The 53,272-nt window shown below is 64.4% G+C and carries 59 protein-coding genes, 1 tRNA gene and 2 riboswitches (1 of these 62 running past the window's edge); of the genes, 35 read left to right on the top strand and 25 right to left on the bottom strand.

All coding sequences use genetic code 11. From position 1 onward, the window contains the following. Window positions 1-204: 204 nt before the first annotated feature. Both AB7G19_RS16300 and AB7G19_RS16295 read left to right on the top strand, forming a co-directional pair. Window positions 205-540, top strand: coding sequence for a hypothetical protein (locus AB7G19_RS16300; protein WP_166093107.1), 336 nt, complete (start codon window positions 205-207; stop codon window positions 538-540). A 6-nt stretch (window positions 541-546) separates the two neighbouring features. Then, window positions 547-723, top strand: a complete 177-nt coding sequence (locus AB7G19_RS16295) for a hypothetical protein (RefSeq protein ID WP_161495737.1) — start codon at window positions 547-549, stop codon at window positions 721-723. A gap of 14 nt (window positions 724-737) precedes the next feature. Here the strand turns inward: AB7G19_RS16295 and AB7G19_RS16290 are convergent, their stop codons facing one another. From AB7G19_RS16290 to AB7G19_RS16275, 4 genes are all read right to left on the bottom strand, one after another. Continuing rightward, complete coding sequence (locus tag AB7G19_RS16290; RefSeq protein WP_441267928.1) at window positions 738-1,202, bottom strand: response regulator transcription factor; 465 nt, start codon at window positions 1,200-1,202, stop codon at window positions 738-740. A gap of 162 nt (window positions 1,203-1,364) precedes the next feature. Beyond that, window positions 1,365-1,493: a hypothetical protein gene (locus AB7G19_RS16285; protein ID WP_441267927.1), complete on the bottom strand. Its 129-nt coding sequence runs from the start codon at window positions 1,491-1,493 to the stop codon at window positions 1,365-1,367. A 201-nt stretch (window positions 1,494-1,694) separates the two neighbouring features. Further along, a complete protein-coding gene (locus tag AB7G19_RS16280) occupies window positions 1,695-2,045 on the bottom strand; it encodes a hypothetical protein (RefSeq protein ID WP_441267926.1) in 351 nt (116 codons plus the stop codon). A gap of 96 nt (window positions 2,046-2,141) precedes the next feature. Continuing rightward, complete coding sequence (locus AB7G19_RS16275; RefSeq protein ID WP_441267925.1) at window positions 2,142-2,729, bottom strand: ATP-dependent DNA ligase; 588 nt, start codon at window positions 2,727-2,729, stop codon at window positions 2,142-2,144. A 192-nt stretch (window positions 2,730-2,921) separates the two neighbouring features. Between AB7G19_RS16275 and AB7G19_RS16270 the strand changes: the two genes are divergently transcribed. From AB7G19_RS16270 to AB7G19_RS16250, 5 genes are all read left to right on the top strand, one after another. After that, complete coding sequence (locus AB7G19_RS16270; RefSeq protein ID WP_354233985.1) at window positions 2,922-3,179, top strand: hypothetical protein; 258 nt, start codon at window positions 2,922-2,924, stop codon at window positions 3,177-3,179. Window positions 3,180-3,319: 140 nt separating this feature from the next. Then, window positions 3,320-3,571 (top strand): hypothetical protein, encoded by a 252-nt coding sequence (locus AB7G19_RS16265; protein WP_441267924.1) that lies wholly within the window; start codon window positions 3,320-3,322, stop codon window positions 3,569-3,571. A gap of 12 nt (window positions 3,572-3,583) precedes the next feature. Next, on the top strand, window positions 3,584-3,967 hold the full coding sequence (locus AB7G19_RS16260; RefSeq protein WP_441267923.1) for a hypothetical protein: 384 nt from the start codon (window positions 3,584-3,586) through the stop codon (window positions 3,965-3,967). A gap of 4 nt (window positions 3,968-3,971) precedes the next feature. Beyond that, on the top strand, window positions 3,972-4,211 hold the full coding sequence (locus AB7G19_RS16255; protein WP_441267922.1) for a hypothetical protein: 240 nt from the start codon (window positions 3,972-3,974) through the stop codon (window positions 4,209-4,211). A gap of 85 nt (window positions 4,212-4,296) precedes the next feature. Further along, the gene (locus tag AB7G19_RS16250; RefSeq protein ID WP_441267921.1) at window positions 4,297-4,683 is read left to right on the top strand and encodes a hypothetical protein; all 387 of its coding nucleotides are present in this window, start codon (window positions 4,297-4,299) and stop codon (window positions 4,681-4,683) included. 73 nt (window positions 4,684-4,756) lie between these two features. Here the strand turns inward: AB7G19_RS16250 and AB7G19_RS16245 are convergent, their stop codons facing one another. Next, on the bottom strand, window positions 4,757-5,332 hold the full coding sequence (locus tag AB7G19_RS16245) for a hypothetical protein (protein ID WP_441267920.1): 576 nt from the start codon (window positions 5,330-5,332) through the stop codon (window positions 4,757-4,759). Window positions 5,333-5,613: 281 nt separating this feature from the next. On the opposite strand from AB7G19_RS16245, the gene AB7G19_RS16240 reads away from it, so the two are divergent. Next, complete coding sequence (locus tag AB7G19_RS16240; RefSeq protein WP_085401624.1) at window positions 5,614-5,805, top strand: hypothetical protein; 192 nt, start codon at window positions 5,614-5,616, stop codon at window positions 5,803-5,805. 7 nt (window positions 5,806-5,812) lie between these two features. Here the strand turns inward: AB7G19_RS16240 and AB7G19_RS16235 are convergent, their stop codons facing one another. Together AB7G19_RS16235 and AB7G19_RS16230 are read right to left on the bottom strand one after the other, a co-directional pair. Beyond that, a complete protein-coding gene (locus tag AB7G19_RS16235; RefSeq protein WP_441267919.1) occupies window positions 5,813-6,670 on the bottom strand; it encodes a hypothetical protein in 858 nt (285 codons plus the stop codon). Between the two features lie 107 nt (window positions 6,671-6,777). After that, the gene (locus AB7G19_RS16230) at window positions 6,778-6,981 is read right to left on the bottom strand and encodes a hypothetical protein (RefSeq protein ID WP_441267918.1); all 204 of its coding nucleotides are present in this window, start codon (window positions 6,979-6,981) and stop codon (window positions 6,778-6,780) included. Between the two features lie 628 nt (window positions 6,982-7,609). Here AB7G19_RS16230 and AB7G19_RS16225 point away from each other — a divergent pair. After that, window positions 7,610-8,317 carry a hypothetical protein gene (locus AB7G19_RS16225; RefSeq protein ID WP_085401688.1) on the top strand — a complete coding sequence of 236 codons (708 nt, stop codon included), beginning with the start codon at window positions 7,610-7,612 and terminating at the stop codon, window positions 8,315-8,317. Window positions 8,318-8,389: 72 nt separating this feature from the next. Beyond that, the gene (locus AB7G19_RS16220; RefSeq protein WP_231142235.1) at window positions 8,390-8,785 is read left to right on the top strand and encodes a PaaI family thioesterase; all 396 of its coding nucleotides are present in this window, start codon (window positions 8,390-8,392) and stop codon (window positions 8,783-8,785) included. Window positions 8,786-8,901: 116 nt separating this feature from the next. Here AB7G19_RS16220 and AB7G19_RS16215 read toward each other — a convergent pair whose 3' ends face one another. Next, window positions 8,902-9,120, bottom strand: a complete 219-nt coding sequence (locus tag AB7G19_RS16215) for a DUF3126 family protein (RefSeq protein ID WP_007602550.1) — start codon at window positions 9,118-9,120, stop codon at window positions 8,902-8,904. Window positions 9,121-9,244: 124 nt separating this feature from the next. Next, on the bottom strand, window positions 9,245-10,069 hold the full coding sequence (gene cysE, locus AB7G19_RS16210; protein ID WP_014494283.1) for a serine O-acetyltransferase: 825 nt from the start codon (window positions 10,067-10,069) through the stop codon (window positions 9,245-9,247). A gap of 277 nt (window positions 10,070-10,346) precedes the next feature. On the opposite strand from cysE, the gene AB7G19_RS16205 reads away from it, so the two are divergent. Next, complete coding sequence (locus tag AB7G19_RS16205) at window positions 10,347-11,723, top strand: hypothetical protein (RefSeq protein ID WP_354112819.1); 1,377 nt, start codon at window positions 10,347-10,349, stop codon at window positions 11,721-11,723. On the opposite strand, the gene AB7G19_RS16200 is transcribed toward AB7G19_RS16205, so the two are convergent. Both AB7G19_RS16200 and AB7G19_RS16195 read right to left on the bottom strand, forming a co-directional pair. Further along, on the bottom strand, window positions 11,709-12,464 hold the full coding sequence (locus AB7G19_RS16200; protein WP_166091920.1) for an alpha/beta fold hydrolase: 756 nt from the start codon (window positions 12,462-12,464) through the stop codon (window positions 11,709-11,711). The genes AB7G19_RS16205 and AB7G19_RS16200 overlap by 15 nt on opposite strands. A 38-nt stretch (window positions 12,465-12,502) precedes the next feature. Further along, the gene (locus AB7G19_RS16195; RefSeq protein ID WP_354102205.1) at window positions 12,503-13,639 is read right to left on the bottom strand and encodes a hypothetical protein; all 1,137 of its coding nucleotides are present in this window, start codon (window positions 13,637-13,639) and stop codon (window positions 12,503-12,505) included. Between the two features lie 318 nt (window positions 13,640-13,957). Here AB7G19_RS16195 and AB7G19_RS16190 point away from each other — a divergent pair, with 318 nt between their 5' ends. Further along, entirely contained in the window at window positions 13,958-14,203 is a 246-nt protein-coding gene (locus AB7G19_RS16190) for a zinc-finger domain-containing protein (RefSeq protein WP_008562814.1), read from the top strand. A 19-nt stretch (window positions 14,204-14,222) separates the two neighbouring features. After that, complete coding sequence (locus AB7G19_RS16185) at window positions 14,223-15,425, top strand: FAD-dependent monooxygenase (protein ID WP_354102206.1); 1,203 nt, start codon at window positions 14,223-14,225, stop codon at window positions 15,423-15,425. A gap of 21 nt (window positions 15,426-15,446) precedes the next feature. Here the strand turns inward: AB7G19_RS16185 and AB7G19_RS16180 are convergent, their stop codons facing one another. Then, complete coding sequence (locus AB7G19_RS16180) at window positions 15,447-15,872, bottom strand: twin-arginine translocation pathway signal (RefSeq protein ID WP_354102207.1); 426 nt, start codon at window positions 15,870-15,872, stop codon at window positions 15,447-15,449. Window positions 15,873-16,047: 175 nt separating this feature from the next. Between AB7G19_RS16180 and AB7G19_RS16175 the strand changes: the two genes are divergently transcribed. After that, a tRNA-Leu gene (locus AB7G19_RS16175) sits at window positions 16,048-16,136 on the top strand. A gap of 120 nt (window positions 16,137-16,256) precedes the next feature. On the opposite strand, the gene AB7G19_RS16170 is transcribed toward AB7G19_RS16175, so the two are convergent. Together AB7G19_RS16170 and AB7G19_RS16165 are read right to left on the bottom strand one after the other, a co-directional pair. Further along, a complete protein-coding gene (locus AB7G19_RS16170) occupies window positions 16,257-17,540 on the bottom strand; it encodes a hypothetical protein (RefSeq protein ID WP_354102208.1) in 1,284 nt (427 codons plus the stop codon). Between the two features lie 250 nt (window positions 17,541-17,790). Next, on the bottom strand, window positions 17,791-18,570 hold the full coding sequence (locus AB7G19_RS16165; protein ID WP_354102209.1) for a crotonase/enoyl-CoA hydratase family protein: 780 nt from the start codon (window positions 18,568-18,570) through the stop codon (window positions 17,791-17,793). A gap of 98 nt (window positions 18,571-18,668) precedes the next feature. Here AB7G19_RS16165 and AB7G19_RS16160 point away from each other — a divergent pair, with 98 nt between their 5' ends. Together AB7G19_RS16160 and AB7G19_RS16155 are read left to right on the top strand one after the other, a co-directional pair. Beyond that, the gene (locus AB7G19_RS16160) at window positions 18,669-19,250 is read left to right on the top strand and encodes a TetR/AcrR family transcriptional regulator (protein WP_283016937.1); all 582 of its coding nucleotides are present in this window, start codon (window positions 18,669-18,671) and stop codon (window positions 19,248-19,250) included. 180 nt (window positions 19,251-19,430) lie between these two features. Then, window positions 19,431-20,633 (top strand): multidrug effflux MFS transporter, encoded by a 1,203-nt coding sequence (locus AB7G19_RS16155; protein WP_404979444.1) that lies wholly within the window; start codon window positions 19,431-19,433, stop codon window positions 20,631-20,633. A gap of 203 nt (window positions 20,634-20,836) precedes the next feature. Here AB7G19_RS16155 and AB7G19_RS16150 read toward each other — a convergent pair whose 3' ends face one another. Next, on the bottom strand, window positions 20,837-22,432 hold the full coding sequence (locus AB7G19_RS16150; RefSeq protein WP_441267917.1) for a glycosyltransferase family 39 protein: 1,596 nt from the start codon (window positions 22,430-22,432) through the stop codon (window positions 20,837-20,839). Window positions 22,433-22,645: 213 nt separating this feature from the next. After that, the gene (locus tag AB7G19_RS16145; RefSeq protein WP_063982465.1) at window positions 22,646-24,256 is read right to left on the bottom strand and encodes an ABC transporter substrate-binding protein; all 1,611 of its coding nucleotides are present in this window, start codon (window positions 24,254-24,256) and stop codon (window positions 22,646-22,648) included. Between the two features lie 267 nt (window positions 24,257-24,523). On the opposite strand from AB7G19_RS16145, the gene AB7G19_RS16140 reads away from it, so the two are divergent. The 9 genes from AB7G19_RS16140 (at window position 24,524) to AB7G19_RS16100 (ending at window position 36,381) form a co-directional block, all read left to right on the top strand. Further along, the gene (locus tag AB7G19_RS16140) at window positions 24,524-25,654 is read left to right on the top strand and encodes a M20/M25/M40 family metallo-hydrolase (RefSeq protein WP_354102211.1); all 1,131 of its coding nucleotides are present in this window, start codon (window positions 24,524-24,526) and stop codon (window positions 25,652-25,654) included. Window positions 25,655-25,747: 93 nt separating this feature from the next. Further along, window positions 25,748-25,851, top strand: a riboswitch (glycine riboswitch). 3 nt (window positions 25,852-25,854) lie between these two features. Further along, window positions 25,855-25,968: riboswitch (glycine riboswitch) on the top strand. 67 nt (window positions 25,969-26,035) lie between these two features. Continuing rightward, a complete protein-coding gene (locus AB7G19_RS16135; RefSeq protein ID WP_354102212.1) occupies window positions 26,036-27,337 on the top strand; it encodes a D-amino acid dehydrogenase in 1,302 nt (433 codons plus the stop codon). Window positions 27,338-27,518: 181 nt separating this feature from the next. Beyond that, window positions 27,519-28,460, top strand: a complete 942-nt coding sequence (locus AB7G19_RS16130) for an ABC transporter permease (protein WP_014494267.1) — start codon at window positions 27,519-27,521, stop codon at window positions 28,458-28,460. Between the two features lie 20 nt (window positions 28,461-28,480). Further along, window positions 28,481-29,368 (top strand): ABC transporter permease, encoded by an 888-nt coding sequence (locus AB7G19_RS16125; protein ID WP_028150021.1) that lies wholly within the window; start codon window positions 28,481-28,483, stop codon window positions 29,366-29,368. A gap of 14 nt (window positions 29,369-29,382) precedes the next feature. Then, on the top strand, window positions 29,383-31,032 hold the full coding sequence (locus tag AB7G19_RS16120) for an ABC transporter ATP-binding protein (protein ID WP_354102213.1): 1,650 nt from the start codon (window positions 29,383-29,385) through the stop codon (window positions 31,030-31,032). 213 nt (window positions 31,033-31,245) lie between these two features. Continuing rightward, window positions 31,246-32,751 (top strand): M81 family metallopeptidase, encoded by a 1,506-nt coding sequence (locus AB7G19_RS16115; RefSeq protein ID WP_354102214.1) that lies wholly within the window; start codon window positions 31,246-31,248, stop codon window positions 32,749-32,751. A 13-nt stretch (window positions 32,752-32,764) separates the two neighbouring features. Beyond that, window positions 32,765-33,928, top strand: a complete 1,164-nt coding sequence (locus AB7G19_RS16110; RefSeq protein WP_354102215.1) for a M20 aminoacylase family protein — start codon at window positions 32,765-32,767, stop codon at window positions 33,926-33,928. A 2-nt stretch (window positions 33,929-33,930) separates the two neighbouring features. Next, window positions 33,931-35,352 (top strand): amidase, encoded by a 1,422-nt coding sequence (locus AB7G19_RS16105; protein ID WP_354130317.1) that lies wholly within the window; start codon window positions 33,931-33,933, stop codon window positions 35,350-35,352. Between the two features lie 138 nt (window positions 35,353-35,490). After that, on the top strand, window positions 35,491-36,381 hold the full coding sequence (locus tag AB7G19_RS16100) for a crotonase/enoyl-CoA hydratase family protein (RefSeq protein WP_028150016.1): 891 nt from the start codon (window positions 35,491-35,493) through the stop codon (window positions 36,379-36,381). 106 nt (window positions 36,382-36,487) lie between these two features. On the opposite strand, the gene AB7G19_RS16095 is transcribed toward AB7G19_RS16100, so the two are convergent. From AB7G19_RS16095 to AB7G19_RS16085, 3 genes are all read right to left on the bottom strand, one after another. Continuing rightward, window positions 36,488-37,465, bottom strand: a complete 978-nt coding sequence (locus tag AB7G19_RS16095; protein WP_354102217.1) for an NADPH:quinone oxidoreductase family protein — start codon at window positions 37,463-37,465, stop codon at window positions 36,488-36,490. Continuing rightward, a complete protein-coding gene (locus tag AB7G19_RS16090; protein WP_354102218.1) occupies window positions 37,465-38,073 on the bottom strand; it encodes a 2-hydroxychromene-2-carboxylate isomerase in 609 nt (202 codons plus the stop codon). The genes AB7G19_RS16095 and AB7G19_RS16090 overlap by 1 nt, the downstream gene beginning before the upstream one ends. Before the next feature lie 171 nt (window positions 38,074-38,244). Further along, complete coding sequence (locus AB7G19_RS16085) at window positions 38,245-38,946, bottom strand: glutathione S-transferase N-terminal domain-containing protein (protein ID WP_354102219.1); 702 nt, start codon at window positions 38,944-38,946, stop codon at window positions 38,245-38,247. Between the two features lie 110 nt (window positions 38,947-39,056). On the opposite strand from AB7G19_RS16085, the gene AB7G19_RS16080 reads away from it, so the two are divergent. Continuing rightward, window positions 39,057-40,079: a methionine synthase gene (locus AB7G19_RS16080; RefSeq protein ID WP_354102220.1), complete on the top strand. Its 1,023-nt coding sequence runs from the start codon at window positions 39,057-39,059 to the stop codon at window positions 40,077-40,079. Next, window positions 40,079-40,309, top strand: a complete 231-nt coding sequence (locus AB7G19_RS16075) for a hypothetical protein (protein ID WP_063982454.1) — start codon at window positions 40,079-40,081, stop codon at window positions 40,307-40,309. Before AB7G19_RS16080 ends, AB7G19_RS16075 begins: the two co-directional genes overlap by 1 nt. A gap of 37 nt (window positions 40,310-40,346) precedes the next feature. Here AB7G19_RS16075 and AB7G19_RS16070 read toward each other — a convergent pair whose 3' ends face one another. From AB7G19_RS16070 to AB7G19_RS16060, 3 genes are all read right to left on the bottom strand, one after another. Beyond that, the gene (locus AB7G19_RS16070; protein WP_135216894.1) at window positions 40,347-40,967 is read right to left on the bottom strand and encodes a hypothetical protein; all 621 of its coding nucleotides are present in this window, start codon (window positions 40,965-40,967) and stop codon (window positions 40,347-40,349) included. Between the two features lie 86 nt (window positions 40,968-41,053). After that, a complete protein-coding gene (gene gpt / locus AB7G19_RS16065) occupies window positions 41,054-41,581 on the bottom strand; it encodes a xanthine phosphoribosyltransferase (RefSeq protein WP_028150009.1) in 528 nt (175 codons plus the stop codon). A 38-nt stretch (window positions 41,582-41,619) separates the two neighbouring features. Then, window positions 41,620-42,357 (bottom strand): competence/damage-inducible protein A, encoded by a 738-nt coding sequence (locus AB7G19_RS16060; protein WP_166091725.1) that lies wholly within the window; start codon window positions 42,355-42,357, stop codon window positions 41,620-41,622. Between the two features lie 277 nt (window positions 42,358-42,634). Here AB7G19_RS16060 and AB7G19_RS16055 point away from each other — a divergent pair, with 277 nt between their 5' ends. The 7 genes from AB7G19_RS16055 to AB7G19_RS16025 all read left to right on the top strand — a co-directional run bounded on the left by AB7G19_RS16055 (window position 42,635) and on the right by AB7G19_RS16025 (window position 49,497). Then, window positions 42,635-44,053 (top strand): circularly permuted type 2 ATP-grasp protein, encoded by a 1,419-nt coding sequence (locus AB7G19_RS16055; RefSeq protein ID WP_354102221.1) that lies wholly within the window; start codon window positions 42,635-42,637, stop codon window positions 44,051-44,053. 4 nt (window positions 44,054-44,057) lie between these two features. Further along, window positions 44,058-45,002: an alpha-E domain-containing protein gene (locus AB7G19_RS16050; RefSeq protein WP_028150006.1), complete on the top strand. Its 945-nt coding sequence runs from the start codon at window positions 44,058-44,060 to the stop codon at window positions 45,000-45,002. A gap of 169 nt (window positions 45,003-45,171) precedes the next feature. After that, complete coding sequence (locus AB7G19_RS16045; protein ID WP_283016950.1) at window positions 45,172-46,020, top strand: transglutaminase family protein; 849 nt, start codon at window positions 45,172-45,174, stop codon at window positions 46,018-46,020. Window positions 46,021-46,170: 150 nt separating this feature from the next. Further along, window positions 46,171-47,370, top strand: a complete 1,200-nt coding sequence (locus AB7G19_RS16040; RefSeq protein ID WP_283016951.1) for an acyl-CoA dehydrogenase family protein — start codon at window positions 46,171-46,173, stop codon at window positions 47,368-47,370. 54 nt (window positions 47,371-47,424) lie between these two features. Beyond that, window positions 47,425-47,832: a carboxymuconolactone decarboxylase family protein gene (locus tag AB7G19_RS16035; protein ID WP_283016952.1), complete on the top strand. Its 408-nt coding sequence runs from the start codon at window positions 47,425-47,427 to the stop codon at window positions 47,830-47,832. Between the two features lie 114 nt (window positions 47,833-47,946). Continuing rightward, window positions 47,947-48,705 (top strand): proteasome-type protease, encoded by a 759-nt coding sequence (locus tag AB7G19_RS16030; protein ID WP_283016953.1) that lies wholly within the window; start codon window positions 47,947-47,949, stop codon window positions 48,703-48,705. Window positions 48,706-48,738: 33 nt separating this feature from the next. Next, the gene (locus AB7G19_RS16025; RefSeq protein ID WP_028150002.1) at window positions 48,739-49,497 is read left to right on the top strand and encodes an SDR family oxidoreductase; all 759 of its coding nucleotides are present in this window, start codon (window positions 48,739-48,741) and stop codon (window positions 49,495-49,497) included. A 210-nt stretch (window positions 49,498-49,707) separates the two neighbouring features. Here the strand turns inward: AB7G19_RS16025 and AB7G19_RS16020 are convergent, their stop codons facing one another. Continuing rightward, window positions 49,708-50,946: an MFS transporter gene (locus AB7G19_RS16020; protein WP_283016954.1), complete on the bottom strand. Its 1,239-nt coding sequence runs from the start codon at window positions 50,944-50,946 to the stop codon at window positions 49,708-49,710. Window positions 50,947-51,106: 160 nt separating this feature from the next. Here AB7G19_RS16020 and AB7G19_RS16015 point away from each other — a divergent pair, with 160 nt between their 5' ends. Continuing rightward, window positions 51,107-52,357 carry a NupC/NupG family nucleoside CNT transporter gene (locus tag AB7G19_RS16015; protein WP_283016955.1) on the top strand — a complete coding sequence of 417 codons (1,251 nt, stop codon included), beginning with the start codon at window positions 51,107-51,109 and terminating at the stop codon, window positions 52,355-52,357. A gap of 133 nt (window positions 52,358-52,490) precedes the next feature. On the opposite strand, the gene AB7G19_RS16010 is transcribed toward AB7G19_RS16015, so the two are convergent. Further along, window positions 52,491-53,030 carry a cupin domain-containing protein gene (locus tag AB7G19_RS16010; protein WP_283016956.1) on the bottom strand — a complete coding sequence of 180 codons (540 nt, stop codon included), beginning with the start codon at window positions 53,028-53,030 and terminating at the stop codon, window positions 52,491-52,493. A gap of 160 nt (window positions 53,031-53,190) precedes the next feature. Continuing rightward, window positions 53,191-53,272: the end of an usg protein gene (locus tag AB7G19_RS16005; RefSeq protein ID WP_014494242.1), read on the bottom strand. Its footprint extends 206 nt past the window's final position; only the last 82 of its 288 coding nucleotides appear in the window; its start codon lies beyond the right edge, outside the window; it ends in the stop codon at window positions 53,191-53,193.

Genomic DNA, 53,272 nt, shown 5'->3' with positions numbered 1-53,272 from the left:
ACAGGCTTTGTGACGTGGTCGTTCCAAACCCGTGCATTGTTGCGGTCCGGGATGAACTGGAGATCAATCGCACGTTCTGCGATGTCGACGATGAGTTTAGGTAGCAACTTCAACCAACAAACGTCTAACTGGCGATCCCCAACGACCAAACTTGACGCCCCCGGCACGACCCGCTTGGATTAGCGGGTTGATGGAGCAAGCGTCATGCGTATCTCGCCGTCGATCGTGCCCGGTTCCGAGCGGGACATCTATCTGGTGCTGGATGATTTCGGCGGCCGTCTTGGCCGGGCCTGGACCGAGACCGACGAGGAGCACACCGACCGCGAGACGCTTCTGAGCCACCTGATGGAGGGGCAATTCAGCAACCCGGCCCGCATCGTGAGCTTCAACACTGGTGAGGGCTGGTCGCGGGATGCCTCCGAGGACATTGCCGAAGCGCTGCAACAGCGATGCGCCGTGCGCGGCGAGGTTCCGCCATCCCTTGAGGCGTTCCTCGAAACCCACGGGCCCGGGGCCACCGTCCAACTATCCCTGCTTTGAGCAGCCATGACCCCTTTCGGCCTGGTCATCGTCGCGGTCATCGTCACGCTGTTTGTCGTCGCGCTGGCGACGCCCGCCGGACGGGTCGCCTTAATCGGACGCGCCCGCGGGATGGTCCTCATGCTGGTCTGGCTCGCCCTGCTCGCGCTGCTCGGTACCATGTGGGCGCGGCTCGGCTGGTGATTGGGCCTACTTTCCTATTCTGCTAGCTCGTCTGGCCCGCCGCCCGATGCAAGAATGCCAGCCCGTTCCGAAAGAGAAACAAGTTCCGGCAACGACCGAACCTGCATTTTCGTCATTACATTAGAGCGATGGGCCTTGATCGTGCGCTCGGTAGTGCCCAGAGCGCTGGCGATCTGCTTGTTGATTTTGCCGCGAATGACCAGTTCAAAGACTTGCCGCTCGCGTGAGGTCAAGGTCGCAAGATGAGAAAGAAAGGCTTCCCGCATCCTCTTCAGGGGACGCGCCGCGTCGTGTTGCGCTATGGCTCGTTCGACCGCTTGAAGAAGCTGGTCCGATGATATCGGCTTGATCAGAAAATCTTGCGCGCCTGCCTTGATGGTCCGCACCGTAACCGGAAAATCAGCGTAACCAGTCAGGAATATAATGGGCAGCGTTAAGCCAAGTTCGATTAGGCGCTCTTGCAGCTCTAGACCGCTCATCCCGCCAACCGCACGTCAAGAAGGATGCAACTCGGCACCGATCCCTCGACCAGCGCCGCATGTAGTGGACGATCGGCGCGGCATCGACCACCATGTCATCGAACAGCACGATCCCGGCGGTGAAGTTCGGCGCTTTGATCTGGGCGAGCACCTCCGTGATCATCAGTGCCGCTTCTTTTGCATGTAGGCGTGGAAATCCTCGACCATGCGCGGCGTGGTGACGAGCTTGGTGTCGTTCAAGGGACGGCAGCGCGCATTCAAAGCAAAGCTTGCGCGCGTCGGCAGGGGCACGCGGGCGATACTGAACGCCGCAGCCGCAATCGGCGCACCGCCCGGCGAGATTATCGGCCAAATGGAGCGGCGTTGTCAGGGCCGCGCACACAAGCACCGTCTTGCTCATGCCTCCACCTATATTCCTGCCGGGCCACGATCGGCCTCGCAGGATCGCCAGGGAAGAAAACGCTCGGCCTCGCGCAGGCTGCGCAGCATGCATTACTTCTTGAGAATGCCGATGTCGGTGTTGCCCAGGTTCTTTATGGCGCGTTCGGCGGCAGGCGTATCCACCGCGTTGTCGTGGGAAGTTGGAGCCGGACTAACCGAGGAAGCATCCACGTCGCCGGTCGCTGCGTGGCTGAGCGCGTTGCCCACGTTGGGACTGGAGTAGCCCGCAGTGCCGCTTATGGTATGCCCGGTTGATAGGGTGCCGCCCGCATAACCTTTCGAGCCGGTGGCCGCAGTTCCACTCGCCGCCGATCCGCCACTGCTCGATCCACCTGTACTCTGGGCCAAGGCGAGCGAAGAGCCGCCAACGAGCAAGATCAAGATAACTACGATGTGCTTCAAGAGCGGTCCTCTACTTTGAATGTTCGCTCAATGGGTTGCACCTCCGAAAGTTCCTAGGGACCTCCCGCTCTCCAAGCCACCACCAAATCGACAGGGTCAGAATTGATCCTGCACACGCCTGTAGGCTGGGTGGCTGCGGTTCTTGACCTTGACCCAGTGGGCGCAGCGGGCCGCCGTGTAGCGGCGCCCCTGATGCTTGGACACCAGCCCTTCCAGGCCCATGCGACAGGCAGCCTCGAACAATTGGGGACCGACCTCGCCCTGCTCGAATGGCGCGAGGAAGATGCCCTCGGGGCGGCCCCGAAGCAGCCGGGCCAGATGGGCCTTGCGCATCGACAGCGGCAGCTTGCGCAGGTCGTCGCCGTCGCTGGCCAGCATGTCGAAGGCGTAGAGCTGGACCTCGGGGTTGTGCTTGCCGGAATGCAGCCCATCGAAGTCAGAGACGCCGTCCACGCCCAGCAGCACCGCCTCCCCGTCGATCACGAACCGGGTCTGCCTGATCTTGAGCGCGACCTCGGCAATCCACGGGAAGCGCTTCGTCCAGTCCATGCCGCCCTTGGTGATCAGGCGCACCCGGTCGCCCTCGCGGATGACCTGCAAGCGGTAGCCGTCGTATTTGACTTCGTGGAACCAGTCTGGCCCAGCCGGAACCTTGTCGGCCTTCACCGGCAGGGCGAAATCCAAACGCCTGCTCATGCCACAAATGTAGAAATCCGTCCGCGAATTTCCAGTCCTTGACGCCCGAGCCTTACGTCTGCTTTCCGGTGCAGAAGCTTTCGGCTCTTACCCCGAGCGGGACATCGGCTGCGGGGAATTTGATTTCGGAACTGTAGCGGGACAAGCCTGTTGGTTCGATCAGTCAAGCGGAGTTTCGCAATGCGGATCATTCTGATAGCGGCGGTTGGCTGGGCGCTGTCTTGCGGATTTGCGGCAGCACAGACCGACCCCAAAGACATGGCCACTGGACGTTCGGCACCAGAGGAAAAAGGTCAATTGCAGCCACAAGGTTGGACAGGACCGCTGAATACGAAATCGGGCGGCGCGCCGCCGGAAAGCCCGCAAGGTCAAAGCCCACCGGGAATGCAGGCAGCGCCGGATGGATCAACCAAAGTGGTAACCGAGCCACGTAAGTAAGCCCGGCTGCGCGAGCGCAGTTTTTGCTCGGGTCGCCATCGCGGAGGATCAGTAATGCGTTCCTCGCCGTCAATTGTGCCTGGAGCCGAACGGGACATCTATCTGGTGCTCGACACCTTCGGCAGTCACCTCGGGCGCGCATGGGCCGAAACCGACGAGGAGCAACCGACCGGGAAACCCTGCTCCGGCACCTGATGGAGGGGCAGTACCATGACCCGGTCCGGGTCGTCAGCTTCAACCCCAGCGAAGGCTGGTCACAGGACGCTTCGGCGGAGATCGCCGCCGAGCTGGGCCAGCGTTGCGCGGAGCGCGGGGAAGCCCCGCCCCCGACGTTAGAGGCATTTCTGGATCGCTACGGCCGCCCCATCGATATCCAGCTTTCGCTGCTCTGAGGAAGCGGACGAATGAAGTTTCAAACCGAAGAAGTCGATGACAACGCGGTGCTGATCAAGTGCGACGAGATCATCGCCGGGTCGATAGCCCGCATCGGCGAGCACTGGCGCGTCGAGGTCCTGTGGACCGGACCAACCGGCGACATCGTCTATGACGCGCCGTCCCTTCCTGCCGCGCTGGCGTTCATCGCCGGGGTCGAGAAAACCATGGAAACGTTGGGCGCAGGCTCCCCGCCGCACCTGGGGGCCGAGCCAGACACCAAAACGCCGCCCGCGTCGCTCGATCGGTCGGAACTGAACTGGAAGCGCTCGCCCGCACCTGCCTTCGCCAATTACACTTTGTTCGAGACTGCAGTTAGGAACGCAGCTTTGAACGCGGGGGTTAGATGGCGATAATCCGTTGGAGCAGCGTGTCACCATGTACATGCACAAAGAGCCCGTCCTGGACGAGCTAAGTCAGGTCGAACGTCAGGTGGTTGCAGGTGAGCGGCAACTGGCAGATCAGGAGGCTCTCGTCTGCGGCTTGAAACGGCAGAAGCAGGATACGAGCAAGGCCGAGGACGAACTCGAGCGGATGCGCACCGACCAGCGCCGACTTCAACAGGAGCGACTACGCCTCTTGTCGGTGCTGCAACCCTAAGACCTTCGTAGGCGCCCTTCGGGGCTGATGCCGACGCAGTGACCGCCCGCCTGCTCGATCGCATGAGCCGACAAGGGGTGGTGACATGAGCAACCGTCACGACCGTCGCCGTTATCGGCGCGAGGCATCCGGTGCGCTGTTGACCTATTTGGTCGATATCGATGATCCGCTCGATGCTCACCCATTGCTGCAACGCGCCGCACGCCGCTGGTGTGATGGTCTCTCGGCACCTCCACATAGAGAATGCGTCACCTGTGGCGTTCAGATGTCAGGCAAGAGGTATGTCGGGGCATTGCTGCTCACCACGCCAGCATCCATTAAACCGACTTTCGCCAGCGTCTTCGGGATCTGTCGCGAGTGCTGGCTTATCCGTGATCTTTCACTTGAGCTGATAGAGCGCAAGGCAACGGAGGTGCTGCAGGCAGTGGTGCCCGACGGCAGGTTCGAACCGCACTCGGACGCGCGAACTTGAAGCCGATACGACACCGGGCGTGCCTCCCTGGTGTCCTTTGGTGCGACGCGCGCCGCCCACCGAAGGCTGGCAACTACACGCGCACCAGGTCCAGCTCAAATACCGGGTAGCCTTTGTCGGGTTCATACTCCAAGCCAAGAAACGCGCGGGTTATGAGGCCGCTGCTGAACCTCGCGTCTTGCAGGAAGCGCTCGACGGTGTTGCTGTCCAAGAAAAATTCGGCGGTGTGAATGACGAGCACGTACCGCTCGTAAGATCGCACTGGCGGTTTCGAATTTTTCACATCCAGCAATTTTTGAAGGGCATCGACGAGGTCGTCGCGGTCCCAGTTGAAATAGGCTTCGGGCTTCCGAGGCTCTTCGCCTCGCGCACGTTGTCTTACCGCCTTGATGGATCGTTCGAGCGTGGGACGGTGAACCAGTTCGGTCACCTCGATGCCAGAAAATTGGCCGTTGAGCATGGCTTCGCAGTCCGGCGGGTCTTCGTCGAGCGACCTCAGATCAGTGACCTCAAGCTTGGCGGCCTCAAGGACTTCGCGCGCGATGCCCATTTCGCCGACAGGCTTGTCGCGCCAGAACCAGAAGCTGTTCCATTCTCTCTTGTTGACCCGGATCAACTGTCCAAGATCGTCATCGTCATCGTCGTTCATCCCGAAACCCACCCGCTCGCACGCCATCCCCGCACCTCGCGATCGTGAGCGCGTCGCCCCGCATCGGCACGAGTGCCGACATACCGGTCGAGACCCGTCGAGGTCGGCCCCGGACCGGTGCAGGAACATCGCGGCTTTTGCCAAGTTTTCCGGAGGCCCCGGTTCATGCCCCAAAGCCGGGGTTCCTTTTCCGCACCCTGGGAAATTTCCCAAGTGTCCGGCCCAGTCGCTGGGCGCTACATCTTCCGCCCATTGGATCGCTTGGGTGGGGACGTCGCGGGATGGAAGAACTGATGGCCCAGCTCGATAAGTTTCGGGCGGAGGCAGAGTATTGCGGGCGATTGGCGAGAACTGCGCCAGACAGGCAGACGCGCGCTCTATTCGAACGGCTTGCCGAACGGCTCCGGGACATGATCCAGGAAATCGAGACGACGATCGCCGCGCGAACCAAGCTGAGTGGTCGCTGGGAATAGTCGTCCGCTATCGCTCGCCTGCCTCTCCACGTTCATCGTCATCCGGCAGGTCAATGACCTGATGAAGGTTTGTGACGCGGTAGCCAACTGGTCTGCCGCCCTTTGTCTGCACATTGATGTCCACGATGAAACCCTTCTTGAAAAGGTTGTCGTCGGCATCCCTAATCTCGTGCTTTATGCGCTGCTCGGCGAGGTCGGATGCGTAAATCAAGGGCAGCTCCCGATCTGATATCGCCTCTACCATAACCAGTTCGCCAGTACGCTTGCCGACCTGCGGGCTCCTTACGTTCGCTTGCCGAAAGACCATCAACTCGCGCTGGAAATCAGCACTGTCCTTGCGTTCAAGCCGCTTGCGGTGTTCCTCGATATGCTCAACGGCTCGCGAAGCTTCTCTGGATGTGAACTTGACAGCAGCTTTGACTTTCCGCTTTCCGTCCTCAAAAACCAGAGCCTCAAGCGAGGCAGACCCATCGGGATCGTTTGCGATGGCAGCGAGCGAGCCTATGAAGTCTTTGAGGTCCGATCTGGACGCGTCCGGTACCTCGCCGCCCTTTTTGAAATATGCTTTGAGCTTCGAGCCGTAGTTGCGCACGAAGTCATTTACGGCGTTGACCTGTTCGATACTGGAAACGATCTGCGGCGCAAACATTGCGAATGGCACAAACGGCAGTAGCTCGGCAATTATCGAGCCCTTCTTTATTTGCTTCACATAGATGCGCGCTTCCGGTCCTAGGTCCGGGTGGTTCTCTCTGATGAATTTGTCGTACTGCGACGCAACAGAGGTAAACTCAGCAACGAAGTCCCCTAGCTCGATAGGGTTCTTAGTTTTGATCTTTAAAATGATATGCGCCGCAGCCCCGCCCATAGTCACATCAGCCCCCGCCCCATGGTCACATCATAGGTCTGCTCGCTACGGTTGTCGATGCACCCTCAGAACCCCTTTCTCGTGCTAGGCGCTGACCGCGACATCGTCTAGGTCGATATCCAGCTTCCGCTTTTCTGCCCCACCACGTCCGGCCGCGCGGTGTCATCATTTCGATCATCCTTGACGGCGATCTTTCGGACGCGGGTGCGCTTTTTCTTGGCAGGGTATGTTTGATCGGGGGGCCCGCCGTGGTCGATCCGCAGCATCGCCTCGATCTCGGCCACGGTCAGCGATAGAATTCGGTCCGTCATGTGTGTTCCGCAGAGATGTCTGTGGTCAAACCGCCCGAGATGCATCAACGCCTAAATTATACCAGAAGGTGTGAGCCTACATCAATTCGGCGGGTTTCGTCCAAACTCCCGCCGGTTAGGGACAAGGCTCGATTGCCGACCGGATCGGCGCCAGGAACATCGCGGCTTTTGCCAAGTTTCCCCGACGCCCTCAAGCTCGTGAGGGCAAACCTCAAGGCCCCGGCTCAGCCCCCATTTGGGCCGGGGTCCTTTTTCATTGCGGTCATGCCCCTGGGGCCAGCCTGCCCTGGGGACCGCTCCACGCCGCCAAAGTTCTCGGCAGTCGCCCACCGCCACGAAAAAAACGCCGCCCCCGACCAGGGGCGGCGTTCACTTTCTGGGGCCAAAACCAAAACGGACCGGAAACGAAACCTGGGAAATCGACCCGTTCTAAGTGGGAAACTCAGTGGGAAACCATTGATTTCATTGAAAAGACCCAGAAGGGAAGGTTAACAGCGGGGGCCGATCCGCGCAGGGCCCTCCCCCGTCCCGGCGGCCGGGAACGCTCCGCGAATTCGCCGCCGCATGGCATATTCGCCGCTGATTCGTCGGCCACCGGCCGACTTCCCGGTTCGACTTGCGCAAGCTCATGACGATGTTTTCGGCAGCTCCCCTTAGGTCCTCCAGGACGCACCCTCGGGCGCATGTCGTCCCGATCGTGCTCGGCGGCATTGCGGCGCTGGGCGCGGTGGCGCTCGTCGCCTATTTGCTGTGGCCGACCTGGGGCTCGGGCGGCGCAAATGCGCCGGACCGGCTGCCGGTGAGCGTCGGCGGCACGCTGTTCAACGTTCCCACGACCGCGATCAGGATGAAGATCCAGCGGCACTCCGGGCCGCAGGAGCGCATCGATCTCGACTTCCTCTACCCTTCGCTTGAGCCGCCGGGCGCGCCGAAACATGTCACCGCCGACACCGTGGAAGAGGCGATGCAACCGATCGACCGTGTCTTCCTGTCGATATCGGCGCATCACGATGCGCTGGCGCCGGAGCAGCGAACGGCCACGATCTATCCGCGCTATCTCGACCAGGCCGCGACCAGTGCGGCGGACGGCCTGACGATGCGGATGTTCCGCGCCGACACGCCCTATGGCAGCGAGGACTTCTATTCCGCCGCAAGCCCCGCGCTGACCGCACGCTGCACGCGCGATGCCGCCACGCCGGGCATGTGCCTTTCCGAACGCCGTGTCGACGGCGCCGATCTCACCTTCCGTTTTCCGCGGAGCTGGCTGTCGCAATGGCGCGATGTCGCGGAAGCGCTGGACCGGCTGTCAGCGCAATTGCGCGGACCGAAGGGCTGACCCCCGATCGCTTTGCGCCGCATTGACCGGCTGATAGGCTCGTCGCCAACAACATCAAGCGCGGTGATCGACGTGACCGATGCAGCAGCAAACCTGCCTCCGGGCGCCCAATTGTTGGGGCGCGAATGGCTCGGCTTTGACGAGGGCGGGCGGGCCTTGATCCGCTTTCAGGCGCAGCTCGCATTCACCAACAGGCACGGCACGATCCAGGGCGGCTTCCTCGCGGCGATGCTGGACTCCGCCACCGGGATTGGCGCGCTGGCAGCGCTGTCTCCCGACCTGACAGTGGTCACCAGAAGTCTGGATACGCGTTTCCTGAAGCCTGCAGCGGTCGGAGCCATCACGGCACGCGCGCGCGTTGTCGAACGGACGGATCGCGATATGGTCGTGCAGGCCGAGCTCGTCGATGCGAACGGCATCACTGTCGCTGATGCCACGGCGCGGCTGCGCATTCTCGCGAAGAAATAGAACTACGGAACCGCGGAGTTAACGTTCGTCATTGCGAGCAGAGCGAAGCAATCCAGAATCCCTCCGCGGAAAGATCCTGGATTGCTTCGCTTCGCTCGCAATGACGGAGAGAGAAACTATTCCTGATCGACGAGATCGTCCTCGAGGATCGCCATCTGGAATTGGAACGAGCGATCATCATCCTCGTCATCGACGAAGAGCACGCCGATGAACTCCTCGCCGATATAGACCTCGGCGGAATCATCCTTCTTCGGCCGCGGCACGACGCGGATCTTGGGATTGCCGAATACGCGCTTCAGATACGCGTCGAGCTTCCTTACTTCCTTGACGTCCACGGCAAGTCTCCAATCGAAATCTGGGTTGGCGGGGTTTTAGGACGAGACGCGACGAACCGCCAGCATGAATTGCCAAAGAATTTGGGGACGAGCGGGGCCGGAGAATCCGGCCCTTTTCTCTCGCTCAAAGTCCCATCGCGTTGATCATCTGATCCATGGTGCGCGACGGCTCGGCGCAGCCGGCCTCACCGACGATCTTGGCGGGCACACCGGCAACCGTGACGTTGTGCGGCACCGGCTTGACCACGACCGAGCCGGCGGCGATGCGCGCGCAATGACCGATCTCGATGTTGCCGAGGATCTTTGCGCCGGCGCCGATCAGGACGCCGTGACGGATCTTCGGATGGCGGTCCTCGTTCTCCTTGCCGGTGCCGCCGAGCGTGACGCCGTGCAGGATCGAGACGTCATCCTCGATCACCGCGGTCTCACCGCAGACGAAGCCGGTGGCGTGGTCGAGGAAGATGCCGCGGCCGATGCGCGCGGCGGGATTGATGTCGGTCTGGAACACCGCAGACGCGCGGCTCTGGAGATAATACGCAAAGTCCTTGCGGCCCTTCAGATAGAGCCAGTGCGCGAGGCGATGGGTCTGGATGGCGTGAAAGCCCTTGAAGTAGAGCAAGGGGTCGATGAAGCGCGACGTAGCGGGATCGCGGTCGTAGACGGCGACGAGGTCGGCGCGGAAGGCGTTGCCGAGATCGGGAGCCTCGCGCAGCGCCTCGTCATAGGTCTGGCGAACGAGATCACCCGACAGCGCGGAATGATCGAGCCGGTCGGCGAGACGATGGATCACCGAATCTTCCAGGCGACTGTGATGCAGCACCGTCGAGTAGATGAAGGTCGCAAGCTCCGGCTCGCGATGGACGATGTCCTCCGCCTCGCCGCGGATCCGATCCCAGATCGGATCGAGCGTTGCGAGCTTTCCTCCCGGACTGACCTGATGCACTGCCATAGGATCTGCTCTTTCGAATTGGCTCATTTTGCTGGCTCTATACCACAGTCTACCCGACGAAGTCCCGACGGGCTTGCCTGAGAGTGAACAGTGAGTTGCTCCGCGAAAGCACGACAACGCCCTGAAACACAACAGTTTCTTCTGACGCCCCCAGGCGGCGAGGTCGGCTCAAAATGGTCAGGGTTTTGCCAAATTCAAGCCGGGCAGCGTCAAACTATTGGTGAATTCCGCCTCGACCGCTATTGCCGGCATGGTCGGGGAACACGACGGAGCGGATTTGAGCATCACCACCGATCAATTGCGCGCGGGCGCCGCGGGCTCGCTTTGGCTGCGGCTGGCGGCGGTGGGACTGCCCCTCCTCTTGATCGCACCGGCGTTCTGGAACGGCTATCCGCTGTTGCAATGGGATACCGGCGGCTATCTGGCGCGCTGGTACGAGGGCTATCTGGTCCCGAGCCGCTCCACCGTGTTCGGCCTCTATCTGCACTACGGCGAGACTTTCGGCTTCTGGGTCAATCTCGCGGTCCAGTCGCTGGCGACACTGTGGCTGTTGCAACTGACGCTGCGCGTACTCGGGTTGATGCAGACGTCTCGTTTCGTCGCGATCAGCCTCTGCCTGATCCTGTCGACCGCGCTGCCCTGGCTCGCGAGCATGCTGCTCACGGACATCTTTGCGGGGCTCTCGATCCTGTCCCTGTTCTTGCTGGTCGTCGGCGCGAGCCGGACATCGAGCCTCGAAAAGATCTCGCTGTTCGTCTTCACCGCGTTTGCCGCCGCAACCCACAGCGCCACACTCGGCGTGCTGTTCGGGCTCTGCGCCGCCGGCTGGATGGTGCGGCCGTTCCTCGGCGCGCGCCTGCCGCTCGCCGGATTGGCGCAGGCAAGCCTCACCATCGTCGCGGGCGGCCTGATGCTGGTGTCGGCAAACCACGCGCTGTCGGGCAAATGGGCCTGGACGCCCGGCGGCTATGGCGTCGCTTTCGGACGCATGATGCAGGACGGTATCGTCGCGCGCTTCCTGAGCGATCATTGCCCGCGCGAGCACTACAAGCTCTGTCCCTATCGCAACCAATTGCCGGCGACCGCCGACGAGTTCCTGTGGGGCAAGAGCATGTTCAACACGCTCGGCCGCTTCGAAGGCATGAACGACGAGATGGGCTATATCGTCGTGCATTCGCTCGCCGACTATCCGGCGTGGCAGGCCGGCGCGGCGTTGCGGGCGATGGGCCAGCAATTGCTGCATGTGGCCACCGGCGAAGGCACCAGTGTCTGGATCGGGCACACCTACGGCATCATCGAGCGCTACATCCCGGCGCAAGTCGCGCCGATGCGCGCGGCGCGGCAGCAGAATCACGGCCTCGATTTCGATCACGTCAACTGGCTGCACGTTCCCGTCGCGCTGGCCTCGATGCTGGCGCTGGTCGGGTTGCTCGCGCATGCGCTGGCAAGCCGCCGGCTCGACGATCTGACGCTGCTGGCGGCAACCGTCACGCTGGCGCTGCTCGGCAGCGCCTTCATCTGCGGCGTGATCTCGGGTCCGCACGACCGCTACGGCGCACGGATGGTGTGGGTCGCGACCTTCGTGGTCCTGATGGCGCTGGCGCGTCGTTTCGGTGACGACCAACCTGACGACGAGACCTCAGCCGCGGCGTGACAGGAAATCGAGCACGCCGGTCTTGTAGACCTTGTCGCCGACCGCGCGCATGTGGTCGCGATTGGGGATGTCGAGCACTTCCGATCCCGGGATGATGGCGCCGAGCGCGCTGGCGGATCCTGCGACGTCGTCGGCGCTGCCGACCGCGATCAGCACGGGCACGTCGATGCGCGCGGCCTCTTCCTTCGTCATGAGGTCGCGGGTGCCGCGCAGGCAGGCGGCGAGCGCACGACGGTCGGAACGGGTCTGATCGGCGAAGGCGCGAAACGTGCGGCCGACGGGATCGGTGACGTCGTCGAGCGTGGGCGCCTCCAGCGCCTTCGCGACGTTCTCGCCGGGCCCGGTGCCCTCGATCAGGCCGCCGATGCCGATGCCGCCGAGGATCGCCGAGCGCAGGCGCTGCGACTCGTTGAGGGAGAGCCAGGCCGTCATCCGCCCGCCCATCGAATAGCCCATCATGTCCGCCTGCGGAATCGCGAGATGATCCATCAGCGCGAGCACGTCGCCGGCCATGGTCGGGATCGAGTACTGCGTGGGATCGTAGAGCTTTGCGCTTTCGCCATGGCCGCGATTGTCCAGCGCGATGACACGGCGGCCGTTCTTGCGCAGTTCCGAGACCCAGGTCGGATAGACCCAGTTCACGTTCTTGCTCGAGGCAAAGCCGTGCACCAGGATGATCGGATCGCCCTCGCCTTCGTCGAGATAGGCAATTTCAACGGCGCCGTTGTGAAAGCTCGGCATCAGCAGTTCCGGAAGTCGTTGTGGGGGAGAGATCGATCTTAGGCGGTAAGCGCCGCGTCCGCCAGAGCGGATTGGGCCGCCATCTGCGCCCGGCGGAGCCGGCGCGCCCTTCTGCGATCGCACCAGGCCTGGGTCAGGCGCTCCGTCGCCGCCTTGATCGAGGACAGCAGGCCGAACAGCGTCAGTGCCGCGCCGAACAGCCAGAGCGCCAGATCGAACATGCCGCCGACGAGCAGCAGGGCGCCGCGGCCGAGCAGCTTCATGATCGCGCGGGTCTTGCCGCCCTGCGCTTCCGCCAGCCGGGCCGCGCGCGCGACGTCCTTCGGGCCTTCGGCGATGCGCAGCGTGTCCATGGCGCCGCGCGTGCCGGTCCTTTCGGCAACGCGGGTGACGTCCTTGCCGAGCCGGACCAGCGCACCGGCCTTCTCGGCGCGGAACGCGGCCTTGATCGCGCTCGCGGTCTCGCCGGGGCGGAACACCGAACCCTTGGCGACGGCGTTCTGGAGCATTGGCGTATCGACCACCTCACGCGCCGACCGGCCGGCCCATGCGGCAAGTCCCTCGCCGAGCCGTCCGACCTTGCGGGCATCCTTCACCAGCGTCAGTCCAGCGCGCACGGGCGCGGCGCCGCCGACCGACACGTAGGTCACCGCCGTCACCGCAAGGCCGGCGGTCGCAAGGCCGAGCACCAGGCGATCGGTGTCCTCGCCCATGGCGAGGTGCTTGCCCTCGCGCACGACGTCCCTGATGTCGCCGATCACGAAGAGATCGCCGACGACGGTTCCGGACAGGCTCGCGACATCGTCGGCGTTGCCGGTGACGAGGCCGGTGGCGAACCGTTTGGCGAAATGCCGCGTGGAATTTTCTTCCTTGACCGCATCGCTCACGCGGTTGAGGAGGTCGTCGGGCAGCGCGACGTTGCGTTCACGCGCCAGCGCGACAAAACTGTCGGCGAGATCAGCGTCGCCGGCGGCGAGCGCGGTCTCGATATTGTCCTGAACCAGGCGGTCGTTCTGCCGCAGCAGCGCATCGAGCTTGAGCTCGGAGAGCGCCGCCGGATCGTCCTGGGCAGAGAGGAGCGCGCCGGCCTCGCGGGCATGCGGCGCTACCTGCGCGAGCATGAAGCTGCATGCTGCAATACCGGTCAACGCCGTGCTGATTCGCAGCCACTTCATGCCAAGAGTCATACCAAGAGCCTGGACGATCCCGAGATCATTGCGCCTGACGGTTCGTCTTTCGTCGCAATTCCGCTTGTCCAAAGACATAGTATGCCAAAATTGCGACACAACGTCCCCGACGAAAGAAGGGCTTCTCTCAGGCCGCAAGATTGTGTCGAATTTGCATGAGCAAATGAGCATGGGGCGATTGCGAACCTTTCGGTTCCGCTGGACTAGCAATCATCTGCACCCAACAGTATGGTCCGCGGCGCCTCAAAGATGCCGCGTCAGTGTTTGATTGTGTCTGCCGCCATTGCCACTCCAGGATGAACTACGATGTCCGACCATGTCGTCCCGCACTTCCATAACGATGCCGGTGTCCCCGTCATCGAGATCGGCTCGCAAGAGTTCATGTGCGTCGGCGCCAATCCTCCGTTCGATCATCCGCACGTCTTCCTGGACCTCGGCAACGACAACGAGATCATCTGCCCCTATTGCTCGACGCTGTACCGTTTCGCCGCCGACCTGAAGCCGGGCGAAGCCCGTCCGCCGGAATGCGTGCTGAAGGACAAGGTGGCCTGACCGCCTCTCACGGTCAGGGGTGGCGCTCTCCCGAACGATTGTCATCGCCGGTGCCGGCATAGGTGGACTGACGGCCGCGCTTGCGCTCGCAGCCCGTGGCTTCCGCATCGTCGTGCTGGAAAAGGCCGAGCGGCTCGAGGAAGTCGGCGCCGGCCTGCAACTCTCCCCCAACGCCAGCCGCGTGCTGGTCGAGCTCGGCCTCACCGAGCGGCTCAAGCGAAGCGCCGTCACGCCTGAGGCGCTCTGCGTCATGAGCGCGCGGGCCGGCGGCGAACTGCTGCGCATGCCGCTCGGCGAAGCCGCTTCCGCGCGGGCCGGCGCACCCTATTGGGTGGTGCATCGCGCCGACCTGCAATCCGCGCTGGCCGGTGCGGTCTCCGACCATCCCGATATCGATCTGAAGTTAGGTGCGACCTTCGAGGATGTGGCGCCCCACGCCAAGGGGCTGACGGTCGTCCATCGCAGCGGCACGATACGCCGCAGCGATCTGGCCAGCGCACTGATCGGCGCCGACGGTATCTGGTCGACGGTACGCCAGCATCTGTTTCCCGAGGTGCAGCCGCGCTTCTCCGGCCTGATCGCCTGGCGCGGCACGCTCGATGCCACGCAACTGCCGAAGGATTTTACCGCGCGGCGGGTGCAGCTCTGGATGGGTCCGAACGCCCATCTCGTCGCTTATCCGATCGCCGGCGGACGCCAGATCAACGTGGTCGCGGTGCTACCGGGGACCTGGAACAGGCCCGGCTGGAGCACGCCGGGCGACCCGTTCGAGGTGATGGACGCCTTCGCGGCACCGCGTTGGCCATCGGCGGCCAGGATGATGCTCACTGCCGTCGACAATTGGCGCAAATGGGCGCTGTTCGGCGTGCCCGACGGCTGCCCCTGGAGCCAAGGACCGGTCGGCCTGCTCGGTGACGCCGTGCATGCGATGCTGCCATTCGCCGCCCAGGGCGCCGGCATGGCGATCGAGGATGCCGCCGTGCTCGCCCGGCATCTGAGCCTCGAGGCTGCCGAGAGCGCGGCCGGCATCACGGCGGCGCTCAAGCAATATGGCCGCGCGCGGCAGGCGCGGGTGCGGCAGGTGCAGCGGACGGCGCGGCGGCAGGGCCGCATCTATCATCTCGGTGGGCCGTTCGCGATCGCGCGCGATGTTGCGATCCGCGCGCTCGGCCCGGAGCGCATGCTGGCGCGGCAGGACTGGATCTACGGCTGGCGGCCGTGAGGCGGGCGCAATCGTGTCAACTCAGCGAACGGCGCTACCGGATTTCGGGGCGGGCTTGATGTCCGGCCGCTGCGGAGCAGAGGCCGCCGGCGCCGCACCGGGCGGCGTTTCCCGGCACCTATTGCGGCGCCAGGCCTCCTCGGCAAGTTGCGACTGCCCGCGCACCGCGATGTAGTCGTTGCGATAGGCGAGCTCGGACACAACCGCACCTCCCGCCCCGGTCTCAGCCTTCTCCATCAGCTTCTGCAACTGCTCGGTGCGGCTGGCGATCCCCTTGCGCTCGGCCTCGAGCTGCTTGCAGTCGTACAATTCGTACTTGCCCGGATCGGCAAAGGCCGGTGCGATTGTCTCGCTCATGCCGGCGCAGCCGGACAGCGCCGCGCCCGCCACGAGCAGCGCCAGAAATGCGCCCGAGTCGCGCAGGCGAGAGAAAAACGAAGCAGCCATGCCGGATAAATAGTCCCCGTGGATTGAGAATGCCTAAAGCAACAACAGATGTCCGGATTGAGGCTTTGCCTTGCGCAGCCGGCTCGCTTAAGGAAGAACCGCCCATCCGGCCCGCGAAACGCGCCAATTCCAGACGGCCGGAGGTGGACTTAACTAGTTGATCTCGTTGGATCAAGCGGGCATGGCGGAATTGGTAGACGCAAGGGACTTAAAATCCCTCGGCGCGCAAGCGCTGTGCCGGTTCGACCCCGGCTGCCCGCACCATCGGAGCTGACGGGGCGAGCCTCCGCCCAAAGGCGGACGGAAGACCGATGCAGTCACGAACCGGCTGGAGCCCGCGCGGGGCAAGGCGCCGTCCTTTTCCGGCGGACACCGCGGCATGCGTTATGACTGCGCGCCTTCCGTCTCCAGGCGCTTCGGTTCGGCGCGAAAGTCGAGCAGCAGGATCCAGAAACTTGTCAGCGCAATGATGAGGAGGATGAAGCTGCCCTCGAATGCCGTGCCCAGAATCGAGATCAGTGCCGGAAAGGCGAGGCCGGCGGCGAGGAACGCGGCAAGTGCCAGGGCCGGAAGATCGACGACGAGGATCGCGGCATAAAGCGCGAGCTCGAAGAAGGCATATTCCTTGAGGCGCGGCGAGCTGAGATAGAGCGCAAACATCGCGAACACCGTGATGCGCATGGCGACGCGGGGATGATCCATCAGCCAGCGATCCAGTCGCGCAAGAACTGATCCGCCTTCCTGCGCCGGCCGGCTCTTGACCACGCGCAGGATGGACAAGGCGAACGGCACCAGCACGAGCGCGAGTGCTGCGAATGCATAGGTCGCGAACGTCGCCGCCTTGTTGTCACCGAGGCCGGCATGATCCATAAGGTCGCGCGCCGCCAGCAGCAGCGACGGATTGATCTCGAAGAGATCGACGAGATGCTGGTCGGGGATCTTTCCGCCCATCGCCAATTGCCAACTCGCGAACAGCTCGGGGTACATTAGCCGCGATATCAGGATCGGCAATGCGAAGCTGAACGCCGCAACCACGATCAGCGTGAGCTTGCGGCCGCGCGGCAGCGGCAGGAAATAGAGCGCGGCCAGCACGGGAAAGAACACCAGCTTGAACGACGTCACGAGGCCGAGCAGCGCGGCGCCGGCGAGCCGCAACGGAAAGCTGCGGTCCTCAGACGCGCCGGACGCAGACGGAGAAAGCAGAAACCTCAACGCGACCGCGGTCAGCACGCCGCTCAGGATCGCGAAGTTGCCGGACGCCTGCACCCATTCGAAACCGACGAACGCGCCGAGCGCGCAGAGCACCCTCAGCGCAACATCGCGCGCGCCCGGGCGCGTTCGGCCAAGACCGGGCAAGAGGAGCCCGCAAAGCACGGCGAGGACAGGAAAGATGCCTTTGTAGTGATCGACCAGAAGTCCACCCGCGCACAAGGGACGGAAGATATCCAGCGTCACCGGCAGATAGGGATAAGAGAGCTTGGTGCCCTTCAGGTTCTTGACGAAATAGGGATCGAGCCCGCTGGCATACGCATCGACCGCCGCGCAATTGACGCGGGTGTCCCAGCCATATTTCATATCGAGCACGGCATCGTTGGCGAGATTGCCGAGCACCAGCAGTGCAGTCAGTGCGACCAGGCAGGCAAGCCAGAAATTCCGCCGCGAAGCCATGTCGGCCGAGGGTTCCAACCATCGTGCTGCACCGGTGACGTCGGACACAATCGGATACCTTGTTTGGCCGGGTCTCTCCCGGCGCCAACTCGGCGCCAGCCCGTGCCACCATGGACAGGATGGGTTGCGGATTCATCTCCCCTGTGCGTTGCGCTCGCGCTTATGGTGAATCCTTGGTTGCCAGCCGCCCGCCTGGACGGCGGGGAACCGGTTCCCTGTTGCCACGACCGCCAAATCCGCCGCGCCAGCCCTACCGCGACGCGCGGACGGCAAGCCAGGCGTCGAGCGCTTCGCGCGTGTCCCGTGTCGCCGCCATGCGTGCGAACTGCTCGCTCTCGATGGCGAGGCCTTCCGAGATCGAGACGTTGAGGCCCCGCGTGGCGGCGGTGATGACCCGGGCCACCGCCAGGTGCGAATGCCGCGTGATGCGGCCTGCCAGCGCGAAGGCTGCGTCCAGCAGCTGCCCGTGCGGCACGACCTGGTTGACCAAACCGATCTCATGAGCCCGCTGTGGTGAAAAGGAATCTCCTGTCAGGAGATATTCGAGCGCCCGCTTCCGGCCTGCGAGCCGTGGCAGGCGCTGCGTGCCGCCGAAGGTCGGCGTGATTCCGATCGCAATCTCGGGCTTGGCAAAGCTCGCCCGCTCGCTCGCGACGGCGAGATGCACGGCTTCCGTGATCTCGCAGCCGCCGCCGAAGGCGATGCCGTTCACGGCGGCGATGATCGGCTTCGGAAACGCCTCCATGCGCGCCGTCATCGCCTGCCCGCGCCGCACGAAGGCCTTTACCGCCGCGTCCGGCCCGCATTTCACGCTCTCCGAGAACTCGGCGATGTCGGCGCCGGCCGAGAAGGCGCGGTCGCCCGCCCCGGTCAGGATCACGGCGCGGATATCGGCATCGTCCTCGATACGATCGAGGATCGCCATCAGGCGGTCGACGAGGGCGTAGCTCAGCGCATTGAGCTTGTTCGGGCGATTGAACGTCAGCAGCGCGACAGCGCCTCGCGTTTCGGAGAGTACGAGATCGGACAAGTGCAGGCTCCTTCCAGGTCGAATTCCAGGTCGAACAGGCGCGGAAGTCAGCCACAGCGGTCTTGTCGTGTATACTCACTAGACAGTATACATTCGCGATGTCAGGCAAAGGCGACACCACTCGCGAGCAGATCGTCATCGCGGCGACGCGCCTGTTCTATGGCGAAGGCATCAGGGCGGTGAGCATGGACGCGGTCGCCGAGAAGGCCGGCGTCACCAAGAAGACGCTCTATTATCACTTCACCAGCAAGGACGAGCTCGTCGCCGAGACCATCGCGGCCAGGGACCAGCCGACGCTGGAGCTCTATATGCGCTGGTTCGCCGAGACCGAGGGCACGGTGGCCGACAAGGTCCGCGGTCTCTTCACAAGGCTCGGACGCTCCGTTAATACGCCGCGATGGCGCGGCTGCGGATTCCTGCGCACCATCGCCGAGCTCGCAAACACCCCGGCACATCCCGCGGTCAAGGCCGGCGCGGCGCACAAGAAGCGTTTTGAAGCGTGGCTCGAAACCGAATTGCGCGGGCATGGCGTTGCCGGTGCAGCGGCGGTCGCGCGCCAGCTCGTGATCCTGCTCGACGGCGCCACGACCGTGATGCTGATCCATCGCGATCTCGACTATGTCGACACCGCGGGACGGTTGGCGCTCGGCCTGGTCGAGCAGGCCGCTAGCGCACGATGATGGACGAGGCGGCCCTTCCCGAGCCCGGCGACATCACCAATTCTTGTGCACCCGCCTGTCAGCCATCCCGAAACATGGGTTGTGCGACGCAGCATAACCGATAGAAAAGCCTCTGATTTTCAGAGGTGAGCTTTGTCCGACGTCAATGCCGACGATTGGGTGTCCTCGGGACACCGGCCCATGGGTTTTCCAGAATTCGTCATCGTGATCGCGTCCATCATGGCGCTGAATCCGCTTGCGATGGACATGATGCTGCCGGCGCTGCCCAACATCGGGGCAGCCTTCGCCATTCCCAACGCCAACCATCTTCAGCTGGTGCTCTCGACCTTCCTGATCGGCTTCGGTGCCGGGCAGTTCGTCATGGGCCCGTTGTCGGACCGCTTCGGGCGCCGCCCGGTGCTGCTCGGCGGCATGGCCGTCTATGCGGTGGCGAGCGTGCTGGCGGTCGCCGCGCCCTCGTTCGAGACGCTGCTGCTGGCGCGCGCGCTGCAAGGGCTCGGCACGTCGGCGACGCGCGTGATCGCGACCTCGATCGTGCGCGACTGCTATGTCGGCCGCCGGATGGCGAGCGTGATGTCGCTCGCCATGATGGTGTTCATCGCGGTGCCGGTGATCGCGCCCTCGTTCGGGCAGGCGGTGCTGCTGGTCACGCAATGGCGCGGCATCTTCGTCGTACTGATGCTCTACGGACTGCTCGCGCTCGCATGGAGCGTGCTGCGGCTGCCCGAAACCCTTCCGGAGTCCGAGCGCAGGTCGCTGGCGCCCGCAGACGTGCTCTCGGCGTTCCGGCAGACCGTGACCAACCGCCAGACCATCGGCTATGCGACGGCCGCCGGCAGCGTGATAGGCGCGCTCTTTGCCTATGTCTTCTCGGCGCAGCAGGTCTTCACCGGCGTCTATCATCTCGGCCATTATTTCCCGATTGCCTTCGCCGCGATCGCGGCCGGCACCGCGATCGCCGGCTTCCTCAATGCGAAGCTGGTCGGACGGCTGGGCATGCGCGTGATCTCGCACGGCGCGCTGACGCTCTACACCGCGGTTGCGGGCGTGATGCTGCTGACGGAAAGCCTCGGCATGCTGCCGCTCTCGTTGTTCATGGTGCTGTCCGCCCTGATGATGTTCTCGTTCGGCATGATGGTCGCGAACTTCACCGCACTGGCCATGGAGCCGCAGGGCCATATCGCCGGCACCGCCTCCTCGCTCTACGGCTCGATCACGACGCTGATCGGCATCGTCGTCGGCATGGCGATCGGGCAGAGTTTCGACGGCACGCTGCTGCCGTTCTCGGTCGGCTTCTTCCTGTCGACGCTGGCGGCGCTTGCGATCGTGCTGGTGGTGGAAAAGGGACGGCTGTTCAAGCCGCATCATCGTCCCATCGCATGAGGAACTTCCCGGCCGCGTCGATGTTGTACTGCAGCAATTCGAAAGGCCGCCTCATGGAACCGGAACATCGCGAAGACAACACCACCCCGGATCGGGCGGAAACGGAACGCTCGACGCCGGGCGCCGACCGAACTGCGTTCACTCCCCCCTTCGCGAGCGAAGGCCTCGAGCGAATCCGCGACAGCCACTGCTGAGCGCAAAGCCTAGTCCGTCGGGCGCCTGCTGGCGCTGAAGTCCTGCGCGGCGCTCTCGGGCGTCGCGCTGCTCGTTCGCGGTGGCACGATCAGCACGACCACGTCTCGAGTCAGGCCGGGCCTGCCCCATAGCGTCGCCTGCACGGTGAACTGGCGCTTGACGAAATGCTCGGCGCGCGCGGACACGGACTCCATCCACCTGCCGCAATAGTCCTGGCCGCTGAAACAGAGCGCGGCCCAGCCGCGATCCAGTGTCGTCTTTCGCGGCATGCCCCATGTGTACTGAAACTCGAACGGCCGCGCGTAGTACGGATGGTCCGGACTGTAGAACGCGGTCGCAAAGGCCAGCGAATCGTCGCCGCTGACGGCGCTGAGGGGCTCGCCGGTCAGCTCGTGCCATTCCCGGGTGAGCTCACTGGCTACCTGCGCGTAGAAATTCCGGCCCTCTTCGTAGCCGTGATTGTTGCGATAGGCGGCGTGAATCGGAGCGGCGACGAAGACAGCGGCGAGCCCAACGATTGCGGTGATGACCGTGACATCGACGGTGTAGAATCTTTCGATCGGGTAGCGCGTGCCGCAAACGATCAGCACGACGAACAGGAACAGCCCTTGCAGCGCCCATAGCGACGGCAGATCGGTGCCCATCGCCAGCGACGTCAGGACCGGCAGCACGATCGTGCCGATCGCAACGTAAAAAAGAAGCCGCAGGCCGGAACTCATCGCGGCGAAGTCGGCCGCAAATTGTTTCAGCCGTGTGCCGGCGATGATCACCCAGAAGACGGCCGATACGCTGATGGCCGCCACGAGTCCGAGCAGGAAGTTCTGCACCTCGCCGAGCGAGCTCACGAAGTTGCCGTTGGCGTGCGCCATCGCGTAGGTGAAGGCCGACGCGCCCGTCGTCGCGAGCCAGTAGATATGCGGCGACAACATCGCGACCCCGACCACGACCGATATCCACGGCGAAGCGGACGCGAAATAGGCGCGGCGCGCGGGATGCGCCAGCGCGGCAAATGCAAAGCTCGCCACGAGGAAGACCGAATAATATTTGCCGACCATCGCCAGCGCCGTCGTGCATCCTACGGCGACCGCCCAGGCCGCGCTGCGGGTCTCGAACGCGCGCAGAAAACACCAGGTCGCGAGCGGCCAGAGCGCAAGCAGCACCGTATTGGCATTGAAGCGCTGGGCGTGGAATTGATAGGCCGGCGTCAGCATCAGGAGCAGCAGCACCAGGATGCGTTTGTGCCCGGTCACGAACTGCCGTGCGATCCGGTCGACGAAAAACAGGGCGAGCCCGGCATTGGCCATCGCCATCAATTGCAGCGACCAGTCGCTGAGCGGGAAGACGGAGGTCCACACCGCCGTAACCCAGCCCATCAGCGGCGGATGCTTGTGGTAGCCCCACGCGAAACGGCGCCCGAGCGTCCAGGCCTCGAGGGTATCAGGGTGCAGGCCGCTGCCGGCATAGGCAACGACCAGATAGATCGTCCAGAGCGCGACAAAGCACACAATGAGAAGCGGAACGGCCCAACCCGCCTCGACGCCGTCGAGCCAGCGCAGGAAAGGCCGCCGCCATCGCGCCGGCGCGCGATCGGACCGCTCGGCCATCGCCCGAAATGAAAAATCAATCGACACGGGACTCAAATGCAGGAAGGAAGTGATGTGCGAACCGCGCACATCTATTTCAAGTCAGAAACAAATAGCAATGATTGGACACTGGAAGAGTTAAAAGCTGACGCGAGGCTGACAAACGAAAACGGCGCCGCTGATGACAGCGACGCCGCGTAACGCTCGGGGAAGGCGCGCTGGCGCGCCCTCGCCTTACTCGGTCTTGTCGATGTTCCAGAACACCGGCGTCGCCGGGCCGTCGAGCACGCCGGTGAGCGACTTCCGCCACGCGCTCGGCGCCAGATACTGGCCGAGCGGCACGTAGATCACCTGGTCATAGGCTTCCTTCTGGATCTCGGTCGCGATCTTCTTCTGATCGTCGAGCGAGGCGGCGCGGACGAAGTCGTCCTTGAGCTTCTCGATCTTGGCGTTTTCCGCCCAGCCGAACCAGCCCTTCTTGCCCTGGCCGCCGATCGACAGATTGGCGATCGGGTTGGACACGTCGGCGCTGACCCAGTTGGTGAAGAACATGTTCCAGCCGCCCTCCTTCGGAGGCTTCTGGCTGGCGCGCCGGCTGACCACCGTCTGCCAGTCGGTCGCCTGCGCGTCGACCTTGAAGCCGGCCTCGCGGAGCAACTGCACCGCGACCGTCGGCTGCGCCTTCAGCGTCACGACGTCGCCGGGCACCATGACCACGACGGGCGTGCCGTCATAGCCGGACTCGGCGAGCGCCTTCTTGGCTTCCGCCATGCCGTTGCCCTTGACCAGCGATTCCGAGCCGACGTCGGTCGCGAACGGCGTATCGCAGATGAAGAACGCACCGCAGATCTTGTAGTATTTGGGATTACCGACGAGCGCGTCGAGCACGTCCTTCTGGTTCATGGCCAGAAGTGCGGCACGGCGGATCTTCGGATTGTCGAAGGGCGGATAGAGGAAGTTCATGCGCCCAAGGGTCTGGTAGCCGAACTTGTTCAGCGTCTCGGTCTTGAGGTCGGCATTGCCTTCAAGCACGGGCAGCAGATCCCACGGCGGCACTTCCATGAAGTCGATGTCGCCCGATTGCAGCGCGTTCACTGCGGTCTGCGCATCCGGCATGGTGATCCATTCGACGCGATCAACCTTGACCACCTTGCCTCCGGCAGTCCAGCTCGACGCCTCCTTGCGCGGCACGTAGTCGGTGTTCTTGACGTAGACCGCCTTCACGCCGGGCTGGAATTCGCCCTGCACGAACTTGAACGGACCCGAGCCGATCTGCTCGGGGATCTGCTTGTCCGGCGGCGTTTCGGCGAGACGCTTCGGCATCATGAAGGCGACGCGCGAGGACGGCTTGCCGATGGATTCGAGCACGAGGCCGTAGGGCTCCTTCAGCTTCAGCGTGATCGTCTTGGGGTCGGTCGCCTCGATGCTCGCAGTAAACTGCATCATCTGCTGGCCCATGCCGTCGACCGCGGCCCAGCGCTTCAGCGAAGCGGCGCAGTCTTCCGCCGTCACCGGCGTACCGTCGTGCCACTTCAGGCCGTCGCGCAGCGTGAAGGTGTAGGTGAGCTTGTCGTCGGAGATCTTCCAGTCCGCCATCTGCGGCTGGATCTTGAAGTTCGAGTCCGTCGCGATCAGCGTGTCGTAGACCATGTAGCCATGGTCACGCGTAATGTAGGCGGTGGTGAAAATCGGATCGATGATGCGCAGATCCGAATGCATCACCGCGGTGATGGTCTTGCTGGCGGCGGCAAGTACCGGCGATGCCATCGCCGTCGAAAGCGCAACGACCGATAGCGCAAGTGTGGAGGCGAACGCGCGACGCCCCCGGCGCATCAAGCTCAACATAAAAGTTTCTCCTGACGTGAAACTGTTCAAAGGCAGGTTATTGGTTGAGCATTCGGTTCGTTCTTTAGGCGAACTAACCTCATGCGATGCCTTTGTCTTTCGAGACTTGCAGACAGTGTTGAGCGCGTCAATCCGGTTTCGCTGCAGCCCCAAGCGGCGCGCCCACGGGCTCCACAAAGATCGGTTTGGCTCTACAACGCTTTCCGCCAGTCCCGTCCGCGCCAATGCAATGCGCGTTCCATCTTTCGAAGCTTGAGAGACATTAAGATGAATCCAGCCAATCTACCCTTCGATTCCGAGGCGATGCTCGAGGGCCTGCGCACCTGGGTGGAATGCGAGAGCCCGACCTGGGACGCGGGTGCCGTCAACCGCATGCTCGATATCGCAGCGCGGGATATGGCGATCATGGGTGCGACGATCGAACGCATCGGCGGTCGACAGGGCTTCGGCGGCGTGATCCGCGCGCGCTTCCCGCATCCGAAACAGGGCGAGCCGGGCATCCTGATCGCCGGCCACATGGATACCGTCCACCCGGTCGGCACCATCGAGAAGCTGAAATGGCGGCGCGAGGGCGACAAGTGCTACGGCCCCGGCATCTACGACATGAAGGGCGGCAACTATCTCTCGCTGGAAGCGATCCGGCAGCTGGCACGTGCGTCCTTCACCACGCCGCTGCCGATCACCGTGCTGTTTACGCCCGACGAGGAAGTCGGCACGCCCTCGACGCGCGACATCATCGAGGCGGAGGCTGCGCGCAACAAATATGTGCTGGTGCCCGAACCGGGCCGCGCCGACAACGGTGTCACCACCGGACGTTACGCCATCGCGCGTTTCAATCTGGAAGCGACGGGCCGGCCGAGCCATGCCGGCGCGACATTGTCGGCCGGACGCTCGGCGATCCGCGAGATGGCGCGGCAGATCCTCGCCATCGACGCGATGACGACGGAGGACTGCACTTTCTCGGTCGGCGTCGTGCATGGCGGACAATGGGTCAATTGCGTTGCCACGACCGCCACCGGCGAGGCGCTGTCCATGGCCAAGCGCCAGGTCGATCTCGACCGCGGCGTCGAGCGGATGCTGGCGCTGTCGGGCACGTCCAATGATGTCACGTTCAAGGTGACGCGCGGCGTCACGCGCCCCGTATGGGAGCCGGATGCCGGCACCATGGCGCTTTACGAGAAGGCGCGCGGCATCGCCAAATCGCTCGGCACTGAGCTGCCGCATGCGAGCTCCGGCGGCGGCTCCGACGGCAACTTTACCGGCGCGATGGGCATCCCGACGCTCGACGGCCTCGGCGTGCGCGGCGGCAACGGCCACACGCTCGAGGAGTTCATCGAGGTCGAGAGCCTAGTTGAACGCGGGCGCCTGATGGCCGGCTTGCTGGCGACGCTCGACTGACGACGCAACTTCGCACTGCACAATGCGTTGGCAGTCGCGGTTTAAATTTAGCCTTGTCTAAAAATGAGGCGCATCGTACTGCTCGATTGTCCACGCGACGATGCGGGAGAGATCGCAACGAGAGTTCAGGCTTTCGTTGCGGCGCCGACGGAGCAACCGCCCCGGAAACTCTCAGGCAAAAGGACCGTATCGTCAGGACGATCTGGAGAGAGGCGGCGCGATCTTGGGATCGTGACGTCCACCGAAGGGGATAGTCCGGAGCTGACCTCGCCGAGGTCCGCAACGGATCAAGCTCTCAGGTAACCGTGACAGATGGGGCGCCGCCAACGGCCTTTGGCCGGCGGTTAGCCGACTCTAACTCACGGGAGCCCCGAACCTGCCATGACCCATATCGCCATCATCGGCGCCGGCATCACCGGCGTAACGACTGCCTATGCCCTGCTCGAACGCGGATACAAGGTGACGGTGCTCGACAAGCACCGCTACGCCGCGATGGAGACCTCCTTCGCCAATGGCGGACAGCTCTCCGCCAGCAATGCCGAAGTCTGGAACAGCACCGCCACGATCCTGAAAGGCCTGCGCTGGATGTTCCGGCGCGACGCGCCGCTGCTGATGAACCCGCGGCCGAACTGGCACAAATATTCGTGGATGAGCGAGTTCGTCGCCAATATCGGCAACTACCGCGCCAACACGGTTCAGACCACGCGGCTCGCGATCGAAGCCCGCAAGCATCTGTTCGAGATCGCGGAGCGCGAAGGCATCGACTTCGATCTCGAACGCCGCGGCATCCTGCACATCTATCACGACAAGAAGGGTTTTGAATCCGGCCTGCAGGTCAATGCGCTATTGAAGGAAGGCGGGCTCGATCGCCGCCCGGTGACGCCGGAGGAGATCCGCGCCATCGAGCCGACGCTGCGCAAGGACTATTTTGGCGGCTTCTACACGCCGTCGGATGCGACCGGCGATATCCACAAGTTCACGCGCGGACTTGCTGAAGCCTGCAAGCGGCGCGGCGCGACCTTTATCCACGAAGCCAACATCGATTCCATTGCCCAGGCAGGTGGCGGCTTTGTCATCGGCTGGGCTGGTCTTTCGGCCAGTGATGCTGTCGCATTCGCGCGCGGCATGCTGAAGGCGGATGGCGTCGTGGTCTGCGCCGGTGTGGCCAGCCGCCACTTCGCCGCCCTCCTCGACGAGCGCGTCAACGTCTATCCGGTGAAGGGTTATTCGATCACCGTTCAGCTCGACACTGCCGCAAGCCGCAATGCCACGCCGACCGTGAGCCTGCTCGACGAAGCCGCCAAGATCGTCACCAGCCGGCTCGGTGCCGATCGTTTCCGCGTCGCAGGCACCGCCGAATTCAACGACTTCAACCGCGACATCCGCGCCGACCGCGTGCAGCCGCTGGTCGACTGGGTGCGCAGCAACTTCCCCGGCGTCGAAACGTCCAAGGTCGTGCCCTGGGCCGGGCTGCGGCCGATGATGCCGAACATGATGCCCGTGGTGCGCGCAGGACGGATGCCGGGCGTGTTCTTCAACACCGGCCACGGCCATCTCGGCTGGACCTTGTCGGCGGCGACCGCGCAGATGATTACCGGGACCATCGACGGCTGGCGCGGGCTCAACGCACCGCCGACCGCACCCTCACTCAGGGTTGAGCGCGAGTTCCGCCATGCATCCTGAGTGGCCGATATCGGAGGCTCGGCGGCCTCTTGCGACCGCCTTGCCCTTGGCACACAATTTGCCCCGAAAGGTCGGCTTCTCCGGCCGGCTTTCCAGCCCGAGTGACAGGCGTGCATGATAGACAGAACCGATTCCACGGGGGCCTCTCGGCCCCACAAGTTCCGCAGCCGGAGATAGGTGCATGCTAGGTTATCTCATTCGCCGCGTTCTGGCCGCGGTGCCCGTGATGGGCGTCGTCGCGCTGTTCGTCTTCCTGCTGCTGCGGCTGACGCCGGGCGATCCCGCCGCCATTCTCGCCGGCGATAACGCGACGCCGGAACGGCTGGAACGCATCCGCGACTCGCTCGGCCTCAACGAGCCGCTCATCGTGCAATTCATCACCTGGGTGAACAAGCTGCTGCACGGCGATCTCGGGACGTCGCTGATCTCCAACCTGCCAGTCATGAAGATGATCAGCCAGCGCGTCGAACCGTCGATCTCGATCGCGCTCTCGACAATCATTCTGGCCGTCATCGTCGCCGTGCCCCTGGGCGTCATCGCGGCGTGGAAGCACGGCACCTGGATCGATCGTTTCGTGATGGGCCTCTCCGTGCTCGGCTTCTCCGTGCCGGTGTTCGTGGTCGGCTATCTCCTGATCGAGGTCTTCGCGATCGACCTGCGCTGGGTGCCGGTGCAGGGCTTCCGCAGCATCTTCAACGGCTTTGGACCGTTCTTCGAGCGCATCATCCTGCCGACCTGCGCGCTCTCGTTCATCTACATCGCGCTGATCGCGCGCATGACGCGTGCGGCGATGCTCGACGTGCTCGGTGAGGACTACGTCCGCACCGCCCGCGCCAAGGGCATCAACGAGGTCGCCGTGATGATGCGCCATGCGCTGCGCAATGCCGCGGTGCCCGTCATCACCGTGATCGGCACCGGCTTTGCGCTGCTGATCTCCGGCGTCGTCGTCACCGAGAGCGTGTTCAACATCCCCGGCATCGGCCGCCTCACGGTGGACGCGGTGTTGGCGCGCGACTACCCAGTCATCCAGGCGATGATCCTGCTGACGTCGCTGATCTATGTCGTCGTCAATCTCCTGATCGACGTCGCCTACACGCTGCTCGATCCCCGGATCCGGTACTAGGGCTAAGGATAGCAACAAAAATGTCCGTCGATAGCCTTCCCCAGTCGTCCATTCCGATCACGTCGCCATTGCGGCCGCGTTTCGGGTTCCTCACCTCGACGCCGATCATCGCGGCGGCCACGATCTTGCTCGCGCTGATCGTGCTGGTCTCGATCCTGGCGCCGCTGATCGCGCCGCACGATCCGGTCCAGCTTGCACCCTCGCAGCGGCTGAAGCCGGCCTCGGCGCAGTTCCTGCTCGGCACCGACGCCTATGGCCGTGACCTCTTGTCGCGCGTCATCTATGGCGGCCGCATCTCGCTCCTGATCGGCATCGGCTCGGCGATCCTGTCGATCGTCATCGGCCTTGCGATCGGCCTCGTCTCCGGCTTCTTCAAGCTGGTCGATGCCGTCCTGATGCGCGTCATGGACGGCCTCATGGCGATGCCGAGCATCCTGCTCGCGATCGCCGTGGTGTCGCTGTCCGGCGCCAGCATCTGGACCGTGCTGGTCGCGATCACCATCCCCGAAATACCGCGCGTGGCACGCCTGGTACGCTCGGTCGTGCTGTCCGCGCGCGAGGAGCCTTACGTCGAGGCTGCGATCTCGGTCGGCTCCAGCCTGCCGAAGATCATGTGGCGCCATCTGATGCCGAACACGATCGCACCGCTGATCGTCCAGGGCACCTATGTCTGCGCCTCCGCGATCCTGACCGAGGCCATTCTCTCCTTCCTCGGCGCCGGCATCTCGCCGGAGACGCCGACCTGGGGCAACATCATGGCCGAGGGCCGTCAGTATTTTCAGCTCAAGCCGACGCTGATCTTCTGGCCGGGCCTGCTGCTCTCGATCGCCATCCTCAGCATCAATCTGATCGGCGACGCCGCCCGCGACGCCCTCGATCCCCGCATGAAGCAGCGGGAGGGCAAGTGATGACGGATCAAGTGATGACCAAGCCAGTCCTCGACATCAACAACCTCGTCGTCTCCATCGGCAAGAAGCCGAAGGGCGCCAACATCATCGACGGCATCTCGGTCCAGGTGCACCAGGGCGAGACGCTCTGCCTCGTCGGTGAAAGCGGCTCGGGCAAGTCGGTGACGTCGCTGACCACGATGGGCCTGCTGCCGAAGGGCACGCTGGTGCCGACCGGCGGCAGCGTCAAGCTGGTCGGCGAGGAGATCCTCACCGCGACCGACCGCCGCCTGCGGCAGCTGCGCGCGACGCAGATGGCGATGATCTTCCAGGAGCCGATGACCGCGCTCAATCCCGTCGTGCCGGTTGGCCGCCAGATCGACGAGGTCTTGCGCGCCCACACCAATCTCGACGCCAAGGCGCGGAAGAAGCGCATTCTCGACATGATGGAGCAGGTCCGCCTGCCCCAGGTCGAGCGCATCTTTGCCTCCTATCCGCATCGCCTGTCCGGCGGCCAGCGCCAGCGCATCATGATTGCGATGGCGCTGGTGCTGGAGCCGAAGCTGCTCATCGCCGACGAGCCGACCACCGCGCTCGACGTCACCACGCAGAAGCAGATTCTGACGCTGATCCGCGACCTGCAGCGCGATCACGGCACGGCCGTCCTGTTCATCACCCATGACATGGGTGTGGTGGCCGAGATCGCCGACCGCGTGGCTGTGATGCGGCAGGGGCGGCTGGTCGAGACCGGCCCGCTCGAGACCGTGCTGCGCAACCCGACCATGGAGTACACACGCAATTTGCTTTCCGCGGTGCCGAGCCTGGTGCCGCGCGCGGCGCGGCCCGAGACCAAGGAGCCGGTGGTGCTGGAGGCCAACGAGCTTGGCAAGGTCTATAAGGAGCGCGCCTTCTTCGGCAAAGGCCGCGAGGTCGTCGCCGCCGACAAGGTCACGCTGACGCTGCGCAAGGGCCGCACGCTCGGCATCGTCGGCGAGAGCGGCTCGGGCAAGTCCACCGTCGCGCGGTGCATCGTGCGCCTGATCGATCCGACCTCCGGCGGCGTGCGTCTCGCCGGCCGCGAGATCGCCGACATCTCGCGCCGCCTGCTCCAGCCGCACCGGCAGAAGATCCAGATCGTGTTCCAGGATCCCTATCGCTCGCTCAACCCGCGGATTACCGTCGGCGAGAGCATCGCGGAAGGCCCGATCAATTACGGCACCTCGCATGCCGATGCGATGAAGCGGGCGCGCGAACTGCTCGAGCTCGTTGGCCTGCCCGCGGACGCAGTGACGCGCTATCCGCACCAGTTCTCCGGCGGCCAGCGCCAGCGCATCGCCATTGCGCGTGCGCTCGCGCTCGACCCCGACGTGCTGGTCGCGGACGAAGCGGTCTCGGCACTCGACGTCTCGGTTCAGGCGCAGGTGCTGGAACTGCTCGACGAGATCCAGAACCGGCTCGGCATCGCCATCCTGTTCATCACCCACGATCTGCGCGTCGCAGCCCAGATCTGCGACGAGGTCGTGGTGATGCAGCACGGCCGTGTCGTCGAACAGGGCCTTGCCGCCGAGGTGCTGACGCATCCGAAGGAAGCCTACACCAGGGCGCTGCTGGAGGCCGCACCGGGCCGCGGCTGGGATTTTGCGAACTTCAGGCCGGTGTCGGAAGGCGTCGCGGCGACGGCTTAGGTTTGTCCACTCGTCATTGCGAGCGGAGCGAAGCAATCCAGAGTCCCTCTGCGGAGACGGTCTGGATTGCTTCGCTTCGCTCGCAATGACGGGTAGCGACCATCATCATTCGAAAATGACTTAAAGCCATGCGCGGCGGCATGGGCTCCTCGCTTGCCCCCGCCTCGAAGCCAAGGCTAACGTCGCGCACTTTCAAACGCTGGACCAGAATTAATGACACGTATCGCCGTCGGCGGCTTCCTGCACGAGACCAACACGTTCGCCCCGACGAAGGCGACTTTCGCGGACTTCCAGCATGGCGGCGGCTGGCCGGCCATGACGGAAGGCGCCGACGTATTGAAGGTGATGCGCCGCATCAATGTCGGTCTCGCCGGCTTCGTCGACAGCGCCGAAGCGAATGGCTGGAACCTCATTCCGACGATCGCCTGCGGCGCAAGTCCGTCGGCGCATGTCACCAGGGACGCCTTCGAGCGTATCGTGAAGGTGATGGTCGACGGTATCGCCGCCGCCGGCCCGCTCGATGCGGTCTATCTCGATCTGCATGGCGCGATGGTGACCGAGCATCTCGACGACGGCGAAGGCGAGATTTTGGCGCGCGTGCGCGGCGTCATCGGCAAGGACGTTCCGCTCGTTGCCAGCCTCGACCTGCACGCCAACGTCACGCCCGAGATGATGGAACACGCGGACGCGCTGATCGCCTACCGCACCTATCCGCATGTCGACATGGCCGAGACCGGCCGCGCCTCCGCAAGGCACCTCGCCCTGCTGCTGCAGACCAGGCAGCGCTTTGCAAAGTCGTTTCGCCAATTGCCGTTCCTGATCGCGATCAGCTGGCAATGCACCAATGACTTTCCCACCAAGGGCATCTACGAAAAACTGGCCGCGCTGGAGAGCGACGCCGTTCCGACACTGTCCTTCGCGCCCGGCTTCCCCGCCGCCGACTTCCGCGACTGCGGCCCGAGCGTGTTCGCCTATGGCAAGACGCAGGCCGATGCCGACCGCGCGGCCGATGCGATCGTCAAACTGATCGAAAGCCACGAGGACGATTTCGACGGCAAGATCTGGTCGCCCGACGACGGCGTGCGCCATGCGATGGAACTCGCCAAGGGTGCGAGCAAGCCGATCATCATCGCCGACACCCAGGACAATCCCGGCGCCGGCGGCGATTCCGACACCACCGGCATGCTGCGCGCACTGGTGCGCAACAAGGCGAGCGCCGCGACCGGCGCGATCTACGATCCGGCCTCGGCCAAGGCCGCGCATGCGGCCGGCGTCGGCGCCACAGTGACGCTGTCGCTCGGCGGCAAATCCGGCATTCCCGGCGACGAGCCCTATCGCGAAACCTTCATCGTCGAAAAGCTCTCCGACGGCCGCTTCATCGCGCCCGGCCCCTACTACGGTGGCCGCGAGATGGAGATGGGTCCCTCCGCATGCCTGCGCATCGGTGACGTCCGCATCGTCGTCTCCTCGCACAAGGCGCAGCTCGCCGATCAGGCGATGTACCGCTATGTCGGCATCGAGCCGACCGCGCAGAAGATTCTGGTCAACAAGAGCTCGGTGCACTTCCGCGCCGATTTCGAGCCGATCGCGGAAAAGCTGATGATCTGCGCCGCGCCCGGCGCGATGCCGGCCGACACAGCCACCCTGCCCTGGACGCGCCTGCGGCCGGGCATTCGCATCAAGCCGAACGGCCCCGTTTTCACGCCCCCATCACGCTAACCGGACAGGACACATGCCCACGATCGACCGCATCGACGGCTTTGCCGACGAACTCACCGCTATCAGGCGCGACCTTCACGCCCATCCCGAGATCGGCTTCGAGGAGGTGCGCACCTCAGGCATCGTCGCCGACAAGCTGAAGAGCTGGGGCATCGAGGTGCACCGCGGTCTCGGCGGCACCGGCGTGATCGGCGTGATCAAGGGCAAGGGTTCGGGCGGCAAGCGCATCGGCCTGCGCGCCGACATGGACGCGCTGCCGATGGAAGAGAACACCAATCTGAAATGGAGTTCGAAAATCCCCGGCCGCTTCCACGGCTGCGGCCATGACGGCCACACCACCATGCTGCTCGGCACCGCGCGCTACCTCGCCGAGACCAAAAATTTCGACGGCACCGTGCACCTGATCTTCCAGCCGGCCGAGGAAGGCCTTGGTGGCGCTCGCGCGATGATCAAGGACGGCCTGTTCGAGAAGTTTCCCTGCGACGAGCTCTACGGCCTGCACAACGCGCCCGACCTCAACCTCGGCGAGATCGCGATCCTGCCCGGCCCCGCGATGGCCAGCGCCGACTTCTTCGACCTGCGCATCACCGGCTACGGCGCGCATGGCGCGATGCCCGAGCGCTCCAAGGACGCGGTGATCATCGCGACCACGCTGGCGCAGGCGATCCAGACCATCGTCAGCCGCAACGTCGAGCCGCTGCAGGCCGCCGTCATCTCGATCACGCAGATTCACGCCGGTTCCGCCTACAACGTCATCCCCGGCGAGGCGCATCTCTGCGGCACCATCCGCACCTTCTCGGATGAAGTCCGCGCCCTGATCGCCGAACGCATCCGCACGATCTGCGCCGGCATCGCGAGCGCCTATCAGTGCGTGATCGAAGCCGACATCCGCGACACCTTCGGCGTGCTGGTCAACCAGGTCGAGCAGTCCAAGGTGGTCGAGGAGGTCGCGCGCACCGTTGTCAACCCCGCCAACGTGATCACCCGCGCCCAGCCGAAGATGGGCAGCGAGGATTTCGCCGACATGCTGCAAACCATCCCCGGCGCTTATTTCTGGATCGGCCACGACGGCTCGGTGCCCGTGCACAATCCCGGCTTTGTGCTCGACGACAAGATCCTGCCGATCGGCGCCAGCATGTTCGCCCGGATCATCGAAACGCGCATGCCGGTAGGTTAGCAATGCACAAAAAGAGCGTCGAAGAGGCCGTCACCTCGCTGCACGATCTCTCCGCGGTCGATCTGATCGCGGGCTATCGGGCCAAGCAATTCTCGCCGAGCGAGGTGCTGGAGGACGTGCTTGCGCACGTCGCTGCGTGGGAACCGCATCTCAAGGCGCTCTACGCGTTCGATCCCGACAGCGCGCGCGAGGCCGCCAAGGCCTCGACCGCGCGCTGGAGCGGGGGCGAACCATCCGGCGCGCTCGACGGCGTGCCTGTGACGGTGAAGGACAACATCGCGACCAAGGGCGTGCCCGTCCCGCTCGGCGCCGCCAGCGTGAAGCTCGTGCCAGCCGAGAAGGACGCACCGCCCGCTGCGCGACTGCGCGAGGCCGGTGCGATCATCTTCGCGAAGACCACCATGCCCGATTACGGCATGCTGTCCTCGGGACTCTCCAGCTTCCACGCGCTGGCGCGCAATCCCTGGGATCTCTCCAAGAATCCCGGCGGCTCCAGCGCGGGCGCCGGCGCGGCGGCTGCGGCCGGCTATGGCCCCTTGCATCTCGGCACCGATATCGGCGGCTCGGTCCGCCTGCCTGCGGGCTGGTGCGGTCTCGTCGGCCTGAAACCGAGTTTTGGCCGCGTGCCGATCGACCCGACCTATGTCGGCCGTGTCGCCGGTCCCATGACCCGCACGGTCGACGATTGCGCGCTGATGATGAGCGTGATTGCAAAGCCCGACCGGCGCGACGGCATGAGCCTGCCCGCCGAGCCTCTCAACTGGAAGGGACTGGAGAAATCCCCGCGCAAACTGCGCATCGGCCTGATGCTCGATGCCGGCGTCGGCCTGCCGGCAGAAAGGCCGGTCCGCGATGTTGCAGTGAAAGCCGCAAAGGCGTTCGAATCTGCAGGTAGCGTCGTCACCGAGGTCGACGGCATTTTGACCCGCGAGATGCTCGACGGCCTCGACAATTTCTGGCGCGCGCGGATGTGGGACGATCTGGCCAAGCTGACGCCGGCCGAACAGGCAAAGGTGCTGCCCTACATCTTCAAATGGGGCGCATCCGGCGCAAAGCTCTCGGGTGTGGACGTCATCCGCGGCTTCAATCAGACCATGGCGATCCGCGCCGCTGCGTCAAAGCTGTTCTGCGAGCTCGACTACGTGATCTCGCCGACCGCGCCGAACGTGAACTACCCTGCGGACTGGGCCTCGCCCACCAACGATCCGATACGGCCGTTCGAGCACATCTGCTATACCGTGCCATGGAATATGTCGGAGAACCCTGCGGTCTCCCTCAACGGCGGTTTCGACGCCAACGGCTTTCCCATCGGCGTGCAGATCGTCGGCCGTCGCTTCGATGATATTGGCGTGCTCGGCATGGCCAAGGCGTTCGAGGGCTTGCGCGGCGCACAGAAGCCCTGGCCGAGCCCACCGGCAAAGTAAGCATTCCGTCATGGCCGGGCTTGTCCCGGCCATCCACGTTCTTGTACTGCTCGCATGCCCAGTCCGCGCAAGACGGACAACGGCGACCATGCGTCTCGTCTCATTGAGATCGCACTTAAGATGAGGAAGGAAACCACCATGGCGTATGAGACGATCAAATACGAGGTCGCCGAACAGATCCTCACCATCACGCTGAACCGGCCCGACAAGCTCAACGCCTTCAACGCGCAGATGCAGGCCGAGCTGATCGACGCGTTCGACGCCGCCGACAAGGACGACGACGTCCGCGCCATCATCGTCACCGGCGCCGGCCGCGGTTTTTGCGCGGGCGCCGATCTTTCCTCGGGTGCGGACACCTTCGATCGCGACGCGCGGCGCGGCCCGGTAAAGCGCTTCGCGGACGGCAAGGTCGATTACAGCGATCCGCAGGTGCGCGACGGCGGCGGCCAGGTGACGCTGCGCATCTTCAAGTGCCTGAAGCCAGTCATCGCCGCCGTGAACGGCCCTGCCGTCGGCATCGGCGTCACTATGCAACTCGCGATGGACATCCGCATCGCGTCGGATGCCGCGCGCTTCGGCTTCGTGTTCTCCCAGCGTGGCATCGTGCCGGAGGCCGCCTCGAGCTGGTTCCTGCCGCGCATCGTCGGCATCTCGCAGGCGCTGGAATGGTGCTATTCCGGCCGCGTCTTCCCGGCCCAGGAAGCTCTCGCCGGCCGCCTCGTCAGCAAGGTCGTAGCTCCCGATGATCTCTTGCCGACCGCCCGCGCGCTGGCCAAGGAATTCGCCGCCAAGACCGCGCCGGTGTCGGTCGCCCTGATCCGTCAGATGATGTGGCGCATGATGGGCGCCGACGATCCCATGGAAGCCCACAAGGTCGATAGCCGTGGCATCTACACGCGCGGCCGCTCGGACGACGTTAGGGAAGGCGTGGTGTCGTTCCTGGAGAAGCGCCCGGCGCAGTTCAAGAACAAGGTGTCGAGCGATATGCCGGACTATTTTCCGTGGTGGAGCGAGCGGGAATACAAGTAGAGGGATCGTAGGGTGGGCAAAGGCGCTCTTGCGCCGTGCCCACCATCTATCAGCAATCGAAACCAGAATGGTGGGCACGCTTCGCTTTGCCCACCCTACGGCACCGTCAATCCATCACGAGCGCCACACGCCCGATCGCCTTGCGGTCGATCAACAGCCGCATCGCTTTAGCATAATCCTGCAGCGGCAGGCGGTGCGAGACGTTGGGGCGGAGCTTGCCTTCTTCCGCCCATTGCAACAGCGCCTTCAGGCGCACCTCGCCGAGCGCGGGATTCTTCCGTACCGCCTCACCCGCACGCACGCCGAGCACGCTGGCGCCCTTGATCAGCAAGAGGTTTGTCTTCGCCGAGCCGATGCCGCCGGTAAAGCCGATCACCAGCAGCCGCGCGCCCCAGGCGATGCAGCGCATCGAGTTCTCGAACACCTCGCCGCCGACGGGATCGAACACGACGTCGGCGCCACGGCCGTCTGTGATGCGCTTGACGGCATCGCGAAACGGCTCGCGATCGTAGCGCACGAGATGGTCGGCGCCGCGCGATTTCGCAATCGCGAGCTTCTCGTCGCTGGAGGCCGTCGCGATCACGGTCGCGCCCAGCATCTTGCCGATCTCGACCGCGGCAAGCCCCACGCCGCCGCCGGCGCCATGCACCAGCAACACCTCGCCCGGCATGACCCGGCCGCGATCGATCAGCGCGTGATAGGCGGTGCCATGGCCGGCCAGATAGGTCGCGGCTTCCGCATAGTCGAACGTCGACGGCATCGGCGTTAGCTGCGTCGGCGTCACCACCGCTTCGTCGGTGAAGGCGCCATGGCGCATCTTCACGATGACCTTGTCGCCGACGGTTACGCCGCTTGCCTCTGCGCCCACCTCGGTGACGTCGCCGGCGGCCTCCATGCCGGGCGTGAACGGCAGCTCCGGCTTGAGCTGATATTCGCCGGCCGCCATCAGCACGTCCGGAAAGTTCAATCCGGCGGCGCGGATCGCAACGCGCACCTCACCCGGTTTGACGGCGCGCGACGGAAACTCCTCCAGCCGCAACGTCTCGGGCGCGCCGAGTTCGCGGCAGACGACAGCCCGCACCATCAGGCCGCACTCGCCTTGCTGCGTTCGAGCGCCTCGCGGATCAGCGGCAGGCGGTCGTTGCCGAAGTACATGTCGGTCTTGCCCACGAAGATCGTCGGTGAGCCGAAGCCACCGCGTGCCACGACCTCTTCCGTGTTGGCCTTGAGCTGGTCCTTGATTGCCTGCTCGGAGATGCCGGCAAAGAACTTCTGCTCGTCGACACCGACCTTCCTGCAGATCTCGGCGAGCACGGCGTCCTGCGAGATGTCCTTGTCGCCGCCCCAATAGGTCTCGAACACGGCAGTGGCGAACGGCACCATGTCTTTCCCCAGCCAGATGCAGCCGCGCATGGCCTTCACGCTGTTCACCGGGAACACCGTCGGCGGCATCTTGATCGCGAGGCCGGCCGAGCGCGACCAGTCGGCGAGGTCTTTTTTCATGTAGCGCGCCTTCAGCGGCACCGGCGTCTCGCGCTGCGCGTAGACGCTCGGATTGACCGTGTTGAAGATGCCGCCGACCAGGATCGGCCGCCAGATGATCTCGGCCCCCAACTCCTTTGCCAGCGGCTGGATGTTGTGGAAGGCGAGATAGGTCCAGGGGCTGGAACAGTCGAAGAAGAATTCAATCATGGCGTTTCCTTTGCGTCTTGTTTGTCGTGCTCTATCCCCGTCATTGCGAGCGACTTGTCCGCCATAGCTCGAAGAGCGACGGCGGAAGCGAAGCAATCCAGAATCTTTCCGCGGAACCAGTCTGGATTGCTTCGTCGCTTCGCTCCTCGCAATGACGATGGGGCGAGCAGCCTACTTCTTTCCCAGCACTTCCCTGGCACGCTGTCCGAACATGATCTTGCGTGATTCCTCGTCGAACGGCTCTTTCACGAACTTGCCGATCGCAAGCCCCGCCTGCACCTGCGGCCGTGCGCGCACCTCGGCGTACCAGCGTTTCACGTTCGGATAGTCGTCGAGCGTAAAGCCCTGCGCCTTGTGGGTCATGGTCCAGGGGAAGCAGGCGATGTCCGCGATGGAATAGTCGCCGGCGACATAGGCGCCGGTCTTGGCCAACTGCCGGTCGAGCACGCCATAGAGCCGCGCGGCCTCGTCGCGGTAACGCTCAATCGCATAAGGGATCTTTTCCGCCGCATAGAGCGCGAAATGGCCGTGCTGGCCGAGCATCGGCCCGAGGCCCGCCATCTGCCACATCACCCACTGGATGGTCGTCGAGCGACAGCGCAGATCGCTGGCCAGGAAGCGGCCGGTCTTCTCGGCGAGGTAAATCAGGATCGCGCCGGTCTCGAACGCCGAGAACGGCGCACCGCCGTCGGCGGGTGCGTGGTCGACGATCGCGGGAATGCGATTGTTGGGGGAGACCGCCAGAAATTCGGGGCTGAACTGCTCGCCGGCGCGGATATTGACGGGCTTCACGTTATAGGGGAGCCCGAGTTCCTCCAGCATGATCGAGATTTTCCAGCCGTTCGGCGTCGGCGCATAAAAGAGGTCGATCATCGCCCTTCCCTGTCGTCGCCAATGGAATAGAGAGCGACTTTTGTTGTTCTGTACCTTGACGTTAAGACATGGCAGGAAGGGGCGCAACACAACCTGCCGGGAGAGCCGCCATGCTGTTTCCAACCACGATCGCCGGCTCCTTGCCGAAGCCGGAATGGCTCGCCGAGCCGAACATGCTCTGGGCACCCTGGAAGTCGCAAGGCGCCGAGCTACTCCGCGCCAAGCGCGACGCGACGATGCTTGCCGTCAAGGTCCAGGAGGATGCCGGCATCGACATCGTCACGGAGGGCGAGCAGGCCCGCCAGCATTTCGTGCACGGCTTCCTGGAGAAGATCGACGGCATCGATTTCGCCCACAAGGTCGAGATGGGCATCCGCAAGGACCGCTACAAGGCGATGGTGCCGCAGGTGGTCGCGCCGCTTCAGCTCAAAGGTCGTGTTCATGCCGACGAGGCGCGCGTGGCGCGCACGCACACGAAGAAGAAGCTGAAGTTCACCCTGCCCGGCCCGATGACCATCATCGACACGATTGCGGACCGCTACTACGGTGATCGCGTCAAGATGGCCTTTGCCTTCGCCGATCTCCTCAACGAGGAAGCCAAGGCATTGCAGGCCGACGGCGTCGATCTCGTGCAGTTCGACGAGCCCGCCTTCAACGTCTACATGGACGAGGTCAACGACTGGGGCATCAAGGCGCTGGAGCGTGCCGCGCAGGGGCTGACCTGCGCCACCGCCGTGCACATCTGCTACGGCTACGGCATCAAGGCCAACACAGACTGGAAGGAGACGCTCGGCGCGCAGTGGCGGCAGTACGAGCAGATCTTTCCGGCGATCGACGCGAGCCCGATCCAGCAGGTCGCGATCGAGTGCCGCAACTCGAAGGTGCCGCTCGACCTGCTCGCGCTGCTCAAGACCAAGATCGTGCAGGCCGGCGTGATCGACGTCGCCAGCGACACGGTGGAGACGGCCGAGGACGTCGTGCAGGTGATCGACGCGGTGTCGAAGTTCGTTCCCAAGGGCAACATCATCGCCACCACCAATTGCGGCATGGCGCCGATGCGGCGGGAGATCGCCGAGGCCAAGCTGATGGCGCTCGGCGCCGGTGCCGCGCTGGCGCGCGAGAAGCTGGGGTGATGGTGCTCCGAACGGCACTCGTCGTCACGGCTCTTGCGGGGATCACATTCGCTGCGCGCGCGGAGGATCGCTCGGTGCTGCTGAATTGCAAGGCCATGGTCGAGCGTGCGTCCAAGGATACGGGTACGGCAACCGAGGCCGAGCTCACCCGCTGCCGCCAGATCATGCGCGAATGGGCGCTGCGCGATGCGCGGACGACAGTGGATGAGCAGGGGCGGCCGCTGAAATAGCCACACGCTCGCTGCTTTCCCCCCCTTGCGGGGACGGTCAGGCGCGGTGCGCGCTGGGGTGCAATGTGACCTCATAGCCGGCGCTCATCGCGCGCAGCGTCGATGGCGGGGTCAGCAACTGCGCATCGTCAAGCTCTCGCGCGCCTTCAACATAACCCGCCGTCGACCACAACAGCGTCCCGCCCCGCATCAGCAGAAAGCTTTCCTCGCCCTGCTGCAGCATCGCGCCGTCTGGAAGCTGGTCGAGCGGCACCAGCAGCGCGTGAAGCCGCTTCTTGCCGTGATCGAGCCGCTCGTGGTGCAGCACCGTGTCGATATCGTGCATGCGAACGTCACGGACGCGGTTGCCCTTCTCCCACGCGGCCCGGAAGCGATTGGCGTCGTCACGGCGGCAGTAGAAGCAGGGGCGATGGCCGGCGGCGAGCGCGGTGGCCTCGTCGAGGAAGAACAGCTCGGTCCAGCTATGCGTCGTCATCACCTCGCGACGGCGGCCGCGGAATTCGCAAACACAGGTGAGCCAGGCCGGCGACGACCACCGCTTCTTGAGCAGCGTCCTGGTCGCGGGATCATGGATGATGCCGCGATTGCCGGTGAACAGGCCACGGTGCGGCGTGGCGATGATGTCGCCGGTCGGCGTGACACGGTTTTGCAGGGGCATGGCCACCTCCACCTGTCATTGCGAGCGAAGCGAGGCAATCCAGAAATGCGTCTGCGGAAATCGTCTGGCTTGCTTCGTCGCTTCCCTCACGCCGCGCCGTCGCGCAGCGGCGGGTGGTAGGACAGCGCGGTGTCCCAGGGGAAGAAGATCCAGGTGTCCTGCGAGACTTCCGTGATGAAGGTGTCGACCAGCGGGCGTCCCTTCGGCTTGGCGTAGACGGTGGCGAAATGCGCATCGGGCAGCATGTCGCGCACCAGCCTGCCGGTCTTGCCGGTGTCGACGAGGTCGTCGACGATCAACAGCCCTTTCCCCGTGCCGCCGCCGAGCTTCATCGCCGCCTCGGACATGCCCTTGAGGACCTGGAGCTCGCCCTGCTTGTCGTGGTCGTAGCTGGCGATGCAGACCGTATCGATGATGCGGACACCGAGCTCGCGCGCCACGATCGCGGCCGGCACCAGCCCGCCGCGGGTGATCGCGATGACGGCGTGGAACGGGCCGACCTCGTTGAGCCGCCAGGTCAGCGCCCGGCAGTCGCGGTGGAACTGGTCCCACGAAACAGGAAAGGCCTTGCCGGCCCGCTCCTGCGCGCTCAGTTCCGGTGCTTCGCCAGCCATTGTTGTCTCCTGCCAATCTTCATCCGGCAGCCATTCTGCTACCGGGTGATGTTCAATCCTGCCAGCATTTCCTTCACCGCCGCCATCGCCGCTGCCAGCTTGTCCGCGTCGCGCGAGCGCACCACCAGATTGGTGTTCGGCTTCTGATCTTCGTCCATGAACGGATAGCTGCCGATGATGGTGTCGGGATGGGCGGCGGCGATCGCGCGCAGCGGGCTGCCGATGTCACCTTCGCGCGCATTGGCGCGGACCGATTCGGAGAGCATACGCACGCCCGACTTCAGCTTGGGCGAGACGATGTCCATCATCGCCTGCATGATCGAGGGCACGCCGGCCATCACGATGACGTTGCCGATCTTGAAGCCGGGGGCGAGGATGGTCGCGCTCTGGATCAGCTCGGCGCCATCGGGGATGCGGGCCATGCGCAGGCGGGCCTCGTTGAGGTCCTGCTCGCTCCAGCGCTCGCGGAAGCGGGCGACGACCTCCGGATGGTGGTCGATGCCGACGCCGAACGCCTTGGCGACGCTGTCGGCGGTGATGTCGTCATGGGTTGGCCCGATGCCGCCGGTGGTGAAGACATAGGCGTAGCGATGCCGCAGTGCATCCAACGCCGCGATGATGTCGTCCTCGTCGTCGGAGACGACCCGGACTTCCTTCAGGTCGATGCCGATATTGGTCAGGTATTCGGCGATGAAGCCGATATTCTTGTCCTTGGTGCGGCCGGACAGGATTTCATCCCCGATGACCAGAATGCCCGCCGTGACGATGTCGCTCATACCTTAAGTCCCTCACCTGTCGGCCCGACTTTGCCGAGGTAACGCGTTGAAGTCACGCGGTTTTGCTGCCGAAATAAGCAGTCCTCAGCCATTTTTTGAGGCACCCTCCCGGCTGTCCCCGGCAAATGCCACAACTCCATGCTTATCGCGCTGGCCCAGCCCTTGCTACCTCCTCAGAGTCATGCACTCTTGCCGCATGGCCAGGACGTTGCGGTCTTCACCAAGGCCTAGCGACCTGTCGAATGGCGCAACGCCTTGCGGAGACAAGTCGGGATCTATGGCAGTCGCGTTTGATGAAATGAACATTCCCGGCGGGGACCTTCGCCCCGCCTATCAGGAGCTGGCGCGCTGGCTCAAGGAGACGCCTCCCGAGGCGCTCGAATATCGCCGCCAGGAGGCCGAGCTCCTGTTCCGCCGCATCGGCATCACCTTTGCCGTCTATGGCGATTCCGAATCCACCGAGCGCCTGATCCCCTTCGACGTGATCCCGCGAATCATGTCCGGCAAGGAATGGGCGTTGCTGGAGAAGGGCCTGAAGCAGCGCGTGCGCGCGCTCAACATGTTCCTGCGCGACATCTATCACGGCCGCGACATCCTGCGCGCCGAGGTCGTGCCCGACGACCTGATCTTCCAGAACCCGGTGTTCCGCCCCGAGATGAACGGCCAGCAGGTGCCGCACGACGTCTACGTGCACATCGCCGGCATCGACATCGTCCGGATCGATGCCGAGGACTTCATCGTGCTGGAGGACAATGCCCGTACGCCGTCGGGTGTGTCCTACATGCTGGAAAACCGCGAGATCATGATGCGGTTGTTTCCGGACCTGTTCGCCCGCCACAGGGTGGCTCCGGTCGAACGCTATCCGGACGAACTGCTCTCCGCGCTGCGTTCGGTGGCGCCGCAAGGCGCCTCCGGCGAGCCGACCGTCGCCCTGCTCACGCCCGGCGTCTACAATTCGGCCTACTACGAGCACTCCTTCCTTGCCGACAAGCTCGGCATCGAACTGGTCGAAGGCCGCGATCTCATCGTCAAGAACAACGAAGTGTTCATGCGGACGACCGAGGGAGTGAAGCGGATCGACGTGATCTATCGCCGCGTCGACGACGATTTCATCGACCCCCTCACCTTCCGTCCCGACTCCGTGCTCGGCGTGCCCGGGCTGATGTCGGCCTATGCGGCCGGCAACATCACGCTCGCCAATGCGGTCGGCACCGGCATCGCCGACGACAAGGCGATCTACTCCTACATGCCGGACATCGTGAAATTCTATCTCGGCGAGGAGCCGATCCTGAAGAACGTGCCGACGTGGCGTTGCCGCGAGCCGAAGGACCTTGCCTATGTGCTCGACAATCTCGGCGAGCTCGTCGTGAAGGAGGTCCACGGCTCCGGCGGCTACGGCATGCTGATCGGCCCCGCCGCGACGAAAGCGACGATCGAGGCCTTCCGCGAAAAGCTCAAGCGCGAGCCGGAAGGTTTTATCGCGCAGCCGACGCTGGCGCTCTCGACCTGCCCGACCTGTACGGCAAGCGGCCTCGCGCCACGCCACGTTGACCTGCGCCCCTTCGTGCTCACCGGCAGCAAGAGCACCACGATCGTGCCCGGAGGGCTGACACGGGTCGCGCTCAAGGAAGGCTCCCTGGTGGTGAATTCGAGCCAGGGCGGCGGCACCAAAGACACCTGGATCCTGGACGAGTAGTCAGATGCTGTCGCGTACCGCCGAAAACCTCTACTGGCTCGCCCGCTATGTCGAACGGGCCGAATATCTCGCGCGCACCATCGATGCGACGCTGCGCGTCACCGCGCTTCCCGCCGCCTATATCGGCAAGACCAATGAATGGGACTCGGCGCTTCTCACCGCCGGCGTCGCCGCGAGCTTCTATCAGCAATACGAAGTCGCCAACGAGCACAACGTCGTCGACTACCTCTCGTTCTCGGCAAGCAATCCATCATCGATCAGGAACTGCATCGAGGCGGCGCGGCTGAACTCGCGCTCGGTGCGCACCGCGCTCACCAGCGAGATGTGGGACACCATCAACTCGGCCTGGATCGAACTCCAGGAGGTCTGGAGCAAGGGCACCTCCACGCGCGAGGATCTCGCCAAATTCCTGCGCTTCGTGCAGGAGACTTCGCTGCGCTTCGACGGCTCGGCCTACCGGACCATGCTGCGCAACGACGCCTACTGGTTCTCGCGGATGGGCGTGCATCTGGAGCGCGCCGACAACACCGCGCGCATCCTCGACGTGAAGTACCATGTGCTGCTGCCCGAGGAGGAGCATGTCGGCGGCCCGCTCGACTTCTATCAGTGGAGCTCGATCCTGCGCTCGGTCTCGGCGCTGACAGCCTATCACTGGGTCTATCGCGAGACGCTGAAGCCGTGGCTGATTGCGGACCTGCTCATCCTCAACGACACGCTGCCGCGCTCACTGGCAAGCTGCTACGGCAATCTCGTGCGCAACCTCGACCAGATCGGCGTCGCCTACGGCCGCCAGGGCCCCGCCCAGCGCCATGCCCGCGGCATCCGCAACCGGCTGGAACACAGCAATATGAACGACATTTTCCAGCACGGCGTGCATGAATTCATTCAGGAATTCATCACGGACAATTCCAGGCTGGGCGAAATCATCACGAAGCAGTATTTGATCTGATGTCCCCCGGCTGACGAAAACGGGATATCGTCATGGCCGGGCTTGTCCCGGCCATCCACGTTCTTGCTTTTGCGCGGCGAGGAAGATCGTGGATGGCCGGGACAAGCCCGGGCATGACGAGCTTCTTCGCAATAGGCAGCGGGTCTAACCACTAACTTCACGGTCCACCATGCGCCTGCGAATCCTGCACACCACGACCTATCGCTACGAGCCGCCGGCCACCAGCGTGATCCAGATCCTGCGCATGACGCCCGGCAGCCATGACGGGCAGTATGTGGCGGAGTGGCAGATCGACGTCTCGACTGACACCAAGCTCGACACCCATGAGGATGCCTTCGGCAACGTCACCCATGTGCTGTCCTGCGGACCCGTCGGCGACATCAAGATCACCGCCGAGGGCCTGATCGAGACCCACGACACCGGCGGCGTGCTGCGCGGCGCCGACGAGCGCTTTCCGGCCGGCATGTTCTTGCGCGCCACCGACCTCACCACCGTCAATCCGGCGATGACGGCGGTCGCGCGGCAGTTGCGCAGCGAGGCCGAGAGAGACACGCTCGGCTTCCTGCACACGCTGATGACGCAAATCAGCGATCACATGACCTTCGACGAGGATCCGACCAACAGCGGCACCTCGGCGGCCGAAGCGTTCACGCTCAAGCGCGGCGTCTGCCAGGACTACGCGCATATCTTCATCGCCTGCGCCCGCAGCGGCGGCGTGCCGGCGCGCTTCGTCTCCGGCCATTTCCTGCGCTCGGACGGCACGGTGCACCAGGATGCCGGCCATGCCTGGGCGGAAGCTTACGTCGACGGTCTCGGCTGGGTCGGCTTCGATCCCGCCAACTGCATCTGCACCACCGACGCCCATGTCCGCGTTGCGATCGGGCTCGACTATCTCGGCGCAGCCCCCGTGCGCGGCACCCGCTATGGCGGCGGTGCGGAGACGCTGACGGTGGCCGTGAAGGTCGAGCAGGCCGGCCGCGGCGGGCAATCGCAGTCGCAGTCACAGCGGCAAAGCTAGGCGCTGCGGTATCTCGTCACGAGGCATCTGCGGCGCAATCACGTCGCAGCGTTACAGCTGTAATCGACGACGGCCCGCGCTGAAACCGTCCCGTAGCGCCATCTCTTCAACCTCCGTTGTGATCCGTTTCCGCAACAGAGGTTGAGACAGATGCGGCTTCACGAAAAGAACAAGAAGCATTCCGTGCCCCTGCGCGATCCCCACCAAGACATGCTTGCGGGGATCCGGGAGTTGGCTCCCGAGATCAAGGCCCGCGCCGCGGAGATCGAAGCCGCACGCCGCGTCCCGTCCGACCTCGTGGAACGGCTGCGGTCGATCGGGCTCTTCCGGATGTTCGTTCCGCGCAGCCAAGGCGGGCTGGAGCTGGATTTTCCGGCCGGACTGGAGGTTATCAAGGCACTGACCCAGCTCGACGGCTCGATCGGCTGGATCTCGATTGTCGGCGGAGTCGGCAGCCTTTTCGCCGCCGCAGCACACCCTGAACTGTACCAGCAAATTTATAAGGACGGTCCGGACGTGGCGATCTGCGGCTCATCCCAACCGGGTGGAACGGCAGAGCGCGTGGCCGACGGCTATCGCGTCAAGGGCCGCTGGCCGTTCGCCAGCAGTTGCACCCACGCCGACTGGATCGGCGGGTTCTGCATCGTCACCGAAAATGGCAAGCCGGTCCCCGGCCCGCAAGGCAAGCCGCAGGTTCGCGTCGCTGTGCTGCCGGCGCGTGACTGGGAGATCGAGGACACCTGGCACGCGGCAGGGCTGAAGGGCACCGGCAGCCATCACATCACGCTACGGGAGACGCTGGTTCCCGAGACCCATGTCTTCGATGTCGAAGCTCCCCCTCGCATGTCGGGTCCGCTCTATCAGGCGTTGCGGCAATGGTTGCCATTGGTGCACGGCGCATTCTCGGTGGGTCTCGCCGAAGGCACTGTCGACGACTTGCTTGCGCTGGCCCATACCGGGAGGCAGCAATTGTATGCGGCCGTCCCGATGCGGGAGTCCGAGACCTTCCAGTACGAGCTCGGCCGGATTTCCGCCGACCTCCGGGCTGCGCAGGCCTTGCTCGAGGTGCAGATCGCCAGCCACTGGCGCCGCGCGATCGCCGGCACCCTGAGAGACGAAGACCTCATGATCGAGGGCGCCCGATCCGCGGTCTGGCTCGCCACGACCTGCGTCGGCATCGCGGATGCCTGTTTTGCGCTGGCCGGAAGCAGCGCGGTCTACGACAGCTCGCCGCTGCAGCGGCGCCTGCGCGACGTTCACGTCGGGGCGCAGCACGCCCATGCGCAGCAGCGGCAATATGTCGACGTCGGCAAGCTGGCCTTGCGCCGCTCGGCCGGGCATGCCGGCTGAGCGCTCGAGCCGTGCTACACTCGCGGGATCAGACCTGACCCCGCGAGGTACCCCATGGCGACCGTAAAGCTGCTTTCGGACGATGAACTCTCCGCCGAGGCGCGCGCCGTTTTCGACGATATCCGCAAGGTGCGGAAGTCGGACTTCGTCAACAATTTCTGGCGCGCGCTGGCGCATGATCCGAAGACGCTGCGGCGGACCTGGGAGAGCATCAAGGAGGTGATGGCACCCGGCGCGCTCGATCCCAAGATCAAGGAAATGCTCTATGTCGCGGTCTCGATCGCGCATGGCTGCAGCTACTGCATCCATTCGCACACCGCGGGCGCACGGGCCAAGGGCATGACCGAGGCCGAATATGGCGAGATGCTCGCCATCGTCGGCATGGCCGCGGAGACCAACCGGCTGGTCACGGCGCTCGGCGTCCCCGTCGACGAGGCGTTTCTCGTCGATGCCGCTGAATGAGCGGCAGAGACAACCGTTTCGCCGGAGAATGACGACCTCCCCCGGGGAATCGGGGGTTTCATGCCTCCCCGAAATTGGCTAGTAATTCCGCGCAAACGCGTTCGGGGACGGGAAATGACCTATTGTTGCGGAATCCTGGTTCGGGACGGTCTGGTGATGATCGCCGACACCCGAACCAATGCCGGGCTCGACAATGTCTCGACCTTCCGCAAGCTCCACATCTTCTCCAAACCCGGCGACCGCATCATGGCGATCGCCAGCGCCGGTAACCTCGCCATCAGCCAGTCGGTGCTGTCGACACTGACCGAAGGCCTGGAGGACCCCACCACGGGCGAGATCGAGACGCTGATGAACGCGCCGACCATGTTCCAGGCCGCCCAGCGCATCGGCCGGGCGATCCGGGCGGTGCACGCGACCGAAGGACCGGCGCTGAGATCCGAAGACGTCTCCTTCGACGTCTCCTTCCTGTTCGGAGGCCAGATCAAGGGCGCGCGCATGCGCCTGTTCATGGTCTACACCGCCGGCAATTTCATCGAGTGCACCACGGACACGCCCTACCTGCAGATCGGCGAGCACAAATACGGCAAGCCGGTGCTCGACCGCGCCATGCATTACGACGTCGAGCTCTACGAGGCGCTGAAGACCAGCCTGATCTCGATGGACTCGACCATGCGCTCCAATCTCGGCGTTGGGCTGCCGATCGACGTGCTGGTGGTGCGTGCAGACGCCTGTGATGCCGATCTCAACCACCGCATCGAGGCGGGCGAGCCCTATTTCCACGACCTGCGCTCGCGCTGGTCGGCGGCCTTGCGCGCGGCGCATCAGAACATTCCGCGGCCGCCCTACAAGAACGAAAAAGAACCAAAAACCTGACAGCCAACTTGAAGAGAGAAAAGGCAGGAAACGATGAGTGAAGCAAACAAGATCGCAGTGGTGACGGGCGCGGGCACTGGTGTCGGGCGCGCGGCGTCGCTGGCGTTGATGAACATCGGCTTCACCGTGGTGCTGGTCGGGCGCCGGCTCGACATGCTCGAGGAGACCGCGAAGCTCGGCCCCGCGGGCAAGAGCCTGTGCGTCACCGCGGACATGACCAAGCCGGACTCCATTGCCGCGCTGTTCGACAAGGTGAAGGCGACCTACGGCCGGCTCGACGTGCTGTTCAACAATGCCGGCATGGGCGCGCCGGCGGTGAACTTCGAGGATCTCAGCCTCGAGCAGTGGCAGGCGGTGGTGAACACCAACCTCACCGGCCCGTTCCTGTGCACCCAGCACGCCTTCCGCATCATGAAGGACCAGAGCCCGCGCGGCGGCCGCATCATCAACAACGGCTCGATCTCGGCGCACGCGCCGCGTCCGTTCTCGGCGGCCTATACCTCGACCAAGCACGCCATCACGGGCCTCACCAAGGCCTCCAACCTCGACGGCCGCATGTACGACATCGCGGTCGGCCAGGTCGACATCGGCAATGCCGCGACGCCCATGACCGATCGCATGGTCAACGGCCCCGGCGTGCTGCAGCCCGACGGCACCACCAAGCACGAGCCGCGCATGGACGCCAAGGCGGTCGGCGACGCCGTCGCCTACATGGCCGGCCTGCCGCTCGATGCCAACGTGCTGACCATGACGGTCATGGCGACCAAGATGCCGTTTGTCGGACGGGGCTGAACTAAAAAAGTGAAAAACAACCCCATGCACAGTAGGCGGCGTGGGGTTGCGACTTGCCTTTGGCAAACGCGGTGACGTCGGCTAAATCCCCGCGCTGCCTCCACAATCGTCATTGCGAGCGCAGCGAAGCAATCCAGGGTGTTTCCGCGGAGAGATTCTGGATTGCTTCGTCGCTTTGCTCCTCGCAACGACGGATGATAGAGCGGAGCCCTACTCCAAGCTCTCCACCTGCCGCAGCGCCGGAAACAGCTTCATCCACAGCAGCGCGACCGCGACGGTGCAGACGCCGCCGAGCACGGCCGCAGGCATCGCGCCGAGCAGCGCGGCTGCGACGCCGCTCTCGAACTGGCCGAGCTGGTTGGAGGCGTTGATGAAGAGGAAGTTCACCGCGCCGACCCGGCCGCGCATCTCGTCGGGGGTTGAGAGCTGCACCAGCGAGAAGCGGATCACGACGCTGATCGTGTCGGCGGCGCCCAGAACCGCGAGCGACAACACCGACAGCCACATCCACGACGACAGCGCGAACACGACCGTGGCGACGCCGAACACGATCACAGCCTGGAACATGCGCAGGCCCACATGCCGCGAGATGGCGTGACGCGCGAGCACCATGGTCATCAGCAGCGCACCGACCGCGGGCGCGGCGCGCAAGATCCCGAGCCCCATCGGGCCGGTCTGGAGGATGTCGCGGGCATAGATCGGCAACAGCGCGGTGACGCCGCCGAACAGCACGGCAAACAGATCGAGCGAGATGGTGCCGAGGATCGCCGGATTGCTGCGGATGAAGCGGACGCCGGCGAAGATGTTGTCGGCGTCCGTCCCCTCCTTGGAGACCGCCTGCGGGCGCGGCCGGATGAAGCCAGTCAAAATCATCCCGAGAATCCAGAACAGCAGCATCACGGCAAAGGCAAGATGCGGCGCGACCGCATAGGCAAAGCCGCCGAGCGCCGGACCCGTGATGGTCGCGACCTGCCCCGCGCCGCTCGCGACTGCGGTTGCGCGCTGGAGCGATCCCTGCGGCGCGATCAGCGGCAAGAGAGCCGCGGTGGTCGGGCTCTCGAAGGCGCCGGCAATGCCGAGCACGAAGGTCGCGATGAAGATCTGCACCTCGCTGACCAGGCCGAGATAGGTGATGATTGCGAGATAGAGCGCGGTGGCGGCTTCCACGAGCTGGCAGAGCTGGACCACGCGCTTGCGCTCGAAACGGTCGGCGGCGTGGCCGGCGACGAACACCAGAAGCGCGGTGGGCAGGAACTGCACGAGGCCGACCATGCCGAGATCGAAGGCCGAGCCGGTGAGATCATAGATCTGCCAGCCGATCGCGACCGCCGCGATCTGGCTGGAAAAGCGCGACAGGCTGCGCGAGAGCAGGAAGAACAGGAAAGCGCGGTGGGCGAGGAGCGCGCGGGCACTGACCGGCGGACTGGCTGATATTGGCTGCTCTGGCATCGCCTCTTGGGTCACCCTGGACCGTCCGCCCCCTGATGTCGACGTGCCCTCGCGTGACTGAGGCGCACCTGCTTGTCAACAGCGGGAGGTTCAGGTCATCTCCCGGCATTGCGTTTGCAACGCGGGCGCGACCATAATCATTGGGGGTTTTGGGGACACCATGCTGCGCTTGCAGTCGGCACTCGGCATTTTCGCATTGCTGTTGATCGCTTTCGCGTTGGCGGAGAATCGCCGCGCCGTATCGCTGCGGCAGGCGGCGATTGGCCTCATCGCGACCTTCGTCACCGCGGCTGTCCTCCTGAAAGTGCCCGTCGTCGCACGGGCTTTTGGGGCGATCAACGACGCTGTCGGCGCGATCTCCGCGGCCTCGCGCGCCGGCTCCTCCTTCGTGTTCGGCTATGTCGGGGGCGGTCCCCTGCCCTTCGACGCGAAGGTGCCGGGCGCCGATTTCATCCTGGCGTTCCAGGCGCTGCCGATCGTGCTGGTCATGAGCGTGCTGACGACGCTCTTGTTCTATTGGCGCGTGCTGCCGCCGGTCGTGCGTGGCATGGCCTGGCTGCTGGAGCGGACGCTGGGCGTCGGCGGCGCGGTCGGGCTCTCGACCGCGGCCAACATCTTCCTCGGCATGGTCGAGGCACCGCTGTTCGTGCGGCCGTATCTGGCGCAGATGACGCGCAGCGAATTGTTCCTGGTGATGACCGGCGGCATGGCCGGCATCGCCGGCACGGTGCTGGTGCTCTACGCGACGCTGCTGGCGCCGCTCATTCCCGATGCCGCCGCCCATTTCGTCATCGCCTCGGTGCTGGGCGCGCCGGCCGCGATCCTCGTCAGCCTGATCATGGTGCCGGAGACTTCCGACAAGCGCACCGGCGGCGCGCTGGAGGATCCTGAGATGGACGTCTCCGGCCCGATGGATGCGATCGTGAAGGGGACGAGCGCGGGGATCGAACTGCTGATCAACATCGTCGCCATGCTGCTGGTGCTGGTGGCGCTGGTCTATCTCGTCAACGCCATCCTCGGCCTGCTGCCCAATATCGGCGGCGCCGCGATCTCGCTGCAACGGCTGCTCGGCCTCGTGATGGCGCCGGTGTGCTGGCTGATGGGATTGCCCTGGGACCAGGCGGTGACCGCCGGCAGCCTGATGGGCACCAAGACCGTGCTCAACGAGCTGATCGCCTATGTCGACTTCTCGAAGCTGCCGCCCGATACGCTCGATCCGCGCTCGCGCTTGATCATGCTCTACGCAATGTGCGGCTTCGCCAATTTCGCCAGCCTCGGCATCATGATCGGCGGCTTAGGTGTGATGGCGCCGGGGCGGCGCGAGGAGATCAACGCGCTCGGGCTGAAATCGATCGTGTCGGGAACGCTGACGACGTGTTTGATGGGCGCGGTGGTGGGGGTGTTGAGTTAGGCTCTCTCCACCCGTCATTGCGAGCGAAGCGAAGCAATCCAGAATCTTTCCGCGGAGATAGTCTGGATTGCTTCGTCGCAAGGGCTCCTCGCAATGACGAGCGGAGAGACGTGCGCGCCCTTCCCGACTGCGTCTACGCCTTCAACTCCACCGTCCTGAACTCCGCCGGCAGGATCACCTCCAGCAGCTCCACGTCATCCGAATAATCCAGGATCATGTGCTTGATCTTCGGCGGCTGGGTCCAGGCGCTGCCTTCCTTCATCAAGGTCTCGCCCTGGCCGTCCATGTAGGTCTTCACCCAGCCCTTGAGCACGTAGACCATCTGGAATTCGACGTCGTGGAAGTGCAGCTTCGACACCTCGTTCGGATCGCAGGGTCCTTGCAGGCGGATCACGTGGGCTTGCGCGAGGCCGTGGCTGGCTTCGGCGATGCCGAGGTCGCGATACTTTGCGTAGGCGCGCAGGCCGTCGGCCTTGAAGTCTTCCTCGCGGTGATGGCTGATGGCGATGCGCTGCTTGGGACGGGCGGGCTTTTTCGGAGCGGCCTTCGCCGGTGTCGTGCGCGCCTTCGCCTTCACCGCCTTGCGCGCCGAGGATCGTGCCACGGCCTTGGCTCCGCTCCGCTTCTTCACCGCGGCCTGGGTTGCGCTGCGCGATTTTGTTTTCTTGGCCATGGGCCGCCTCCCTGTTGTTATGGGCGGAGGCTAGCACAGAACGAGATATCGTAGGGCGGGCAAAGCGAAAGCGTGCCCACCATTGCCAGATGCAATCGCGGAGAGATGGTGGGCACGGCGCGAGCGCGCCTTTGCCCACTCTACGATGCCGGCGCGCTGTTCAATGCAGCCGGAACACGCCATCCACGGCGCGCAGCTCGGCCGGCTTGATCAGCTTGGAATGCGCGACGGTCACCGAATGG

Origin of the sequence: Bradyrhizobium sp. 215_C5_N1_1, from assembly GCF_052075935.1 — a bacterium.
GTDB lineage: Bacteria > Pseudomonadota > Alphaproteobacteria > Rhizobiales > Xanthobacteraceae > Bradyrhizobium > Bradyrhizobium barranii.
This window is presented reverse-complemented; position numbering and strand designations above follow the sequence as displayed.

Excerpts from the sequence above, each read along its gene's own strand:
- AB7G19_RS16030 (WP_283016953.1), top strand. The coding sequence starts at position 47,947 with ATGACCTATTGTTGCGGAATCCTGGTTCGGGACGGTCTGGTGATGATC.
- AB7G19_RS16055 (WP_354102221.1), top strand. The coding sequence starts at position 42,635 with ATGGCAGTCGCGTTTGATGAAATGAACATTCCCGGCGGGGACCTTCGC.
- AB7G19_RS16010 (WP_283016956.1), bottom strand. The coding sequence starts at position 53,030 with ATGGCCAAGAAAACAAAATCGCGCAGCGCAACCCAGGCCGCGGTGAAG.
- AB7G19_RS16235 (WP_441267919.1), bottom strand. The coding sequence starts at position 6,670 with ATGGGCGGGGCTGCGGCGCATATCATTTTAAAGATCAAAACTAAGAAC.
- AB7G19_RS16290 (WP_441267928.1), bottom strand. The coding sequence starts at position 1,202 with ATGAGCGGTCTAGAGCTGCAAGAGCGCCTAATCGAACTTGGCTTAACG.
- AB7G19_RS16040 (WP_283016951.1), top strand. The coding sequence starts at position 46,171 with ATGCGGCTTCACGAAAAGAACAAGAAGCATTCCGTGCCCCTGCGCGAT.
- AB7G19_RS16115 (WP_354102214.1), top strand. The coding sequence starts at position 31,246 with ATGACACGTATCGCCGTCGGCGGCTTCCTGCACGAGACCAACACGTTC.
- AB7G19_RS16200 (WP_166091920.1), bottom strand. The coding sequence starts at position 12,464 with ATGCCGAGCTTTCACAACGGCGCCGTTGAAATTGCCTATCTCGACGAA.
- AB7G19_RS16190 (WP_008562814.1), top strand. The coding sequence starts at position 13,958 with ATGTCCGACCATGTCGTCCCGCACTTCCATAACGATGCCGGTGTCCCC.
- AB7G19_RS16230 (WP_441267918.1), bottom strand. The coding sequence starts at position 6,981 with ATGACGGACCGAATTCTATCGCTGACCGTGGCCGAGATCGAGGCGATG.
- AB7G19_RS16080 (WP_354102220.1), top strand. The coding sequence starts at position 39,057 with ATGCTGTTTCCAACCACGATCGCCGGCTCCTTGCCGAAGCCGGAATGG.
- AB7G19_RS16045 (WP_283016950.1), top strand. The coding sequence starts at position 45,172 with ATGCGCCTGCGAATCCTGCACACCACGACCTATCGCTACGAGCCGCCG.
- AB7G19_RS16150 (WP_441267917.1), bottom strand. The coding sequence starts at position 22,432 with ATGGCCGAGCGGTCCGATCGCGCGCCGGCGCGATGGCGGCGGCCTTTC.
- AB7G19_RS16075 (WP_063982454.1), top strand. The coding sequence starts at position 40,079 with ATGGTGCTCCGAACGGCACTCGTCGTCACGGCTCTTGCGGGGATCACA.
- AB7G19_RS16195 (WP_354102205.1), bottom strand. The coding sequence starts at position 13,639 with ATGAAGTGGCTGCGAATCAGCACGGCGTTGACCGGTATTGCAGCATGC.
- AB7G19_RS16160 (WP_283016937.1), top strand. The coding sequence starts at position 18,669 with ATGTCAGGCAAAGGCGACACCACTCGCGAGCAGATCGTCATCGCGGCG.
- AB7G19_RS16265 (WP_441267924.1), top strand. The coding sequence starts at position 3,320 with ATGGGCCGAAACCGACGAGGAGCAACCGACCGGGAAACCCTGCTCCGG.
- AB7G19_RS16070 (WP_135216894.1), bottom strand. The coding sequence starts at position 40,967 with ATGCCCCTGCAAAACCGTGTCACGCCGACCGGCGACATCATCGCCACG.
- AB7G19_RS16260 (WP_441267923.1), top strand. The coding sequence starts at position 3,584 with ATGAAGTTTCAAACCGAAGAAGTCGATGACAACGCGGTGCTGATCAAG.
- AB7G19_RS16250 (WP_441267921.1), top strand. The coding sequence starts at position 4,297 with ATGAGCAACCGTCACGACCGTCGCCGTTATCGGCGCGAGGCATCCGGT.
- AB7G19_RS16245 (WP_441267920.1), bottom strand. The coding sequence starts at position 5,332 with ATGAACGACGATGACGATGACGATCTTGGACAGTTGATCCGGGTCAAC.
- AB7G19_RS16090 (WP_354102218.1), bottom strand. The coding sequence starts at position 38,073 with ATGATTGAATTCTTCTTCGACTGTTCCAGCCCCTGGACCTATCTCGCC.
- AB7G19_RS16170 (WP_354102208.1), bottom strand. The coding sequence starts at position 17,540 with ATGGCTTCGCGGCGGAATTTCTGGCTTGCCTGCCTGGTCGCACTGACT.
- AB7G19_RS16135 (WP_354102212.1), top strand. The coding sequence starts at position 26,036 with ATGACCCATATCGCCATCATCGGCGCCGGCATCACCGGCGTAACGACT.
- gpt (WP_028150009.1), bottom strand. The coding sequence starts at position 41,581 with ATGGCTGGCGAAGCACCGGAACTGAGCGCGCAGGAGCGGGCCGGCAAG.
- AB7G19_RS16100 (WP_028150016.1), top strand. The coding sequence starts at position 35,491 with ATGGCGTATGAGACGATCAAATACGAGGTCGCCGAACAGATCCTCACC.
- AB7G19_RS16140 (WP_354102211.1), top strand. The coding sequence starts at position 24,524 with ATGAATCCAGCCAATCTACCCTTCGATTCCGAGGCGATGCTCGAGGGC.
- AB7G19_RS16180 (WP_354102207.1), bottom strand. The coding sequence starts at position 15,872 with ATGGCTGCTTCGTTTTTCTCTCGCCTGCGCGACTCGGGCGCATTTCTG.
- AB7G19_RS16060 (WP_166091725.1), bottom strand. The coding sequence starts at position 42,357 with ATGAGCGACATCGTCACGGCGGGCATTCTGGTCATCGGGGATGAAATC.
- AB7G19_RS16050 (WP_028150006.1), top strand. The coding sequence starts at position 44,058 with ATGCTGTCGCGTACCGCCGAAAACCTCTACTGGCTCGCCCGCTATGTC.
- AB7G19_RS16145 (WP_063982465.1), bottom strand. The coding sequence starts at position 24,256 with ATGTTGAGCTTGATGCGCCGGGGGCGTCGCGCGTTCGCCTCCACACTT.
- AB7G19_RS16025 (WP_028150002.1), top strand. The coding sequence starts at position 48,739 with ATGAGTGAAGCAAACAAGATCGCAGTGGTGACGGGCGCGGGCACTGGT.
- AB7G19_RS16095 (WP_354102217.1), bottom strand. The coding sequence starts at position 37,465 with ATGGTGCGGGCTGTCGTCTGCCGCGAACTCGGCGCGCCCGAGACGTTG.
- AB7G19_RS16105 (WP_354130317.1), top strand. The coding sequence starts at position 33,931 with ATGCACAAAAAGAGCGTCGAAGAGGCCGTCACCTCGCTGCACGATCTC.
- AB7G19_RS16020 (WP_283016954.1), bottom strand. The coding sequence starts at position 50,946 with ATGCCAGAGCAGCCAATATCAGCCAGTCCGCCGGTCAGTGCCCGCGCG.
- cysE (WP_014494283.1), bottom strand. The coding sequence starts at position 10,069 with ATGGCAGTGCATCAGGTCAGTCCGGGAGGAAAGCTCGCAACGCTCGAT.
- AB7G19_RS16295 (WP_161495737.1), top strand. The coding sequence starts at position 547 with ATGACCCCTTTCGGCCTGGTCATCGTCGCGGTCATCGTCACGCTGTTT.
- AB7G19_RS16110 (WP_354102215.1), top strand. The coding sequence starts at position 32,765 with ATGCCCACGATCGACCGCATCGACGGCTTTGCCGACGAACTCACCGCT.
- AB7G19_RS16120 (WP_354102213.1), top strand. The coding sequence starts at position 29,383 with ATGACCAAGCCAGTCCTCGACATCAACAACCTCGTCGTCTCCATCGGC.
- AB7G19_RS16085 (WP_354102219.1), bottom strand. The coding sequence starts at position 38,946 with ATGATCGACCTCTTTTATGCGCCGACGCCGAACGGCTGGAAAATCTCG.
- AB7G19_RS16015 (WP_283016955.1), top strand. The coding sequence starts at position 51,107 with ATGCTGCGCTTGCAGTCGGCACTCGGCATTTTCGCATTGCTGTTGATC.
- AB7G19_RS16035 (WP_283016952.1), top strand. The coding sequence starts at position 47,425 with ATGGCGACCGTAAAGCTGCTTTCGGACGATGAACTCTCCGCCGAGGCG.
- AB7G19_RS16225 (WP_085401688.1), top strand. The coding sequence starts at position 7,610 with ATGACGATGTTTTCGGCAGCTCCCCTTAGGTCCTCCAGGACGCACCCT.
- AB7G19_RS16125 (WP_028150021.1), top strand. The coding sequence starts at position 28,481 with ATGTCCGTCGATAGCCTTCCCCAGTCGTCCATTCCGATCACGTCGCCA.
- AB7G19_RS16130 (WP_014494267.1), top strand. The coding sequence starts at position 27,519 with ATGCTAGGTTATCTCATTCGCCGCGTTCTGGCCGCGGTGCCCGTGATG.
- AB7G19_RS16270 (WP_354233985.1), top strand. The coding sequence starts at position 2,922 with ATGCGGATCATTCTGATAGCGGCGGTTGGCTGGGCGCTGTCTTGCGGA.
- AB7G19_RS16240 (WP_085401624.1), top strand. The coding sequence starts at position 5,614 with ATGGAAGAACTGATGGCCCAGCTCGATAAGTTTCGGGCGGAGGCAGAG.
- AB7G19_RS16300 (WP_166093107.1), top strand. The coding sequence starts at position 205 with ATGCGTATCTCGCCGTCGATCGTGCCCGGTTCCGAGCGGGACATCTAT.
- AB7G19_RS16155 (WP_404979444.1), top strand. The coding sequence starts at position 19,431 with ATGGGTTTTCCAGAATTCGTCATCGTGATCGCGTCCATCATGGCGCTG.